Source organism: Psychrobacter pulmonis, from assembly GCF_904846465.1.
GTDB classification, from domain to species: Bacteria; Pseudomonadota; Gammaproteobacteria; order Pseudomonadales; family Moraxellaceae; genus Psychrobacter; species Psychrobacter faecalis.
Genome location: NZ_CAJHAT010000001.1, coordinates 576712 through 634382, shown reverse-complemented (window position 1 = coordinate 634382; position 57671 = coordinate 576712). Strand labels below are relative to the sequence as shown.

General features: G+C 44.2%; 54 protein-coding genes (2 of these 54 only partly in view). 36 read left to right on the top strand and 18 right to left on the bottom strand.

Annotation, left to right across the window (positions count from 1 at the left end; translation table 11 throughout):
* Positions 1-286, top strand: partial view of a formyltetrahydrofolate deformylase gene (gene purU, locus JMX70_RS02700; protein WP_226928880.1) — the end only. The gene continues 644 nt to the left of window position 1, outside the view; 286 of the gene's 930 nt are visible here — the last part of the coding sequence; its start codon lies off the left edge, out of view; its stop codon occupies positions 284-286.
* Positions 287-399: 113 nt separating this feature from the next.
* Here purU and JMX70_RS02695 read toward each other — a convergent pair whose 3' ends face one another.
* On the bottom strand, positions 400-1206 hold the full coding sequence (locus tag JMX70_RS02695) for a cytochrome C assembly family protein (protein ID WP_201589342.1): 807 nt from the start codon (positions 1204-1206) through the stop codon (positions 400-402).
* 376 nt (positions 1207-1582) lie between these two features.
* Between JMX70_RS02695 and ffh the strand changes: the two genes are divergently transcribed.
* The 7 genes from ffh to JMX70_RS02660 all read left to right on the top strand — a co-directional run bounded on the left by ffh (position 1583) and on the right by JMX70_RS02660 (position 7950).
* Positions 1583-3124 carry a signal recognition particle protein gene (ffh, locus tag JMX70_RS02690; protein ID WP_068403945.1) on the top strand — a complete coding sequence of 514 codons (1542 nt, stop codon included), beginning with the start codon at positions 1583-1585 and terminating at the stop codon, positions 3122-3124.
* Positions 3125-3343: 219 nt separating this feature from the next.
* Entirely contained in the window at positions 3344-4027 is a 684-nt protein-coding gene (gene tsaB, locus JMX70_RS02685; RefSeq protein ID WP_201589671.1) for a tRNA (adenosine(37)-N6)-threonylcarbamoyltransferase complex dimerization subunit type 1 TsaB, read from the top strand.
* Between the two features lie 112 nt (positions 4028-4139).
* Positions 4140-4982: an undecaprenyl-diphosphate phosphatase gene (locus JMX70_RS02680; protein ID WP_068403943.1), complete on the top strand. Its 843-nt coding sequence runs from the start codon at positions 4140-4142 to the stop codon at positions 4980-4982.
* Positions 4983-5064: 82 nt separating this feature from the next.
* A complete protein-coding gene (locus JMX70_RS02675; RefSeq protein WP_201589339.1) occupies positions 5065-5967 on the top strand; it encodes a class I SAM-dependent methyltransferase in 903 nt (300 codons plus the stop codon).
* Between the two features lie 67 nt (positions 5968-6034).
* Positions 6035-6277, top strand: coding sequence for a hypothetical protein (locus JMX70_RS02670; RefSeq protein WP_144296632.1), 243 nt, complete (start codon positions 6035-6037; stop codon positions 6275-6277).
* A gap of 85 nt (positions 6278-6362) precedes the next feature.
* A complete protein-coding gene (gene ubiA / locus JMX70_RS02665; protein ID WP_201589336.1) occupies positions 6363-7280 on the top strand; it encodes a 4-hydroxybenzoate octaprenyltransferase in 918 nt (305 codons plus the stop codon).
* A complete protein-coding gene (locus JMX70_RS02660) occupies positions 7273-7950 on the top strand; it encodes a DUF4112 domain-containing protein (protein ID WP_201589333.1) in 678 nt (225 codons plus the stop codon). Before ubiA ends, JMX70_RS02660 begins: the two co-directional genes overlap by 8 nt.
* A 108-nt stretch (positions 7951-8058) precedes the next feature.
* On the opposite strand, the gene JMX70_RS02655 is transcribed toward JMX70_RS02660, so the two are convergent.
* The 5 genes from JMX70_RS02655 to ispZ all read right to left on the bottom strand — a co-directional run bounded on the left by JMX70_RS02655 (position 8059) and on the right by ispZ (position 12594).
* Entirely contained in the window at positions 8059-8679 is a 621-nt protein-coding gene (locus JMX70_RS02655) for a hypothetical protein (RefSeq protein WP_191690377.1), read from the bottom strand.
* A 168-nt stretch (positions 8680-8847) separates the two neighbouring features.
* Positions 8848-11019 carry a tRNA (5-methylaminomethyl-2-thiouridine)(34)-methyltransferase MnmD gene (gene mnmD / locus JMX70_RS02650; protein ID WP_191690379.1) on the bottom strand — a complete coding sequence of 724 codons (2172 nt, stop codon included), beginning with the start codon at positions 11017-11019 and terminating at the stop codon, positions 8848-8850.
* Between the two features lie 26 nt (positions 11020-11045).
* The gene (locus tag JMX70_RS02645) at positions 11046-11582 is read right to left on the bottom strand and encodes a hypothetical protein (protein WP_227671136.1); all 537 of its coding nucleotides are present in this window, start codon (positions 11580-11582) and stop codon (positions 11046-11048) included.
* Positions 11579-11932 carry a YciI family protein gene (locus JMX70_RS02640; protein WP_144296627.1) on the bottom strand — a complete coding sequence of 118 codons (354 nt, stop codon included), beginning with the start codon at positions 11930-11932 and terminating at the stop codon, positions 11579-11581. The genes JMX70_RS02645 and JMX70_RS02640 overlap by 4 nt, the downstream gene beginning before the upstream one ends.
* 110 nt (positions 11933-12042) lie before the next feature.
* Positions 12043-12594, bottom strand: a complete 552-nt coding sequence (gene ispZ / locus JMX70_RS02635; protein WP_144296626.1) for a septation protein IspZ — start codon at positions 12592-12594, stop codon at positions 12043-12045.
* Positions 12595-12888: 294 nt separating this feature from the next.
* Between ispZ and JMX70_RS02630 the strand changes: the two genes are divergently transcribed.
* On the top strand, positions 12889-13770 hold the full coding sequence (locus JMX70_RS02630) for a PHP domain-containing protein (RefSeq protein ID WP_191690385.1): 882 nt from the start codon (positions 12889-12891) through the stop codon (positions 13768-13770).
* A gap of 284 nt (positions 13771-14054) precedes the next feature.
* Complete coding sequence (locus JMX70_RS02625) at positions 14055-15611, top strand: GGDEF domain-containing protein (protein WP_201589330.1); 1557 nt, start codon at positions 14055-14057, stop codon at positions 15609-15611.
* Positions 15612-15614: 3 nt separating this feature from the next.
* Here the strand turns inward: JMX70_RS02625 and truD are convergent, their stop codons facing one another.
* Positions 15615-16871, bottom strand: a complete 1257-nt coding sequence (gene truD / locus JMX70_RS02620) for a tRNA pseudouridine(13) synthase TruD (RefSeq protein WP_201589328.1) — start codon at positions 16869-16871, stop codon at positions 15615-15617.
* Positions 16872-17133: 262 nt separating this feature from the next.
* On the opposite strand from truD, the gene JMX70_RS02615 reads away from it, so the two are divergent.
* Together JMX70_RS02615 and JMX70_RS02610 are read left to right on the top strand one after the other, a co-directional pair.
* Complete coding sequence (locus JMX70_RS02615) at positions 17134-18741, top strand: FAD-dependent oxidoreductase (protein WP_201589326.1); 1608 nt, start codon at positions 17134-17136, stop codon at positions 18739-18741.
* 107 nt (positions 18742-18848) lie between these two features.
* Positions 18849-19487, top strand: a complete 639-nt coding sequence (locus tag JMX70_RS02610; RefSeq protein ID WP_201589324.1) for a GNAT family N-acetyltransferase — start codon at positions 18849-18851, stop codon at positions 19485-19487.
* 80 nt (positions 19488-19567) lie between these two features.
* On the opposite strand, the gene JMX70_RS02605 is transcribed toward JMX70_RS02610, so the two are convergent.
* Positions 19568-19780 carry a hypothetical protein gene (locus JMX70_RS02605; protein ID WP_068403915.1) on the bottom strand — a complete coding sequence of 71 codons (213 nt, stop codon included), beginning with the start codon at positions 19778-19780 and terminating at the stop codon, positions 19568-19570.
* Positions 19781-19887: 107 nt separating this feature from the next.
* On the opposite strand from JMX70_RS02605, the gene JMX70_RS02600 reads away from it, so the two are divergent.
* A complete protein-coding gene (locus JMX70_RS02600) occupies positions 19888-20265 on the top strand; it encodes a hypothetical protein (RefSeq protein WP_227671135.1) in 378 nt (125 codons plus the stop codon).
* 107 nt (positions 20266-20372) lie between these two features.
* On the opposite strand, the gene gorA is transcribed toward JMX70_RS02600, so the two are convergent.
* The 3 genes from gorA to JMX70_RS02585 all read right to left on the bottom strand — a co-directional run bounded on the left by gorA (position 20373) and on the right by JMX70_RS02585 (position 23172).
* Positions 20373-21728, bottom strand: a complete 1356-nt coding sequence (gene gorA / locus JMX70_RS02595) for a glutathione-disulfide reductase (protein ID WP_201589322.1) — start codon at positions 21726-21728, stop codon at positions 20373-20375.
* Positions 21729-21926: 198 nt separating this feature from the next.
* Positions 21927-22379, bottom strand: a complete 453-nt coding sequence (locus JMX70_RS02590) for a threonine/serine exporter family protein (RefSeq protein ID WP_011280954.1) — start codon at positions 22377-22379, stop codon at positions 21927-21929.
* Between the two features lies 1 nt (position 22380).
* Positions 22381-23172, bottom strand: a complete 792-nt coding sequence (locus JMX70_RS02585) for a threonine/serine exporter family protein (RefSeq protein ID WP_201589320.1) — start codon at positions 23170-23172, stop codon at positions 22381-22383.
* 163 nt (positions 23173-23335) lie between these two features.
* Between JMX70_RS02585 and JMX70_RS02580 the strand changes: the two genes are divergently transcribed.
* The 3 genes from JMX70_RS02580 (at position 23336) to JMX70_RS02570 (ending at position 25132) form a co-directional block, all read left to right on the top strand.
* Positions 23336-23617 (top strand): DUF503 domain-containing protein, encoded by a 282-nt coding sequence (locus JMX70_RS02580; protein ID WP_201589318.1) that lies wholly within the window; start codon positions 23336-23338, stop codon positions 23615-23617.
* A gap of 326 nt (positions 23618-23943) precedes the next feature.
* Complete coding sequence (locus tag JMX70_RS02575; protein ID WP_144296618.1) at positions 23944-24801, top strand: M48 family metallopeptidase; 858 nt, start codon at positions 23944-23946, stop codon at positions 24799-24801.
* A 133-nt stretch (positions 24802-24934) separates the two neighbouring features.
* The gene (locus JMX70_RS02570; protein WP_227671157.1) at positions 24935-25132 is read left to right on the top strand and encodes a DUF503 family protein; all 198 of its coding nucleotides are present in this window, start codon (positions 24935-24937) and stop codon (positions 25130-25132) included.
* Positions 25133-25223: 91 nt separating this feature from the next.
* Here JMX70_RS02570 and JMX70_RS02565 read toward each other — a convergent pair whose 3' ends face one another.
* The 3 genes from JMX70_RS02565 to uvrA all read right to left on the bottom strand — a co-directional run bounded on the left by JMX70_RS02565 (position 25224) and on the right by uvrA (position 29584).
* Positions 25224-25586, bottom strand: a complete 363-nt coding sequence (locus JMX70_RS02565; protein WP_201589316.1) for a hypothetical protein — start codon at positions 25584-25586, stop codon at positions 25224-25226.
* A gap of 315 nt (positions 25587-25901) precedes the next feature.
* Entirely contained in the window at positions 25902-26531 is a 630-nt protein-coding gene (locus JMX70_RS02560; RefSeq protein ID WP_201589313.1) for a DUF5677 domain-containing protein, read from the bottom strand.
* Between the two features lie 146 nt (positions 26532-26677).
* Positions 26678-29584: an excinuclease ABC subunit UvrA gene (uvrA, locus tag JMX70_RS02555; RefSeq protein WP_201589310.1), complete on the bottom strand. Its 2907-nt coding sequence runs from the start codon at positions 29582-29584 to the stop codon at positions 26678-26680.
* An 826-nt stretch (positions 29585-30410) separates the two neighbouring features.
* Here uvrA and JMX70_RS02550 point away from each other — a divergent pair.
* From JMX70_RS02550 to JMX70_RS02505, 10 genes are all read left to right on the top strand, one after another.
* Positions 30411-31775, top strand: coding sequence for an MFS transporter (locus JMX70_RS02550; RefSeq protein ID WP_144296615.1), 1365 nt, complete (start codon positions 30411-30413; stop codon positions 31773-31775).
* A gap of 108 nt (positions 31776-31883) precedes the next feature.
* Positions 31884-32540 (top strand): single-stranded DNA-binding protein, encoded by a 657-nt coding sequence (ssb, locus tag JMX70_RS02545; RefSeq protein ID WP_068403903.1) that lies wholly within the window; start codon positions 31884-31886, stop codon positions 32538-32540.
* A gap of 269 nt (positions 32541-32809) precedes the next feature.
* A complete protein-coding gene (locus JMX70_RS02540; protein ID WP_144296613.1) occupies positions 32810-33133 on the top strand; it encodes an H-NS histone family protein in 324 nt (107 codons plus the stop codon).
* A 301-nt stretch (positions 33134-33434) separates the two neighbouring features.
* Positions 33435-34166: a type II secretion system protein N gene (gene gspN / locus JMX70_RS02535; protein WP_227671134.1), complete on the top strand. Its 732-nt coding sequence runs from the start codon at positions 33435-33437 to the stop codon at positions 34164-34166.
* On the top strand, positions 34167-35087 hold the full coding sequence (locus JMX70_RS02530; RefSeq protein ID WP_227671133.1) for a type II secretion system protein N: 921 nt from the start codon (positions 34167-34169) through the stop codon (positions 35085-35087).
* 111 nt (positions 35088-35198) lie between these two features.
* Positions 35199-37463, top strand: coding sequence for a type II secretion system secretin GspD (gene gspD / locus JMX70_RS02525; RefSeq protein WP_201589305.1), 2265 nt, complete (start codon positions 35199-35201; stop codon positions 37461-37463).
* A 324-nt stretch (positions 37464-37787) separates the two neighbouring features.
* Positions 37788-37967, top strand: a complete 180-nt coding sequence (locus tag JMX70_RS02520; RefSeq protein WP_144296610.1) for a hypothetical protein — start codon at positions 37788-37790, stop codon at positions 37965-37967.
* 51 nt (positions 37968-38018) lie between these two features.
* Positions 38019-39005, top strand: a complete 987-nt coding sequence (locus JMX70_RS02515; RefSeq protein ID WP_201589303.1) for a TatD family hydrolase — start codon at positions 38019-38021, stop codon at positions 39003-39005.
* A gap of 166 nt (positions 39006-39171) precedes the next feature.
* On the top strand, positions 39172-39978 hold the full coding sequence (locus JMX70_RS02510) for a tRNA threonylcarbamoyladenosine dehydratase (RefSeq protein ID WP_373681937.1): 807 nt from the start codon (positions 39172-39174) through the stop codon (positions 39976-39978).
* Positions 39979-39999: 21 nt separating this feature from the next.
* On the top strand, positions 40000-41814 hold the full coding sequence (locus JMX70_RS02505) for a GAF domain-containing hybrid sensor histidine kinase/response regulator (RefSeq protein ID WP_227671132.1): 1815 nt from the start codon (positions 40000-40002) through the stop codon (positions 41812-41814).
* 94 nt (positions 41815-41908) lie between these two features.
* Here JMX70_RS02505 and efp read toward each other — a convergent pair whose 3' ends face one another.
* Positions 41909-42481 (bottom strand): elongation factor P, encoded by a 573-nt coding sequence (efp, locus tag JMX70_RS02500; RefSeq protein WP_102077618.1) that lies wholly within the window; start codon positions 42479-42481, stop codon positions 41909-41911.
* A 173-nt stretch (positions 42482-42654) separates the two neighbouring features.
* Between efp and epmB the strand changes: the two genes are divergently transcribed.
* From epmB to JMX70_RS02460, 8 genes are all read left to right on the top strand, one after another.
* The gene (gene epmB, locus JMX70_RS02495) at positions 42655-43662 is read left to right on the top strand and encodes an EF-P beta-lysylation protein EpmB (RefSeq protein WP_201589299.1); all 1008 of its coding nucleotides are present in this window, start codon (positions 42655-42657) and stop codon (positions 43660-43662) included.
* A 286-nt stretch (positions 43663-43948) separates the two neighbouring features.
* Entirely contained in the window at positions 43949-45817 is a 1869-nt protein-coding gene (locus tag JMX70_RS02490) for a hypothetical protein (protein ID WP_201589297.1), read from the top strand.
* A 190-nt stretch (positions 45818-46007) separates the two neighbouring features.
* Positions 46008-48116 (top strand): EAL domain-containing protein, encoded by a 2109-nt coding sequence (locus JMX70_RS02485; protein WP_201589295.1) that lies wholly within the window; start codon positions 46008-46010, stop codon positions 48114-48116.
* 164 nt (positions 48117-48280) lie between these two features.
* Positions 48281-48736 carry a c-type cytochrome gene (locus JMX70_RS02480; protein ID WP_201589293.1) on the top strand — a complete coding sequence of 152 codons (456 nt, stop codon included), beginning with the start codon at positions 48281-48283 and terminating at the stop codon, positions 48734-48736.
* Between the two features lie 84 nt (positions 48737-48820).
* Positions 48821-49780: an AAA family ATPase gene (locus tag JMX70_RS02475; RefSeq protein ID WP_227671131.1), complete on the top strand. Its 960-nt coding sequence runs from the start codon at positions 48821-48823 to the stop codon at positions 49778-49780.
* Between the two features lie 35 nt (positions 49781-49815).
* On the top strand, positions 49816-50892 hold the full coding sequence (locus JMX70_RS02470) for a hypothetical protein (RefSeq protein WP_201589287.1): 1077 nt from the start codon (positions 49816-49818) through the stop codon (positions 50890-50892).
* Positions 50889-53129, top strand: a complete 2241-nt coding sequence (locus tag JMX70_RS02465) for a transglutaminase family protein (protein WP_201589284.1) — start codon at positions 50889-50891, stop codon at positions 53127-53129. Before JMX70_RS02470 ends, JMX70_RS02465 begins: the two co-directional genes overlap by 4 nt.
* 68 nt (positions 53130-53197) lie before the next feature.
* On the top strand, positions 53198-53488 hold the full coding sequence (locus JMX70_RS02460; protein WP_201589281.1) for a DUF4031 domain-containing protein: 291 nt from the start codon (positions 53198-53200) through the stop codon (positions 53486-53488).
* 62 nt (positions 53489-53550) lie between these two features.
* Here JMX70_RS02460 and JMX70_RS02455 read toward each other — a convergent pair whose 3' ends face one another.
* Positions 53551-54429, bottom strand: a complete 879-nt coding sequence (locus tag JMX70_RS02455; protein WP_201589278.1) for a LysR family transcriptional regulator — start codon at positions 54427-54429, stop codon at positions 53551-53553.
* A gap of 210 nt (positions 54430-54639) precedes the next feature.
* On the opposite strand from JMX70_RS02455, the gene JMX70_RS02450 reads away from it, so the two are divergent.
* The gene (locus JMX70_RS02450) at positions 54640-55764 is read left to right on the top strand and encodes an S-(hydroxymethyl)glutathione dehydrogenase/class III alcohol dehydrogenase (protein ID WP_200662947.1); all 1125 of its coding nucleotides are present in this window, start codon (positions 54640-54642) and stop codon (positions 55762-55764) included.
* Between the two features lie 86 nt (positions 55765-55850).
* Here JMX70_RS02450 and JMX70_RS02445 read toward each other — a convergent pair whose 3' ends face one another.
* Both JMX70_RS02445 and JMX70_RS02440 read right to left on the bottom strand, forming a co-directional pair.
* Complete coding sequence (locus JMX70_RS02445) at positions 55851-56099, bottom strand: DUF2164 domain-containing protein (RefSeq protein WP_201541187.1); 249 nt, start codon at positions 56097-56099, stop codon at positions 55851-55853.
* 29 nt (positions 56100-56128) lie between these two features.
* Positions 56129-56803, bottom strand: coding sequence for a DsbA family oxidoreductase (locus JMX70_RS02440; RefSeq protein ID WP_201589275.1), 675 nt, complete (start codon positions 56801-56803; stop codon positions 56129-56131).
* A gap of 360 nt (positions 56804-57163) precedes the next feature.
* Between JMX70_RS02440 and JMX70_RS02435 the strand changes: the two genes are divergently transcribed.
* Positions 57164-57671, top strand: the 5' portion of a protein-coding gene (locus JMX70_RS02435; RefSeq protein ID WP_201589272.1) for a 2Fe-2S iron-sulfur cluster-binding protein. It continues 167 nt past the right edge of the window; only the first 508 of its 675 coding nucleotides appear in the window; the start codon lies at positions 57164-57166; its stop codon lies off the right edge, out of view.

The window sequence follows — 57671 nt, the reverse complement described above, 5'->3', positions numbered from 1 at the left end:
TATTCACCATTCATTTTTACCTGCGTTTGTCGGTGCTGATCCTTATCGTCAGGCTTATGAGAAAGGCGTCAAGCTTATTGGTGCGACCGCGCATTATGTGACTGCCGAGCTTGACCAAGGGCCTATCATTGAGCAAGACGTCCATCGTGTCACTCACCGTCAAGGAGTGGCAGAATTACGTGCTATTGGCCGTGATATCGAGCGTAATGTCTTAGCGCGCGCAGTAAATTGGCATGTACAAAACCGCGTGATTGTGGCAGGTAATAAAACCGTGGTTTTTAATTAGATTTTTTTAAGACGGTGTTAAACCAAAATAAGAGCGTAAAAAAGGCCGCCAGTATTGGTCTTTAGTACTGGCGGCTTTTTTTTAGTCAAATTACCACTATCACAGAACTGGGTTTATAACAGCATCTCTAACACAAACTTACTACCGACAAAGCCAATTGCTAGTAAGATAAATGCATAAATGGTCATGTTGGCAGCGCGTTTACCACGCCATCCTGCGCGCCAATTACCCAATAATAATGCGCCAAATAACAGCCAAGATAGCACGCTAAAGACGGTCTTATGAGCAAGATGCTGCGCCATCAGGTCTTCTACATAAACAAAACCAATGCCTAGCGCGATACTCAATAAGACAAAACCGACCAATAGCATATCGAACAATAGACTTTCCATACTCTGTAGCGACGGCAGTTTATTGACCCAAAAGCGATGAATCGACTGGTGTTTCAGCTCGCGTATTTGTAAGCGCAAAAATAGCGCTTGCAGCGCTGCCATCAGCAGCACGCAATAAGCAGCAAGTGATAGTAAGATATGGGCCTCTAACCCGACGCTGATGTCCGTAATCGGACGATAGGGCGCGCGGCCGATATAACCAACTATCATCCCGGCTAAAGCGGTCGGCGCTGCTAAAATACCAAGACTGACAATAGGGCGGTATAAGCTAAAAATAACGTAGAAAAATAAGAAAAATAAACTGATCAGGCTAATGGTATTAAATAAGTTGAAATTTAGCCCATAAAGCGTGACCACATGTGGATAGAGTAGTGCGGCATGTGCGAGCATGCCGACAACCAATAAACCTAAGCTCACGCCCTTGTGGATAGGTTTATCGTGAATCAGCGCCCAGCCGATGTAGATGCTGACCAAAATATAAACCATGCCAGCCAGTAAAAATGCAAGTTGCAAGATAAAGAACCTCATCTCATGATGAGCGCAAAAACGCCGCTCAATTGAATGCTAAAATGGTATTATCAGAATGATTAGAATAATTCTCCAATTTATCATAAAATGGCAAGCAATTGAGCGTCATCTTACGGATTGATTATAGCGCTTGTAGCACAGCAGCGCTTATTAGAAAAATGCCATTTGCAAAACGACTATAAGTTTTATGGCCTCTTAATGCTATAGTATTGATAATATGCTACTTTTTAATCGTCTGTAGCATAGCCAAATCATGTAAATCAGCAAGCAACGCTGAACCAAATTTGACGACGTATTGTTGTCATAGTGTTTTTACTAAGAATTGCTTTTATCAAAGATTGTTTTCACTAAGAATTATTTTAATTGAGAGTTATTTATGTTTGATACCTTAACCGAACGCTTATCATCGAGCCTGCGTAATATCGCCGGTACTGGGCAGTTGACCGAAGATAATATCAAAGACACGCTGCGCGAAGTGCGCATGGCGCTATTAGAAGCTGACGTTGCGCTACCGGTAACGCGTGATTTTGTCAAACGTGTCAAAGAGCAAGCGCTTGGTGCTGAAGTGCTCAAAGAGTTGGCGCCAGGTCAAGCATTTGTCAAAATCGTCCATGACGAGCTTACCGAAATGATGGGTAGTGCCAATCAGCAGCTTGAGATGACGGGTAAACCGCCGGTTGTTTACCTACTGGCTGGTTTGCAAGGGGCGGGTAAAACCACCACCGCTGGTAAATTGGCGAAGTTTTTACAAGAGCGCCATAAGAAAAAGGTGATGTTGGTTTCTGCTGACGTTTATCGTCCAGCGGCGATTGCCCAGCTTGAGCAAGTGGCAGGACAAGTCAATGCCAAGTTCGTCAATTCAACAGTTGATGAAAATCCGATTGATATCGCCCGCCGTGCTATTGAAGAAGCTAAAATCCAATATCAAGATATTCTGATTATTGATACGGCTGGTCGTCTGGCTATCGATGAGACCATGATGGCTGAAATCAAGGCGTTGACTGCGGCGGTCAATCCATCTGAAACCTTGTTTGTCGTCGATGCGATGACTGGTCAAGATGCGGCCAATACCGCCAAAGCCTTTAACGATGCGCTGCCATTGACTGGCGTTATCTTAACCAAGACCGATGGTGATGCGCGCGGCGGTGCAGCATTATCTGTACGCGCCATTACTGGTAAACCGATTAAGTTTTTAGGTCGCGGTGAAAAACTCGACGCGCTCGAGCTATTCCACCCTGAGCGTATCGCTCAGCGTATCCTTGGTATGGGTGACGTCTTAAGTTTGGTCGAAGAAGTCGAGCAAAAAATCGACCGTGATAAAGCGGAAAAAATGGCGAAAAAGATGCAAAAGGGCGGCGACTTCGACCTTGAGGATTTATTGACCCAGTTTCAGCAAATGAAAAGCATGGGCGGCATGGCAGGTTTTTTAGATAAAATGCCGGGTATGGGCGGCTCTGATATGCAAAAAGCCGTGCAAGACGCTAAGCCTGAAGAAAAAGTACGTGAAATGGAAGCCTTGATTAATTCAATGACGCCGTTTGAGCGTAAGAATCCCGATAAGATTAACCCAAGCCGCAAGCGCCGTATTGCCGCAGGTTCAGGACGTGAGATTCAAGACGTCAACCGTTTGCTCAAGCAGCACAAGCAAATGGCAAAAATGATGAAAATGATTTCTAAGCCTGAAGGTATCAGTAAAATGATGAAGTCGATGCAAGGCTTGATGGGCGGCGGCGGTGCTGGTGGCGGCGGTCCGTTATTTGGCGGCGGTCAGCAAGGCGGTGCCAAAGATGTAAATCCCGCGCAGATGGCAAAGCAGATGGGACTGGACCCAAACAATATGCCGAGCACCGAAGAGATGCAAAAACAGATGCAAGAGCTACAAAACCAAGCGCCAAAGAAGTTTAAAACGCGCTTTTAATGAATAGACGCTCAGATTGATATAGTATTTACTTTTTAACAAATTCCCCAAGGCTGAAATAGTTTTGGGGTTTTTTATGTCTGACGTATTTGCATAAATATTGATGGATGCACTAGGAAAGTTTAGAAATTGATAAAATTCTTTTATCCTAAATGCTATGATAGGCGCTGATTGATGAGCGCATGTTTTGTGGTATTAAGAAAATAAGCCGAGGTAATGATGTTTTTAGCAATGGATACCGTATTTGAGCAGTGTTCGATCGCGATTTTAGATGCCAATAGTCAGGTGCTATCGAGTCATACCGAACAAGGCAAACGTGAGCAAACTCAGCACATTTTGCCAATGATAGATGCGGCTTTATCTGAAGCTAAGCTCAATCTGGCGCAGATAAAAGCATTGGTATTCAACCGTGGCCCCGGTGCTTTTAGCGGTATCAGAATCAATACAGCGGTGGTGCAAGCCTTATCTGTCGCCCACGATATTCCTTGCGTGGGGGTTTCTAGCTTACAAGCCATTGCCCAGTGTGCGCATCAAAGGTATGGTTTGACGCAAGTTTATAGCGCGCTTGATGCGCGTATGCAGCAAGTATATTTTGGGCAATATGCACTAATAGACCATATTATGCAGCCCGTCGTGCAAGAAAGTGGCGAAGATACCGAGCGCTTACTTGATTATGGCAGCCAAACCGCTGCCAATCTGCCTGTCGTCGGTAACGGTGCGCCGCTATTAAAAGCGCATGACGAACAAGTTTGCCATGAAGAGGTTTGGCCAGATGCGGTAGTGATTGGACAATTGGGTATCGCTCAATTCATACAGACAGGCGGTAGCGATGCGGCTAATGCCTTACCAAAGTACTTGCGCAATCAAGCATGGAAAACGCTAAAAGAGCAAGGTAAGGCATAGTGCTTACATGATGATTAGTAAGCAATGTACTTTGTACTTCTACGTATAAACGATTATAAAAGCAACAACAATATAAAACAGCGGCTAGCGCTGTTTTTTTAGGGAAGCAACTGTGGATATACTGTTATTAATCCAAGCGCTCATTATGGGTATCGTTGAAGGTATCACTGAGTTTTTACCCATCTCTAGTACGGGGTATTTGATTTTATCAGCCGATTTGATGAGCTTTTGGACTAAGGAAAAAGTTGATTTGTTTGTGGTGGTAGTCCAGCTTGGTGCTATCTTAGCGGTCATTTATGATTACTGGGGCAGGCTCTGGCAAGCGCTCATGGGGCTACTGACTGGTAAAGCGGAAGGTATGAGTAATCCAAGGCAGCTTGGTTTAAGCTTAATTGTGGCGACCATTCCGGTAATGATTGTAGGTTTTACCTTTGCAGACGAGATTAAGGCGTATTTGTTTAACCCTATCGTGGTAGCGATTATGCTGATTGTCGGTGGCTTGCTGATATTTTATGTCGAAAATCGACCTAAAACAATTATTGCCCAAGAAGCAGAAGACGTCAGTCTAAAAACAGCGTTAATGATTGGTTTGATGCAGTGTCTAGCTTTGATACCCGGAACCTCACGCTCAGGGGCCACTATTATCGGCGCCCTCTGGCTTGGCGTCTCACGCAAAGCTTCGGCGGAATTTTCTTTCTTTTTAGGCATACCTGTCATTGTTGGCGCGGCATTGTTGGATTTACTAAAGCATCATGATGTATTGACCAGTAGCGAAGACTGGCTGGTATTGGGTATCGGCACCGTGGTGTCATTTGTCGTGGCGTTACTTTGTATTCGCCTATTGGTCGCTTGGGTTAGCCGTCGCGATTTCAAAATTTTTGCATGGCTACGTATTATTACCGGCATCATCGTATTGGTCGCCGCTTGGGGCTTTGGCTACCAGATGGCAGGCTAAGTTTTAACGATGTGGCGTTATCATTTTCAACTGGGTTAACGGTAACGTTTTAAACCGTAAAGTATTAAAAGGGAGGGCAATCATGAGCAGTTTGCAACAAACATCAAGCGACTTTATGTATTGCCAGCTTTTTTATGTCAATGAAGCCCAACAAGCGCAAATAGCCAGCCTGCAAGCGCTGGTAGTCAAACATCAATTGCCTATTATTCTAAACATTGAGTTATTTAGCGAAAAGCTCAATCAAAAACGTCGTCAGCAATTAAGTCAGTATTCTATCCAGCCTATCTTAGTATTAGATGAAAAAAATAAACTGTCATGGTTAAGCGATGGGCTGAGCGTGGCGCCCGAATGGGAAAAGCTACAACGACGAGTGGTGAGTGCCGGGCGTAAGTCTGAGTTACTGCTACAAGCGGCTAAAATTACCGCGGATAGGACGGTCATTGATGCGACGGCAGGCTTTGGGCATGACAGCCTGATATTAGCCAGTACTGGCGCTCAAGTCATTATGCTTGAACATCAGCCCTTGATAGCGCTGCTTTTGCTAGCTGAACAGCAGCGGATGAGTACGCTACCAAATTGGCAAAAGCTGATGCGCCGACTACAGATTATCAATACCGATGCGCTGAGTTATTTTGAAAGTATTGATTTTACAGATTCTAGTAATGGTTTGACCGCTAATAGCCATCAGACTATTGATGTGGTATATCTTGATCCTATGTTTCCAGAGGATAGCTATCAAGATAGCAAAACGGGTAAAGGCGCGAAAGTGGGCAAGCATATGCAAGCCTTGCACCAATTGGCACGTCCACCAACGCTAGAAGAAGAGTCACAATTGCTCCAAAGTGCACAAGCAATCGTCAGTCAAAATGCAAGCCAAGGCCGCGTCGTCGTTAAACGCCCGCAGCTCGCACCATTACTTGCGCATCAACAACCAAGCGAAAGCTGGCATAATGAAGCGATACGTTTTGATGGGTATTTCGTTTAAAAAACCTTTCGTTACCATGCATGGAGTCAGTTTAAACTTTTAGAGTTAGTGAATTTAGGAGCAAGGAATGTCGACACTAATTATTTGGGTAATGGGAGCGGCGCTATTACTGATAAATATTATGCTGCGTACGAGAATTTTAAGATTGGAAGCGCGCTTAAAAGAATTGAGTCGCCCTGAAGATTACTTGAGATTCTTGCGACAGCAAGCCGTACAAAAAGAAAAAGTTCCTGCCATTAAAGCCTTACGCAAGCAATATCCTGAGTTGTCGCTCATTGAAGCTAATAATTTGTGGCAACAAATCCAATAGCTCGCCAACCCTTTCGCTTCTATTCGCTTAACCTAGCAGCTTGCAAAAAAGTATATAAAATTTATATAGATGATAATAAAACGCCATGACATTTAATGACAAATTACAAGCCTACCTACAACTAACACGCTTTGATAAACCTGTAGGTATCGAGCTGTTACTCTGGCCAACGCTTTGGGGGGTAATGCTGGCGGCGATGGGTCAAGCGCAGCAGCAAGGCATGGTAGCAGGTATGCCAGATTTTAGAGTCTTTGTTATTTTTGCGCTCGGTGCGATTTTTATGCGCGCGGCTGGCTGTGCAATCAATGATTTTGCTGATCGCAAGGTCGACGGTTATGTCAGCCGCACCAAAGGCCGTCCATTAGCAGATGGACGCTTGTCTGGTAAGGAAGCCATTGCCGCGTTTTTAGTATTGGTATTGCTGAGTGCCAGTTTGCTATTCTTTTTGCCTATTGCTGTTTTTTACTGGTCGCTTGGCGCCGTTATATTGGCGTTTATTTATCCATTCATGAAGCGTTTTACCCATTTGCCGCAAGTGTTTTTAGCCGCCGCTTTTGGTTGGGCAATACCGATGGCCTATGTCGCGATACAAGGCGCGCCTGATATCTGGTGCTGGTTATTATTTATCGCTTATATGTGCTGGACAGTAGCGTATGATACCCAGTACGCGATGGCGGATCGTGAGGATGATTTAAAAATTGGCGTCAAATCAACGGCGATATTATTTGGCCGCTACGATGTGATTATTATCTCGCTGCTGCAAACCGTCTTTTTAGTTATTATGGGTGCGGTCATGTGGCATTACTTTGCGCCAACCAGTGTGGGCGTGTTACCAGTATTTGGCTTGGCGCTCGTGGCGATGATGTTTGCCAAGCAGAACAGCGCTTGTGCCAGTCGTCAAGCACTGGCCTGTTTTCAGGCGTTTTTGGCCAATATATGGGTAGGGCGTTACGTCTTTGCTCTTATCGCAATCGCGTGTTTATGGACAACTTTTAATGGATAACTTTAAGAAACTCTCAAAGTCAAAAGCTAGAAAGGTATCTGATGTTAAGGCGCCAGTTATCGATTATCAGGCAAAGCTAGCTGAACATGGCTTAACACGCGCACAAGTCATCGAAACTGAGCGCAAATTGGCGAAATTTGCCAATACCATGGATTCGCTCGTACGTATTCCCTTTACCAAACAAGGCATGGGGGCTGATGCGGCGCTGTCGACCATTCCGCTGGCGGGAGATTTGGCAGGACTGGCGTTGACCAGCTATGCTTTTATATTAGGTCGGCAGTTGGGCGTACCTGCGCATAAAATGACCCCAGCGGTTAGATTGGCGCTGATTGATATGGTGGTTGGTATTGTACCGGGTATAGGTACGGTGCTCGATATTTTTATTCGGCCCAGTCGTAAGACATTGAGCATCGTGCACGAGCATCTACACGATGAATATGGCATTACCGAAACCATGCATATGGATCGGCCGTTTTTGCATCAATCATTAGAAGATAGGCAGCAGCAAAGCCGCTTTGCGTTCTTTTGGCGTAATCCTATCGTTGCTTGGTTATATCTGCATATTCCTGACCTATTAGGATTAATCGTTATTGTGGTTATCGGTTGGGGCTTATGGGCGCTGATGAGCTGGCTGGTCAGTCTGTTTGGCAAGACCACTGGCTTTGGCTAAAGGTAAAGTAGATTAAAAAAGGCGGCAAATATGATAAGTATTTGCCGCCTTTTTTAGGGTTGAATTTATTATTTTTGACAGGTTCTAAGCCAAATTTTTATTTAAAAACTATTCGGTAATGACTTCTGCTTCTACACTGATGGCCTCAAAGCTGGTCGTTTTATTGTTTTGAATAAGATCAATGCTGCTACCACCGCCATGACTGACCAGCTGAATACTGCCATCGTTTGAGCGATAAGTAGGGTTATTGCCTTGGCCTTCTGGCGCACTCAAGGTCATTTTTGGTTTATTTGGCAAGGTGACGATAGCGTTAAGTACGCCTTTTTCTGAGGTTTCAAAGATGACAAATAACGTCTCACCGCTGGCACTGCGATAATTGACATCAGTGATTTGCGCGCCTTTGATGGCTTGTTCTGGATTGGGCATTATCGCAGCACTATTTGTTGAGGTATCCGCTGCGCTAAGCTCGTTTTCTGTTTCATTTAAGCTTGTATCTTGCTCTAAAGTGGCTGCCGAATCAGTAGCGCTTGGCTTTGTTTCAGCAACTTTCGGTGCATTAATATTAGAGCTTACTGGCGTCGTTTGGGTGGTTGCTTCAGCAGTTTCATTAACGGTTTCAGGTTCTGGCGTCTTTTGGCAAGCATTTAGCAGTGATAGGCTTAAGAACGCAATAGAAATTGCTTTAAAGGAGGGTTTTGATTTCACTAAGGTAAAAATATCGGTTTTCATAATAGATAGCTATCCATTTATCATCGTTATTTAAGTGTTTTAAACTTTAAGGCTAGTCTAGCATTATTCTTTAAGCCTGCTTCTATACTGTTATCAATACATGCCTTGGCTTTAAGAGCGTTTTCATAAATATTGATAAAAGTTAGCGTAACGTTAAATTGTTACTTTTTACGCTTTATGCAATCGCGCCCGATTGGATGACAGCCGCCCTAACATAACAACCGATAAAGGGGGAAAGCAACCGAGCATCATATCTGCTAATGCTTCAGCGCATATCGGGGCTAGCGCATAACCTTTTGCACCCATCGCAGAGAGCGTCCAAATGCGGCGACTTTGGGCAAGTCGTCCGACCAAGGGATGATAATCAATCGTTTGCGTACGCACACCGGCGCGCGCTTGCCATGCGCTGGTATCGTCTGGCAAGACATTGCTTAATTCAGGAATATCCTCAAGCAATTTGTCATAATTTTGCTGATTTTCTTCTTCGCGGATATCAATACTGGCGTCAGCATCTACAAAGCTGGCACCTAATAAAAACTGTGGCTCATTGTCGCGAATGTTATTTATCTCAGCATCGCCGCTTTGCCCGATAAAGGGCGCGCAATAACCACTATATTTGAGCGGTAGTTTAGGCAAACCCGCAACTTGCTCAGCAGTAGGTGTAAACCAAGATAATTGCCCGCGAATAGTACGGCACTCAACAATACGTTTGTCTAATTGATGGCTTTCATAGGCGGCGCAAATCACTATATTGTCAGCGCAGATAGTGACAGAACTTTGACCATCAATACCGCTTTCTTTCTCACCAATCACCGTCACTTTATTGGCAGCTTCTTTGATATCAGTAACGCTAAGCTGCTGATAATTGATATTTGAGTGCTTAAGGATGAGCGTTTTTAGCGCTTGTGGATTGACCAATCCAGATTTTGGTAAATATAAATTGTCCGTTAAGTCTTTAGTTTTTAAGCCGCTTAATTGCTGCGCCTCTTCAATCGTAACCGTGGTTGCCATTTCATTGGGATAATCGGCAATTTGCACAGTTCCGATATTGGTTTTGATTAGCAAGTCTAACGCGCCTGTTTGCTCAAGTATGAGCGGCGTTTGCTGCAGCGCTGCTTGCCGATTGAAATAACGGTACAACCTGCCGCTATAGAGATAGCCGATAGAGTGCAAGTGCTCATACACATGATGAATGGGTGTCATATTTGGTGCGAGGAGGGCGCGCGGATTGCCAGAGGCGCCAGCAAGCGGCGCGACTTTATCTACTATCGACACAGCCACACCGCGGTTGGCCAGCGTCCAAGCCGTAAGTAGTCCCGCAACGCCTGCACCAATAACCACTGTATGATTAGGAGTATGGTCATGAGGGTGTGGCAAAACGCAAATATTGTTATCGTCATTTAGTGCTAAAGAATCAGGTAAGAACTCAGTATTGTCCGCCATCGCTGCCGTTAACATCTCGCGCTTGCGCCCAAAACCTTTTACCTTTTTAATGCTAAAACCATGCGCTTGCAAGCCACGTTTGACAATACCAGCACAGCTATAAGTAGCGGCAGTGGTACCAGTACGAGATAAGCGCTGCATCTGGGTAAATATCGACTCCGCCCACAAGCTCTCATTACAAGAAGGCGCGAAACCATCTAAAAACCAAGCATCAACGTAAGGACGATTGATAGCAGTCTCAGTATTTAAAGTAGCTAAGCTCTCAAAACTAGCCAGACTTGCCAAACTATCGCCCGCATCGCCTAACCAAATATCAAGCGTGATATTATCGTCAATAAAGTTTAGTCGATGACAGCCCGCAATCAGCGGTGGGTAGTTGGCTAAAAGCTCTTTAATCAATTCGGCAAGTTCAGGGGCGCGCTGTGCCCATAAAGCGAGTATCTGCGTTAAGTCGTTAAGCGGAATGGGGTATTTTTCAGTGGTGATAAAGTGTAAGCGCGCGCTTGTTAACTGCGGCTGCTGAGCACGAAGCTCACGCCAAAGCTGCCATGTCGCTAAAAAATTCAAGCCCGTTCCAAAGCCCAATTCAGCAATCGTAAAGCATTGCTTATCAGCAAGGTTTGCTAGGCGCTCGGGTAATTGATTATGGGCTAAAAATACATGGCGGGATTCTGCTAAGCCATCAGCGTGCGAGAAATACACATCGCCAAACTCCCCTGATACTGGCACTTGATTGCCAGCATCATCGGTTTGCCATCCAATCTTAGCAGGGGTAATCACATCTGGCGGCGCGGGTTTCTTAGGGGGCTTGGTGGCTTTTTTATAAGTGGCAAGAGAGGTAGAGGTAGGCTTGGATATAGCCGGTTTAGACTCAGGTTTAGACACAAATTTGGACATAAAGCATCACATTTATAGAGGATTTACTACCAGCGGTCACGGCGGACAAACACCAACCACGAAATAAATATCCCAACCAATAAGCTCACTAACACCGTAAATGCGCCGTATAAAAACAATTGACCTTTGCTTTCATATACTAAAACGTTTACTTGTGTTTGTAAGTCATTGACTTGACGCTGAAGCTGGGCATTACGGCTTAGCAATTCTTGATTGGCTTCAGAGAGCGCTTTAGTTGATGGTTGTAGCTGCGCGGCTAAAGTGTCGCTAATATTGGTCGCAGGCTGAGCACTAGTAGCTTGGTTCGCTGCTGTAGCAGAGACCGTATTTGAGGCAGTATTTGGTAACGCTAGTTGATTAACAGTATTGGGCGCTAATACAGCATTTGGCGCAAGCGGAGCCGTTCTTGCCGCAGGATCAGCATTGGTCACAGTTGGTGCTGCTTGTGCTGATAAGCTAGCAAGTAATAACAAGCTCGCAACAATAAGATTAGCGACGCGGCCAAGAACGTGCTCACTGGTATGATTAGAAACAGAATCATTTAATAATAACTGCTGAATCACGATACTGTTACCTTATTTGCTGGCTTGTCTGCTGGTTTATCTGCGGCGCTGTCAGTAGGTTCAGGTAAGGTCTGCACAAACGGCTTGATATCTACATGGCTATAGACGCCATCACGCAGATAAGGCTCAGCGCTCGCCCATGCTTGCGCAGCATCGAGGGAGTCAAAGTCAGCAATAATCAAGCTGCCTGACATCTCGCTTTTACCGTGTTCGATGGGCGTTGGACCTGCGATAATGAGTCGCTGCTCGCTTTGTAATACTTTCAGGCGGGCAACGTGTTCGGCGCGTGTTACCTGACGTTGGGCGCTGCTGCCAGCAACATCGTGGCCGATAATAGCAAATAAGGACATGGGACTTCCTCAAGTAAATAATATGAATAAAGCACTAATAACCAGAATAAAAAATAATGATGATATCTCTCATTATACTTTTAAGGCGTATATTATGATTGAAATAGCTTCTATTTAGTGGTTTTATCGGTTAATGCTGGATTGAGATGGTTTTTTAATACGGCAAATTGGGCAATCACAAATACCAACATAATTGGAATCCAGCCATAAGTTTTAAAGTTAATCCAAGCCTCATCAGACATCGTAAATGCCGTGATATAATGCAGAATACCCATAAAGGCAAAAAACAGTGCCCAAGCGACGGTCAGTTTTTTCCAGCCACTTAAAGTCAGTGAAAACACTTCTTTCATCGCCAATTGCATCAGTGGCTTATTGATGATGGCACTGACCAATAGCGTAACAGCGAAGATACCGTTGATGATAGGCGATTTCCAGCGTAAGTAGATGTCGTCACGCAATAGCAGCGTGCCACCGCAAAAGACGATGGTTAATAATAAAACGACCCACTGCTGCTTATCAAATTTGCCTTTTTGACGCACAAAATGGATGGCATAAATAATAATAGTGGCCACGAGCAAGGCGCCTGCCGCCGCTAAAATGCCATTGTAACGCGCGGCAATAAAAAACGCGATCAACGGAATGAAGTCTAATAAGGCTTTCATAGCAAATAGGATGTCCAACAAAAAACGTATGGGGTAGTTTACACGTCTACTGCTGCAAAAAAAAGCAAGTAACAGGATAATCATCCGTTATGATCTGCCTTCATGCGTTATCTTCGCCGCATTTCCCCTTTTTTACTGATAATATAGTCAGTAGTGACAGCGTATTTGAATGCACAACACTTTCAACACTTTCAACACTTTCAACACTTTCAACACTTTCAACACTTTCAACACTTTCAACACTTTCAACACTTTCAACACTTTCAACACTTTCAACACCTTAAGGCCAGCTTTATGAAAATCGACTTACATTGCCACAGTACATGCTCTGATGGTACCTATGCGCCGACCGAGGTAGTACAGCGCGCGCATAATGCTGGCATTCATGTACTGGCGCTGACCGATCATGATACCTTGATGGGTATCGACGAGGCACGCGCGGCGGCGGCGGCCTATGATATACAATTAATCAATGGGGTTGAGATTAGCTGCGAGCATACGCTTAGCGGCGGCTATGGCAAAAATAAATCCACTAATAAAATTATCCATGTGTTGGGACTTGATTTCACCGACTTTGATAAAATGCATGCGACGTTGCAGCAGTTGCAAGATAGCCGTGCCACGCGCGGTCAACGTATCACTGCAAAACTCAGTGAGCTATTAGATATTGATTATAATGAGCTATGGCAAGCGGTGCTCGATAAAGCAGGCGGCAATCCACAAGCGGTAGGGCGTGCGCATATTGGTCAAGTGTTGTTTGAGCGGGGTGAGGTAAAAACCGTGCAAAAAGCCTTTGATAAATATCTGGCGGATAATAAGCCCGCTTACGTGGCAATTGAAGCATTAACCATGCAGCGCGGCATCGAGCTGATTCACGCTTGCGGCGGCAAGGCGGTACTCGCGCACCCAACCCGCTATCAGCTATCTGCCACTCGCGTACGTAAACTTATCGAAGAATTTGCCGGGCTTGGCGGTGATGCTTGTGAGTTACCCTCAACTAGCGAACCGATTAGTACCCGTCGAATGGTCGATCGCAGTATCGCTGAACATCAGCTTGCTGCCTCTATCGGCAGTGATTTTCATGGTAGTAATATGCCGTGGCGACGTTTGGGTGACGTACCAAACCTTCACCCTGAACAGCAGGGCATTTGGCAGTCATTTGCGACATTGGCTTAGTTAAAAGTATAAACCAAAACTATTATTTAAAATGATAAGTCGATCCTGTGACTCGGCATTGTAAATTGACCATATAATTGAAAATCATTATTAAAAATCATTACTAAAAAAACATAGGCCAAAATGAGGTGTCAGATATTGACGCATAAATCACTTAAACAGATTGATAATTAAAAGAAAAATTGCCACACTAAATGCGTCAGTTTAGATCTAACATAAATCATCCTTTTTACTTTCTTATTTGGTTTTAGCTCAATAACTTTCATTATCTGCGGTAGCCCATTATGGCTGTATCGATATCTCATCTAGGCTACAGAAAACTCTCGCGAGTGATTTTTGAGTGGCAAGCTGCTGATAGGGCATCGCTGCTGGCATTGTTTATTTTGCTGGAAGTGTCATCGCATTGGCTATGGTGTTTATTTGTCTGGTGGCGCCAAGATATCTATGGCTCCTACGTAAATATGGATGTGCTGTATCCCTTGTGGATAGGGCTCACCTTGATGGTCCTGTTTTTTTCTTGGATGGTTAGCCGCTTATCGCCGATTAGAAAAGACACGGATTCGTTATATAAGTGGCAAGCGATAATCGTCACGCTTTATAGCCTTTATATTGCCGTGGTCATTTTAGTCATGGGTCACAGTAGTTTGGTCGCGGGAGTATCACTCGTTGGCGGCGCGATGTTAGGTATGATGCTTATACGTCGCCGCTATGTCTGGAAAGCCTTTTTGGGTCATATTGTCCTGATTTTTCTCGTCACTTTGGTTCCCTATTTTGGCTTGACGATACCCAATCTACGTCAAATGACGATGAGCTCTTTTCCTTTAGATGGCTATAGCTATCTTACTTATAGCTATCTTACTTATAGCGAGATGACATCAATTGAAAATGCCATTTCTGCGTCGATTTTTAAAAATGGGATACTGAGTTGGGAGACCTTTAATCAACTGCGTTTGTCTTCAGCATTTTTTTGGCGCACCACCCATATTTATATGGCGCTGCCAAAGGCAATTTTTATCATCTATATGTTTCGCACCCTGCTATTGATATTGGATAACAGTAAAGCTGAGATTATGCAGTATGCCAATCAAGATGAATTGACCCAGTTAAAAAGCCGCCGTTATGGTTTGACGCAGATGCAGCAAGCGCTGCTCGCAATGGGAGATAAGCAAGATTTCAGTGTGATTTTATTGGATTTAGATTGGTTTAAAAATATCAATGACAATTATGGTCACGACGTTGGCGACCAAGTGCTGTCTGAGGTTGCCCAAACGCTATTAAAATCGTTATCAGAAGAGGTGATTGTCAGTCGTTATGGCGGCGAAGAATTTTTAATCGTGTTGCCAGATACCACGCACGAGGGCGCGATGACTATTGCTAAACAGCTACGCAAAGATATCGCCCAACAAGTCATCAAGAGCGATGATAATGTCGATTTTTATATTACTGCCAGTTTAGGGGTTTATACTCTGACGCATGAAGAGCGTGCGCGTATTCAAAATGAGTATAAAGCTTTAGCGCTAGAAGAAAATACGCAAGCGCTGACAGAAGCGCGCAAAAACCGTAGGCAAGGAGAGCGTAGACAAGAGCGTGGCTCGCACAGCTCAAACCAAGCAGGCGCACAACAGACCCATGCACAAAAAAGGATTTCGCAGAGAAGAAAGCGCGCTGCTAAAGAAATAGTGCAAGCCCAACTGCCCAGCGATATTTGTCAGCGCTTAATTTGTATCGCCGATAAAGCCTTGTATGAGGCAAAAGACCGCGGGCGTAATCAGGTGGTCAGTGCCAACCATATGCTCGCGGCAGAAACAGACAAGATCGCTGTCCTTTATGCGACTAGCTAATCGTTAACTAACGCCAGATGAAGTGCTTAAATTCTGTACTAAGCTTGAAAGTACACTGGTTGCAAAGCTGCCGGTCGTTAAAGTAAAACTGAGTACCAAGCTCAGCCCATCATCTGCGTCCTGCCATTTCCAGCTTAATTCTTCAATCGGTAATCTTAGCGCGCGTCGTTGTGCTTTGATATCGCGCTGCTCTAAGCCTGCTGCCAACTGACTTAACAATGGACTTTTCTGTACGATAATATTTTCGATAGTGGCTGCTGCGCCACTGACTTTATCATTACCCACGCCCCATAATACTGCCGTTGGATGAATATCACCGCTGGCAAGTCGCGCTTGCAAAGTGTCGTCCATTACTTCGCTGGCAAATATTGAACCTGAGCCATCCAAATTAAACACTTCACCGGTAAGCCCCGTATTCCAGCTACCATCACGCACCCGCGCTGCTAATATCTCATTAAATATCAAGCTGCGCGCCGCTGATAATTCCATACTGTTTTGCTCACGCGGCGCCTGTTTACGTTTGCCTTTTTTGGGTTGCGGACGACTTTCTGGCGCTGGACGCGCAAATAACGCCAATGCTTCTCTAACATTATTACCGTGACGGCCAAAGCGCTGCGGACCAAAATAATTGGGCACGCCCGTTATGCTGATATGGGCCAAATGCTGCTCGACGGTATCCTTGTTGCTTTTGTTAGACGGCGTCGTCTCTGTGCCCGCAAACTGGATGTCACGCAAGGTAATGATAAATTGATTGGCTCTATGCGTACCACGATTGAGTTTTTTATTATGCCACTCCTGCGCAAGGATGGTGAGCGATTCATTGGCGCCAATATCTACTGGAGCAAATTCAGACTCAGGTAATTGCTTTTTTGGTATCCGCAGGCTAAACCACTGTGTCGTCAGCGCATGACGGTCTTTTAGCCCCGAGTAACCAACATCACGCAGTGGAATCTCTGCCCATTCGGCTAATAATTTGGCCAAATAGGCGGTATTCATACCGAGCTTTTCGATATGCAGCCATAAATGCTCACCTTCGCCCGTAAAGGCGAGCGGCAATATCTCATTGACCACAAAATCTGTGGCATAGGCTTTATAGGTCGCTTGCCTTAAAGGCTGCTGCGTCGGCTGTGGCAATTTGGCCGTATCAGTGGCGGCGGTAATATCGATAGTTGAGATATCAAAGGTTTTATCAGTCAAAGGTTTGTTATTAGGAGAATCGTTATTAAATGAGTCGTTAGCAAAATCGTCTTGAGAAGTCATAAAAGGTATCTTTTGTATTGATAAAAAGTGGTAAGAGCAAAACGTTAAAGAGGGAGTAAAGGTAAGTTTACGTTTTGCAACGCAGTCAGTATATAAAAAAATGGCGTCTGGCAATGGGTCTTGCTAGTATCAAAGTATCTGGCAAGACATCTGGTCTTTTAATCACGTATTTTTGGCATTAATATTTTATTTAAAACGCCGATAAAAAGTACATTTGCAGCAGGAAATAATAAATTTTAATAATAACCGTTAAGGATAACTCATGAGTAAAGCAACGATTCATACCGTCACCATTAGCAAAGCCGACATTCCAAATGGTGGCATGAAATCCTATAAACAGGATGACGATAGTATCATTTTAATCACCCGTGATGAGGACGAATTTAGTGCCTTCGATGGTAAATGTCCGCATGCTGGCGCAGATTTGGGTGAGGGGCTGCGCTGTGGTAATCGCGTCGTGTGTCCGTGGCATCACGGTACTTTTGACAGTCGCGACGGCACGCTATTGGAGCCTGTTGCGATGCGCGGCTTGACCCAATACGAGTTAAGCGATGAGGGCGATAGCATCGTCGTCAATACCGCCGCAAAGATAGATAAGCGCGTGGAAAATGACAAGCTGACGGACACCCATACCATTATCATTGGCGGCGGCGGCGCGGGATTTATGACTGCCAATCAGCTGCGTCATAGTGGCTATGGCGGCAAGATTACGATGATTAGTAAAGATGATAAAGCGCCTTATAATCGTCCTTTATTATCCAAGATGTTTTTGGCTGGCAAAATGAATGAGAAATATTTGATGCTTGGCGGCGCGGATTGGGCGAGTAACAATAGTATTGATTTGCGCTTAAACCAAACTGTCAGCGAAGTATTACCAAACGCGCGAACCATCGTCATAAAAGGCGAAGATGGTAAACGTGAAGAGCAAACGGCGGACTTCTTAGTGGTGGCGACAGGCGCTGAGCCAAAAGTGCCACCGTTTAAAGGCGCAGATGCCAAGGGAGTCTATACACTGCGTAGTATGGATGATGCCAAAGACATTAAAGAGGCCAGTGAAAACAAGCAGGTAGTTATCGTCGGTACCGGCTTTATCGGTATGGAAGTGGCGTCAGCATTAATGGAGGCGGGGAAGGTCGCTTCTATTACCATCGTTGGTCGTAGCCCTCGGGTAATGAGCAATATTGTCTCCGAAAGTATCAGTGATGCTCTGATTGATTTGCATAAAGAAAAAGGCGTGAACTTCGCCTTTGGTGCCAACGTTGCTGAGATAGCGCAAGATAATGGCACAGTGAGCGGGGTTATCTTAGATGACGGCAACAAAATTGACGCCGACATGGTCATATTGGGTACAGGTGTAGCACCGCGTACCGAAATAATAGACGAGGTCAACGATCCTGATGGTGTGCAAGTTAACGACTATTTAGAGCTGCGCAACGGCGTCTATGCGTTGGGTGATATTGCCAAAGCCACCAATCAGATGGGGCGTATGCGTATCGAACATTGGCGCGTGGCCCTGCAACACGGTATCGTTGCGGCCGCTGCTATCTTAAATGAAGACAATGTCAACTCTTTAGCCGAGCGTATTCCATTTTTTTGGACAGCACAGTATGGCAATAGCCTACGCTATAGCGGTCATGCCGCAACGCCTGACCATAGTATTATATTCGGCACGCCGAGTAAATTCGACTGTATCGAGTACTATTTTGATGACGAAGCAGAAAACACCCGTGCAAGTGCTGCTATCTCACTTGGCCGTGATAAAGAGTTGATTGCCTTCTCTGAGCTACTGCGCCGTGGTCACGCGCCAACGCGCGCGCAAATCAATGCTGGGTTTGATATTATCGAGCAAGCCCATGCGTTATCGCGCTAGTAGTAAAAACGGATACGTATTATTATAAAGGCTGGCTTGGTTATCCGAGCCAGCCTTTTATACCATAGATTTTTATAAGACATGAATGGAAAAGGAAAGCCGATGCTATGAATAAAGACCACATCACTCAAGAAGCCTTAAACAAAACAACCGTATTTTTACGTCAAGCTGAAGCAAGTGATGTCGACGCACTCGAGCAATTGCTCAATCGCTGTTATCGACAAGCGGAAGGCTGGACCAATGAGGCAGATTTGGTGGGCGGTATTCGTACTACCAAAGATGAGCTATTGGCTGTCATTAATGACCCCAAGCATTACGTTTTTATTTATCCAAAAACCACAACAAGTGAGCGTGATGGCAAAGAAACGGGCGAGCTATTGGGCTGTATCGCGGTCGACATAAAAGATGATGTCGCTACAAATCAGCGCGCGGGTAATCAAAAAGCTTATATCGGTATGTTTGCCGTCTTGCCTGAGCTGCAAGGGCTTGGCGTCGGTCATCAGATACTGCAGGCGGCTGAGACGTTTGCGCAGCGGCATTTACAAGCAACTACCCAAACGCCTGCACAAAACCCTGCGCGTTTAACGATGTCTATTCTCAGTCATCGACCAGAGCTCTTGGCGTATTATCAGCGCCGCGGTTATCGTTTAAATGGCAATAGCATGCCGTTTCCCGTCGACGGTAATAATGGCGAACCTAAGCGCCAAGATTTAGAATTATTAGAATTAGAAAAACTCGTAAGCTAATGATAAGTCAATCAGTTTTACTAAATCTGAAGCCATTCACCTCAGAGCAATGAACCACAGAGCAATTAACGCCAAAGCCATTAACCCCAAAAGCTGCCAAAGGTCATAAATAAACCGACACTCAATAGGAGAAATGCCACGATAATTAAACGCTTAAACCAGTTAAAACCCAGCAAGCGAGTGGCATTATCATTGGACATCAAATAAGCAAACAAGCCGATTAGGCTTGCGACCAAGGTCATGATACCAAGACCAATCGGTAAGATAGAAAAATACATCTGCCACACAAGCATCTCGCAACGGTGATTATTAAACGCATCATAGCAGTATCGTGATTGTGCTGTCTGAATTATCTGCCTCTTACGTTTGAAAAACGCTATCAGCATAACAGGAGGTCAAGGTGGGAAAGTTTAAAAAATTGACGTTATTCCTCCTCTTTATACTATTTTTTGTCACCTATTCTAAAGCACCTCCTGATAGTGTGATTGAGCAATTGATCGCAGCACAATATAAAGAGGGTAACAAGATAATGCAGGCTGCTAAAACGAATGCGAGCAATAATAAGAATGACAAAATGGCGCAAGATATAAGCAGTTTGATGGAGCGCATGATGCCAACGCTTGAGCGTGTCGAGAATATCGACTGTAACCGCGTCAAGGGTAACCGTAATTTTAGCTGTACCGCTGATATCACCCAAACGATTGCGGGAAATAGCCGAACTAATAAAACCATATTTAACGTTTATCATGCCAAGGGAGAATGGACGCTGGATAATTAACCGCTTTGATAAATGAAGATTTATATTAGAAACGCCTTAATGACGTCTAATAAAAAAGCTACCTCGTTAAAGGTAGCTTTTTACTCATATTATCTGGTCTATAAAAACTAGCGCATGGTCACAAATTCTTCTGAACCTGTCGGGTGAATGGCAACCGTGTTATCAAAGTCAGCTTTCGTCGCGCCCATTTTTATCGCCACCGCAAAGCCCTGAATCATCTCATCGACACCGTAGCCAATACCATGTAAGCCAATAATCTTTTCTTCTTCACCCAAGCACACCAGTTTCATCACGCACTTTTGACGATGCTGTGTGACTGCGCTATACATAGAGGTAAATGTTGATTTATAGCATTTGATATTTTCTTTGCCATGCTGCTCAACGGCGTCGATTTCAGACAAGCCAATCGTACCGATAGCAGGGTGGGTAAAGATGACCGTCGGTATCAAGTCATAACTGAGATGCTCATTGGTTTTATTGTTAAATAAGCGCTCTGAAAGCCTGCGACCGGCAGCGATAGCCACTGGCGTCAAATCAATGCTGTTTTCGATAATATCGCCGACCGCGTAAATGCCTTTGATATTGGTGTTTTGAAATTTATCGACTTTAATTTTGCCAAATTCAGTGGTCTCAACGCCGGTTACTTGCAAGTTGATATTGTCGGTTGAGGGCGCACGTCCAATCGCCCAAATCAAGCAATCTACCGTATCAAGGCTACCATCTGCGGTACATAACGTCAGGCTACCATCTTCATTTTTATGAATCTCAGTGAGTGTGGTATTGGTATGCAACTGGATACCGTCTTGCTCCATCTCTATCAGCAAGGTTTCAACGATAGTATGGTCAAATGAGCGCAGCGGCGAATGTTGACGCACATACTGATGCACCTCAGCACCAAGGCTATTGAGCACGCCAGCGATTTCGACAGCGATATAGCCAGCGCCAACGATAGCAACTCGTTTTGGCATTTCATTTAACGCAAAAAAGCCATCAGAATCGATGCCGTATTCTGCACCTTTGATGTCGGGGAGAATCGGATGACCGCCTGTCGCGATTAAGATATGGTCGGCGGTAATCAGCTCGCCATTGACCTCGACAGTGTTAGTATCGACAAAGGTAGCAAAGCCTTTTATCACTTCAACGCCATTTTTCGCCAGATTGTTATCATAAGAGCGATGAATATTTTCGATATATTGTTGGCGGCTATGGACCAGTTTTTGAAAGTCAAAACCTTTGACCTCGACGTCAAAGCCATAATCGGGTGCATATTTTACGATGGCTTCGGCCACTTGCGCGCCGTACCACATCACCTTTTTGGGTACGCAGCCCCAGTTTACGCAAGTGCCGCCCAATTGGTTGGCTTCGATAATGGCACATTTTTTGCCATAGCTCGCTGCTCGATTGATCGAGGCAATGCCACCGCTACCGCCGCCAATGGAAATATAGTCATAATGTTTTGTCATGGTTAAGTCTCTTTATTCAGTACGTATTAATGCGTATTGGTGCAATTTTGCAGTCTATTATTTTTTAATTCTGTTATTTTGAACTCTATTGTAATGGGTATCATTATTAATCTTACAAGGTTTTTATTATAAGGATATGCCAGCTAGTATCAGAATATAAAAGTATTTAGGCATAAATAGCTTGATATCTAAGCCCATCTAAACTATAGCACGCCGCCTATAAAATAACAGTCCGGGAATGGATAAGCCTAGCACCAATCCCGAGGTTACAAACAAGGCCTCAAATAAATACACCATCATTTGGCTAAATAATTCGTCGGAAAAACCAAAATAACCAATTTGCACCATACTGACCATCGCCTTATAAGCAGCGATACCTGGCATCATACAGATGACGCTCGGTGAAATTAACGCTTTGGGCGGTAGCGTATATTTTTTAGAAAAGTAGACACCCAAAAAGCTGGCAAGCATCGCCCCAAAGAAGCTAGCAACCACCAGATGGATATGCTGATAAACAAGCGCGGTTTTTAACCCAAATCCAAACGCGGTCATCAGCAAACACGGCAAAATATAGCGTTTGGGCACGCTAAACATCAGCGTCCAACCAAGGGTAATAATGCACGACAGCACCACGGTTTTAATGAACCACATCTTAAAACCCCCAGTGCTGTATTCTAAGTAAAACCAGCGCCATGACGATACCAACGCAAGCGGACAAGGTCAACATATAGGTAAAAACGGCACGCCCAACGCCAATATTGACATAGCCTTTCAAGATATCTGAGAAAGAATTGATCAAAGGAAAGCTTGGTACCAGTAACAGCACGCTAGAGGCAACGGCAATATCGGCATTATTACCAATATCAAAATAATAGGTTGTCGCCCCAATTAAAGAGGCGATAAAAGCCGTCACAATGACCGTGATAAAGGGATTAAAATGGTGTTTGGCCAGATAAATGCGAGTGAACATCGCTACCATACCTGCGATAAAGGTCACAGCAGTAATCGACCAACTGCCACCGTTTAGATAAGCAAATGCGGCACAAGACGCCCCAACAAATATGCCCACCAACCATGTTGGATACACCGACTTATTATCTAACTCATCAAAGGCAAGGGTCGTGCGTTGAGTCAACTCATTATCATCGACAGTGGCTTCGGTTTTATTGACGATTTGCTGAATTTGTACCAATAAATTGACATTAATACTTTGATTGATCGTGTCTCGAGTGGTGGTGATACAGCGCTCATCACAGATAGTGGTCAAGGTAATGGCATTGAAGTTTAGCGAACATTCTACGCTGTTCATCCCCAAGGCAAGCCCTAAGCGTTTTGATAAGTCCACCACCACGGCAGACTCAGCGCCATATTGCATAAGGAGTAATCCGCAGCGCACGCATAATCGAGTAATGTGCTGTTGCTGTACGTAGCTGATAGAGGTCATTGATTAGATACGCATATTGGCTATTGTGATTTTTATGAATGCTATAACCATAAACAGTGTGAGCGGTTATAGGTTATCGATACGGCAAGGTAACGATAGCATAACTTACCGTGCTTATTTGCTACTATTATAAAGCGTAAACCACTGTCGCAAGGAGAATAAAATGCATATCGCTATCTTAACCCTGACTTTTGCGCTACCCGGATGTAGCTCATTAAAAGAAAAGCGCCAACGCATGGGCGGCTTGCATGCACGCTTTGGCAATACACCAAGCGTCGCAGTATGTGAGAGCGGTGAGCGGGATCGGCATGATGCCAGCGAATGGACGTTTGTGATAGTCGGGCTGTCTAAACGTGAGGTCGAGTCGCAATGCAGTCAAATCGAGGAGAAGATAGAGCGGACAGTAGATGCGCGGGTGATGAATGTTGAGAGAGAGTTTGTTTAGGAGAATTTATCTCAACAGTCTAACTAAACAGTTGCCATGATTAAAAGAATACAGTTGGATGCTTCGAATATAGCTTAAGTAGAGATTACGACTTTCGAAAAACTAACTATAGTTTAACTCACTGATAGACATTTGTTTTTTGCTATGATAATCTCTTTCAGCAATTCAGAAACATTACTTACATTCCAGTTACGTATTCAATTATATATTGCTATCAATCGGGGTCATGCTAGATATAAATTTACGGTAGTAAAGCTCTAAATTTATAACTTCATGATTTTAATTGAGCTATTTAATTTGACTGTATTTCTCAACTAGGACGTTTAATGAAAACTGTTAATAAAATAAAAAGTGCTTTAGTTTTGACTACTATTACAACTTTAGTAGGTTGTACCACTGTAGCTGATATGGCAGGGTACGATACTGCTACGTTAAATACTAATGCGGCTAAAAGTTACTCTCAAGTGGTTTCTAAAGCCAATGGTCAAGGCGCAGTAGATAATACTTCTGCCACTGCTATTCGAGTTAAAAATGTCTTCAATCGTATGAAGCCTTATGCCGTTCGTGCTAATACAACAGGTGTTCCTTTTGACTGGCAAGTTACAGTTATACGTTCACCTGAATTAAACGCTTGGGCAATGCCTGGCGGTAAAATGGCTTTTTACACCGGTATTGTAGAAAAGTTGAAGTTAACAGATGCAGAGATTGCTGCGATCATGGGACACGAAATGACCCATGCATTATCTGAGCACAGTAAAAAAGATGCTGGGCAAAAAATTCTGACCGGCTTAGCTCTTCAATTAGGCGGTGCTGCGATACAGGAAAAAACAGGACTAAATGCTGAGGCAATGAGTTTAATTAGTGACTACGGCCTTGATAAGCCGTTTTCTCGTAGTCAAGAATCACAAGCCGATGCTGGTGGTTTACGTTTGATGGCACAGGCAGGCTACAATCCAGAAGCTGCAATTGCAGTATGGCAAAAAATGGAGGCAGCCAATGGTCGTAGCAATGCGATAGTTACTTTGATGTCTACGCATCCAAACTCTGGGCAGCGTATCGCTAAAATTCAGGCCCTGTTACCTGAAGTTATGCCAGTCTATCAAGCGGCGGCTAAAGCACCTGCTAAGGCAACTACTGGAGTAACTACTAACGCCACTACTACTAGAACTATTAAACGTAAATAACTCAGTAAGTATTCAAAAAAGTAAATGTTACCACAAAAGGTAAGTCAAACGACTTATCTTTTTTTTACAAAAGGATATGTACAAGTGGCTGATTTGATGGTTATCTTATGTCTTAAGGGCTAGGTGTGGCAAGCTGTACTCATTTGGCAATACGCCAAGCGTCGCGGTTTGTGAAAGTGGCAAGCGTGATCGGCATGATGCCAGCGAATGGACGTTTGTAATCGTTGGCCTGTCTAAACGTGAGGTTGAGTCGCAATGCAGCCAAATCGAGGAAAAAATAGAACGGACGGTAGATGCGCGGGTGATGAATGTTGAGAGGGAGTTTGTTTAGCTATTAGACTGTGGTTTCATATTATTGTTAATTGGCTATCTCAATTCACCTATATTTCCTTATTCACTCAGCATAAGCTTAACAACAAAAATTAGAATAATTCTAGGAGTCCTGCAATAATACCTAATGAAAGACATATCCCGAAGAACAAAAATTTATACTTGGGTATTTCAAATCTCTGTTTAAAATGAGAGCCATGATGGTGTTTTTCATCATGTCTCTTAAGTAATTCAGAATTATCTGTTTCTTTTATAGTAAATAATGCAACTGCTATTGGGGTATCGTTATAAAGTTTATAGTACGCGACTTGAGTACCTGTTAATAAGATGTCCTTACCTGTGTATGTGGACAAGTCGTAATGGAATAAAGTATTTTCGTATGTATCTTGAACGTAGGCGATACCTAATGTTCTATCTATATTAGTAATGATGCCATCACTTGGATCTGGACCCATTTTAGTCTCTATAGTTTGTATGTTGAGTGAATTATGTGACCTCTAACAATATGTTTTTGCTTAATATTGAATTCTTGGGTTTCTTTCTTGAAACTAACCTATTGGTTTTTTTTAAGCCATTGTTCATGTAGCTCCATGAACAATGAAACTCTATTCTCTAACTCTTCAATTTTTGTAAGTATTTGTCTAGGAGTATTATCAAAAAAACTTTCAAGATATTCTATGAGTAATGTTGGCACTAGGAATGCTATTGCAGTCAAAGGTTGAGGCCTTGGAGTATCCCAATCAAAATTAGGTATGAATTTCCCGTCGCTATTAGTGGAACATTAAGTCGCTCCAACTTCCATGGATTTCGTTCGAAGTCATAGAAAAATGAGACAAATATAACTTATCTAAACCTAGTGATTTAGTTTTCTCAAAAAAGTTTTTATTACCCCAGTTCCTTTCAGTTTTATGATCCATATCAAGATCAATATTTGACTTTGCGAACAAGTTTTCAATCGAAGACATCATTCTGTGCTCAATTGGTAGTACCATATTATTCCTTTCAGCAATAAGTGACTTAATTTCAGTGTAGAGCCTTTTGTCAGTTTTAAGTGAGTTAAGCTTATAAGATATTATTGTCTTTTCGTCATAGTTTTTGATTAAATATCTTGTATTTACAATACACTCAAAAGCTAGTCTTGTGAAAATCTGAACAAACTCTCCCTTTTGGTCACAAACATTGTCTAATACACCGAAAATTAATTTATAGAGTCTTACAAGGTTTCCCCCAATAACGGCTTGATCATCATTCCATGTAAATTCATTATTATCATATAAGTTAACTAATAAAGTAATATAACTTCCAACCTCAATAAGTAGATCAATAGAGACTTCAACGAAATGTCCTTCATGCTTATATGATTCAAGATTAAGATTAATCTCTGTTCTTTTAATATCCATACTAAAACCTCAAAAAATTAATTTTAACCTCAATCTCAAAATTGATATATAGAAGACTTAGTAGTTCAGTGAATTATAGTCTATTAACTAAAAAAAAGGCCACCCCCTAAAGAGTAGCCTTTCCATTAATTATTATCTAACTTCTATTAACTTACTTCTTTCATCTTTTGCTTAAGCATCGGCTTTAAGAACTCGCCAGTATACGAGCCTTTAACTTCTGCTACTTCCTCGGGCGTACCTTCCGCGATAATCATGCCGCCGCCTTTGCCACCTTCAGGGCCAAGGTCAATCACCCAATCCGCCGTTTTGATGACGTCAAGATTGTGCTCGATGACTACGATTGTATTGCCTTTATCGCGCAGGGTGTGCAGGATATTGAGCAGTTTATCGATATCATGGAAATGCAGACCAGTGGTTGGCTCATCCAAGATATATAGCGTCTGTCCGGTATCACGTTTGGCAAGCTCACGCGCCAGTTTGACGCGCTGCGCTTCACCGCCTGATAGCGTTGGCGCTGATTGACCCAAACGAATATAGCTTAGACCAACGTCCATCAGCGCTTGCAGGCGACGATGAATCGCTGGAATCGCTGAGAAGAATTCAGTCGCATCCTCAACCGTCATATCAAGCACATCGGCGATGTTTTTACCTTTATAATGAATCTCTAACGTCTCACGGTTATAGCGTTTGCCATGACAGGTATCACACGGCACATACATATCAGGTAAGAAATGCATCTCAACTTTGATGAGACCATCACCTTGACACATCTCACAGCGCCCGCCTTTGACGTTAAAGCTAAAACGGCCGGCTTTATAACCACGGGCGCGCGCTTCTTGCGTTTGGGCAAGCATCTCACGCACTGGCGTAAAGACACCGGTATAGGTGGCAGGGTTTGAGCGTGGTGTTCGGCCAATCGGGCTTTGGTCGATATCAACCATTTTATCCAAATGCTCAAGACCGCTAATACTGTCATGCTTATCAGCAATCAGCGTTGAAGCATTGTTTAACTGGGTGGCAGCGATAGGCATCAAGGTGCGGTTAATCAAGGTCGATTTACCAGAACCAGAAACCCCTGTAATACAAGTCATAATGCCAATCGGTAAGCTTAAATCGACATCTTTTAAGTTGTTACCAGTTGCGCCTTTTAGCTCAATCGACATCGGTACTTGTTTGGGTTTGGCTTTACCTTTGGCTTCAACTTCGATGGTTTTGGCTTTATGACGAATACTTGGAATCTCGATTCGTTTCTCACCAGACATATACTGCCCTGTGAGCGAGCCTTTGGTTGCCATAATGTCATCGACCGTCCCTTGCGCAATGATATGACCACCGTGAACGCCCGCGCCGACACCGATATCAATAACATGATCCGCTTGACGAATGGCATCTTCATCATGCTCGACGACCAGTACCGTATTGCCCAAATCGCGTAAACGCGTAAGGGTTTTAAGCAAGCGATCATTATCGCGTTGATGCAGGCCGATTGATGGCTCATCGAGGACATACATGACGCCCATCAGACCCGCACCGATTTGGCTGGCAAGACGAATACGCTGCGCTTCACCGCCCGATAACGTTTCAGCAGAGCGGGCAAGGGTCAGATAATCAAGCCCGACACTGACAAGGAAGTTAAGACGCTCATTAATTTCTTTAAAGATTTTTTCGGCGACTTCACCTTTATGACCGCCAATCTTGAGCGTTTTATAATAGTCAGCAGCATCACCGATAGACAGCTTAACGATTTGAGCAATGGTTTGATCGTCAACGCGAACATTGCGTGAGATTTCGTTGAGACGCGCACCATCACAGACGTTACAGGTGGTATCAGCGAGATATTTTGCCAATTCATCACGCACAAGGTTACTTTGGGTTTTAGCATAACGGCGTTCTAAATACGGCAGTACGCCTTCAAACGGCACGGTTTTATTGGTTTTACGGCCGCGCTCATCGGTAAAGTTAAAGGTAAGCTTTTCTTTACCAGAGCCATGCATGATGATATCTTGCTGCGTTTTTGGCAGATCTTGCCATGGCGCATCCATATCAATTTTGAAATGATGGCAAACGGTCGATAGCAAACCAAAGTAATAGGCGTGCCGCTTATCCCAGCCATTAATCGCCCCTTGATTGAGCGATTTTTCATGATGGGTAATTAGCTTATCGCTTGAGAAATACTGACGTTTACCGAGACCGTCGCAGCTTGGGCAAGCACCATAAGGATTATTAAAACTAAACATCCGCGGCTCAAGCTCCGAGACCGCGCGATCACACACCGGACATGAATGCTTGGCTGACATGACTTGATTTTCGTCACCGCCTTCTTTTGGATTGCCATCCATAAAGTGTAGCGTGACCAGACCTTGACCCAAACGCAGGGCAGTCTCGAGACTTTCAGCGACGCGGTTGCCCAAGTCATCACGGACTTTAAAGCGGTCAACCACCACTTCAATGGTATGCTTTTTCTTTTTATCGAGCGTTGGCAGCTCATCGGTATCATAAACATCACCGTCGACGCGCACGCGGACAAAGCCTTGACCAATTAATTGCTCAAGCAAAACCGTATGCTCACCTTTACGCTCACGAATCACCGGTGCCAATATCATAAGCTTGGTGTCAGCAGGCAACGCCATGACTTGATCGACCATCTCGGTGACCGATTGCGCCACCATTGGCTCACCATGCTCAGGGCAGTAGGGCGTTCCGATTCGTGCATAAAGCAGACGCAAATAGTCATAAATCTCGGTAATCGTCCCAACCGTTGAGCGCGGGTTATGGTTGGTCGATTTTTGCTCAATAGCAATCGCTGGCGACAAGCCTTCGATACTATCGACCTCAGGCTTTTCCATCTGTGAGAGGAACTGACGCGCATACGCCGACAAGCTCTCAACATAACGACGTTGCCCTTCGGCATAAAGCGTATCAAACGCCAGTGACGATTTACCAGAACCTGATAAACCGGTAATCACCACAAATTTATCGCGTGGAATGTCTAAATCGATATTTTTTAGGTTGTGCGTACGTGCGCCGCGTATTGCAATATGGTCATGTGCCATCGTTGATAGGTTTCCTATTTGCTAATGGTATATAAAATCTAAGCGTCAAATATAGTTAATGAATGGGCTGTTAAAAGCATATTTGGTTGTTAAGTTGCTATGGCTTTGTAAAAATCTGCCGTTATCACGAAATTTTCTTAATAAAACAACAGTTATAAAATAGATTTTCATACGCTAATTTTTTCATAAAGCGTCAGTGATGTAGGTTTATATAAGCGTAACGTTCAAACCTAACTTAAGTCTTAACCTTGAAATCATTAAAACAATCTAAATGAAATGTTTGTTAACTAACATAAGTGCTTTGTTATAGATTGAATTAAGCTTTGTTTTTCAGTTTTTTCAGCATAGTTTTCGAGAAAATGTCGGTTTTGAATATTGTTAGTTGTAAGCACGGCTTTTTTAAGTATTACTTGTTTATATCATGCCACTTTAGATTTTATTATTTTAAATATCGTATTTCTTAAAAGCTTGGCTGCTTTAAAAGCCATTATACTTGCTATAAATCTGTATCATTAAAATCAGTCTAAAAGCTGCCGTACAGTCAAGGCAAGTATCTTGTCAACGTCTTACTTTATTGTCATGGCAGCGGCATTATTCAAGGTGTAATGAGTCATTAAATGCACTTGGTAACAAAATTATCGCCTCTATAAAAAGCGCAAGTAGAAGCCAACCGTGCGGCTGCAGCAGTAAGATAAAAGTTTCGGCAAGCAAACGGCGAATGACTTATACTAGTGGGCTTGATTTGTAGGCTAACGCCTTGATAAAGGCGTGATAATACCAGCAAGCCGCAGTGATAAACCAGCAATGATGAACCAGTGAGGCAAGTATGAATAGCGTAGAAAAACGGGCAATTCTCGGGGTCGGTGGTATCTTCGCTTTGCGGATGATTGGCCTGTTTATGATTGTGCCCGTGTTTTCGGTGTATGGTGATAATTATGCGCACGCAACGCCATTTCTGATTGGTTTGGCGGTCGGTATTTATGGGCTCGGGCAAGCGATTTTTCAGATACCGATGAGCCTTGCAGCGGATAAGTTTCCGCGTAAGCCGATTATCTTTTTGGGTCTGATATTATTTGCTATTGGCGGCATTATCGCTGCCAATGCCACTGATATCTACGAGGTTATTATTGGGCGGGCGCTGGCAGGCAGTGGCGCGGTATCGGCGGTATTGATGGCGCTACTTGCTGATGTGACGCGTGAAGAGATGCGCACCAAAGCGATGGCGACCATGGGTTTGACCATTGCCACCTCTATTATGCTGGCCTTTGCCTTTGGGCCTTTATTGGTCGGCTCGCTAGGCATCTCAGGGCTGTTCTGGCTCACCGCTGGTTTTGCTGTTTTAGCGATGTTGCTATTATTATTCGTACCGACGCCGCTACGAGTGCTTAAGCACAACCTCGATAACAAGTCGATTGGTCAGCAATTGGCTGATGTGCTAAAAATTGGCGATTTAAACCGTTTGCATATCGGTATTTTTGCTCTGCATTTAACCATGACGGCTATCTTTGTTATCTTACCGCATCAGCTCAGTGAAGTACTTGGTTTATCGGTACGTCAGCAGGGTTTGGTTTATTTACCGTTATTATTTATTGGTTTTGCCGTAGCGATACCCTTTATTATTATTGCCGAAAAAAAACGCAAAATGCGCCAAGTATTCTTGGCAGCGATTGCCTTAATGACCGCGGCTCTGGCATTATTAGCACTTGGTAGTCAGGTCGGGGTTGGTATTATTCTAGGCTTGTTGCTGTACTTTATGGGCTTTAATTTACTCGAAGCGACCATTCCCTCATGGATATCGAAGCGTGCGCCCGTTGCAAATAAAGCAACGGCGATGGGGCTAAACTCATCGAGTCAGTTCTTTGGTGCTTTTGTTGGCGGGGCGATGGGCGGCTTATTATTAACCCAGCCAAATCTGTTGGCATGGGGTATCTTAGCCGTCATTATGGGCGCGGCATTGCTGCTGATTATTCCGATTGCTGATCCACCGTATTTATCAAGCACCACGGTGACCATTCCCAAAGATATCAATATCCAAGATTGGTCACGGCAAATGCTGGCGGTAGATGGCGTTGATGAGTTGGTCGTGATGGCAAAAGAGCAGGTCGCTTATTTAAAATTGGATAAAACGCAATTAACAGATTCTGCACGACAAGAGCTGTCGCATTTAGCGCAAAGCCCCCTAGATATTTAACAGAAAAATGGTTAAAGTGAAGTCATATTACTGCTAGTATTCATACTCTATATTAAATACTCGATTAAAGCTGGCAAACAAATTATTTATAAGTAAAAGGACGATATTATGCGCGGAGTTAATAAAGTTATCATCATTGGTAACCTTGGAGCAGACCCTGAGGCTCGCCAGTTCAGTAATGGCGGTAGCGTGACCAACATTTCGGTTGCCACCTCAGAGCAGTGGACTGACAAGCAAAGCGGTGAAAAAAGAGAAGCGACAGAATGGCATCGCATTTCATTGTTCAACCGTCTAGGCGAAATCGCAGCGCAATATTTGCGTAAAGGCAGTAAGGTTTATATCGAAGGTAGCTTGCGTACGCGTAAATACCAAGATCCTAACGGCCAAGACCGTTATATTACCGAGATTCGTGCTGAGCAAATGCAAATGCTCGATGGTGCGACTGGCGGTAGTAATGATGGCGGCGGCTTTAGTGGCGCTCAAGGCTCGAATCAATATCAGAACCAAGGCGGCTATGGCAATCAGGGCGGCGGTTTTGCTGGTCAGAACCAAAACCAAGGTGGCCAAAATAACTATGGTCAACAGGGAAATAACCAACAAGGCGGTTATAACCAAGGCGGCGCTCAGGGTAGCAACCAAAACAGCTTTAATAATCAAAATGCACCTGCACAGCAGAACCAATTTAATAAACCTGCTCAATCGCCTGCACAGTCAAAACCGACGGCAATGCCTGACGGTCCGGTAGATGATGATATTCCTTTTTAAGATACGTAATCTAATAATGTTGAATGAATCAGAGAAAAGAGCCTACCTTTAGAGGCTCTTTTTTTTATATGATAAATTCTATTTAATATAAAAGTTTATTTTCTCAAAAATAATTATTTGCTTGCTGCCATTTATTATTAAATATCAATCAATACTTGTGGCGGTTTATATTTTTGTTTATATTACTGCTACTTACGATTTTTATTACGCATAAGTTTTTAGTAAAAATCCAACTCGGTTATAACCTTAATATAAAAGTGGAGTTTACGATGAACAAAAATAACGTCATAGATTTAAATAGTTTAAACGTTGATGAGCTACGCGCGATTACTGAAAATGCGCAGCAATTGATTGAAGAAAAACAGCATCAGCGTTTATATGACGCCTATATGCAGTTTGAAAAAATCGCTGAAGAAAGCGATGCCAGCATCGAAGAGATTCTGCAAGCGGGCGAGAAGCTTGAGAAAAAACGCAGCATTAAATATCGCAATACCGATAATAATGAAGAAACTTGGACTGGTCGCGGACGCAAACCAACTTGGTTGGTAGATGCACTAGCGTTAGGTCGCAAGCTTGAGGATTTTGCGATTTAATCATTTAAAAGCTCTTGGTTTAGATCTTATTCTATTTTACTTTAACGTGTCATTAAGCGTGATGGTTTTATAAATAAGCTGCTAGATAAAAGTCAGTCTCTTTATCGCCACCATTTTGGTGCAAAGATACTGGCTTTTTTTCTGTCATCTGTATGCCATTGTTTGCTATGATAATGACGTTTTTGTCTTCTATAAGAGTTAGCTTACCGTGCCTCACGTTTCCACGTCGTCTCACAAGCGTCCCCGCAAGCTCTGGTGGCTACTTGGCTTTATATTCTTCGCGCTATTTGCCGTGTTGCAAATGCCAGCAGCCTGGCTACTTGAAAAATATGCCCCTGATACGCCGTATGTACAACATGTGTCTGGCAACTTATGGCAAGGCTCAGCGATTTGGCAATTGCCCGTGTCAACAGCGCCGCTTACCGGTGCTGCTGAGTGGTCGTGGCAGCCGTGGCATCTACTATTAGGCAAATTAGGCGCAGAAGTCGATATCAGCTCAGAACAGACCCGCTTAAATGGTCAGGTGAAAGTAGGTAGCAGCTCATGGCAAATTCAAAACATGAGCGGTAAAATTGCCCCTGAAACTTTAGCCAGTGTGGTCGATTGGCAGTTGCCTAATACCCCGATTCAGGTCAATAACGTTTCATTAAAACGTCAATCTGCTAAAAATTCTGAAGCAGGCAATTCAGATAGAAACGCCGCCGGTTTTAGGGAAGCAAGTGGTCAGCTTACGTGGGTAGGCGGCGAAGTCGGTTATCCTAGCGGTGGTAAGGTTTTTTATCTCACCATGCCTGCACTGCGAGCTGAGCTCAGTGCCGAGCAAAAGAACAATAAAAATCTACTGCATGTCAATCTTATCAACAATCAAGATAAGCGCCTGGGCGATTTGTATATCGATGGCGATAATATGCTAGATGTGAGCTTAACCCAGCGTCTACTAGAAAATATGCCAGAATATAAAGGTCAAGCCCCACAAGATACGCCTGTGGTCAGTGTGCGCCAGCCACTGCTTAACGGCTTAGAGGCGCGCTAGATGATGAATGTTGCCGATGTATCTAGCCGTTTAAAACCTGTTATTAATACCCTCAATCGCTTTGCAGCAGCACTATTGCTATTAGCGATTGTTTGGCTATGCTGGAGCGCGGCGCGTTTGCTTTGGTTGCTGCTGGCTGCGCCATTAGCGCCTGCCTTACCAGTTGCTCCTTTACAGAGTACGGCGAACAGTAGGACAGATCATAGTGGTTTATTTGCCATTTTTGCGGACCCTGATCCTATCGCTGCACCCGTACAGCCGCCGCCCAATGTTTTGTTAAAAGGTGTACTTATCGCCATACCAGAGAGTCTGTCTTCGGCGATGCTGGACGTCAATGGCGAAGTAAAAAACTACCGTATCGGTGACACTTTAAAAGACAGTGACTATACGCTGGTCGCCGTCGATTGGAATGAAATCATTATCGCCGATGCTTACGATAAAGAAGTCGTCATCAGAATGCCAGAAGCCATGCCGCTTGATCAAAGTGCCATGCTGGCGGGTGCGGTAAGTAATCAGCGTTTGCCAGATAATAGTATGTTGCCAAACCTGTCTAATGCACCGATGCCCGAGCAAGGCAATCCTGAGATGCAGCCAAATGGTGACGCAAGTAATGATAGCGAGCCACAGTCGCCAATTGATGAAGCCGTCACCGAATTACAGTCAAACCCAGCCAGTTATTTAAGTCGGATGGGAGTAATGGCGTCCGGTGAAAGTTATCAGGTCACCGCCGCCATGCCAGCCAAACTGCGTAACCGTTTAGGGCTAGAGCCGGGTGATAAGGTACTGACTGTTAATGGTCAAAGCGTTGGCAGTAATCCCGGCCAAGATGCCAGTATACTGCAGCAAGTAAAACAAACTGGCGAAGCGCAAATAGAAGTACAGCGCGGCGATCAAGTTATTACAATTCGCCAGCAGTTTTAGTAAAAAATTTCATCAGTTAATACATGTGGTTCATATTATATTCAGCAAAAGATTTGTTCAGTAAGTACGAAAATCAGTATATCCGCGTCATCACTGTAGGTAATTATCAATATGGTCAGTTCTCAAAATTTTTCGGTCACGCCTTTGTACCATATCTTGCAGCGTTTGATGCGTTTGTGTCGGCCGCTATGTTTAGCCGTTCCGCTATGGGCAGCGAGTACAGGGCTGGTCAATGCAGAAAGCTGGAAGGTTAATCTGCAAGATGCCGATATTAAAGCATTTATTAATGAAGTGGCGACCATTACCAATCAAAACTTTGTCCTTGATCCGCGTATCAACGGTAACGTCACGGTCATCTCCAATAAAGCGCTGTCACGTGACGAGATTTTTCAGCTGTTTTTAAGTGTCATGCAGGTCAATGGTATTGCCGCTATCGATTCGGGTACGACCATTAAGCTGGTACCAGATAACGTTGCCAAACAATCTGGCGTGGCGGTGGACTTACGCGGGGACAGTGTCGGTGAAGCCTTAGCGACACGGGTGATTTATTTGACCAATACCCAAGCGGCAGAAGTGCTTGGCGTCATTCGACCGCTGATGCCGCAGTCCGCCCATGCAGCAGCGGTACCGGGCGTTAATGCCCTAGTATTGTCAGACCGCGCTGATAGCTTAAACCAATTAACGGCACTTATCCGCGATTTAGACAGCAACGTCAATGACAGTTTGCAAGTCATACCGCTGCGTCATGTCGACGCTGAGCGTATGATGGAGTTGATTAGCGCCTTGGTGGCAAGCGCGGGTAGCGGGCAAGCGCAAGGTGGCAGTAATCAGCTAAAAGTCATCGCCGATACCTCTAGCGATAGGCTGCTCGTCAAAGGCAGTCCGGAGATGATTGCCAAAGTTCAAGAAATGGTCAATCAACTAGACACCACGCCTTCGAGGCGTTTAAGTGGTCTGCGCGTCTTTCGCTTAAAATACGCCAGTGCTGGTCACATTGCAGAGATGCTGCGCGGCTTGCTTGCCAGTCAGTCTATTAATAGCGCTGGTGCGGCTTCAACCTTAGAGTCAGCTTCGCTAAACGGCGCCAGTAGTACAGGCTCGGCCCTTAACAATAATACTAATGCGCTTACCAACAGTGCTACGAATACCAGTACTGGCGCTACGGGAGCAGCGTTATCTACGGCAAGTTCAGGTGGCACAGGTAATGGTATCGGCGGGCGACCTTTTAGCATTATCGCGGATGAAACGCAAAATGCTGTTATCGTCAATGCCGCGCCCGAGCTGATGTTTGAGATTGAGGATGCCGTCGCTCAGCTCGATAGCCGCCGTGCCCAGGTTTTGATTCAAGCGGCGATTGTCGAGGTTTCAGGTGATGACGCTACCCAACTTGGCGTACAGTGGGCGCTGGGTAATGCCAATAGTGGCTATGGCGTGGTCAACTTTAATAATGTTGGCGCGAGTGCTGTCTCGCTTGCCGCCGCCGCGTTATCAGGTGGCGCAAATATTAGTGCCGCGGCAGGTTCTATTGCTGGGGCGTTGATTGGCATCGGCGATAGTAAAAAAGACAGCCAAGGTAACACTCAGTTTTATGGTGCAATCTTACAAGCGCTTGACTCATCGACCAGCGCCAATCTGCTGTCGATGCCATCAATTTTGACCTTGGATAATGAGAAGGCCAGTATTTTGGTCGGTCAAAACGTGCCTTTTGTCACCGGCTCTTATACCACAGGCAGTGACTCATCAACCAATCCATTCCAGACCATTGATCGCCAGGATATCGGTATTAATCTAAATGTTATACCTCATATCGGCGACAATGGCACCGTACGTCTAGAGGTTTCGCAAGAGGTTTCGTCGGTAGTACCTGGCAGTGCCGCCAATGCCAGTGGCCTGATTACCAATAAAAGCTTGATTAATACCACCATCCTAGCCGACGATCAGCAAACCATTGCCTTGGGTGGTTTAATGCGCGATAACACCACCACTCGCCAACAAAAAGTTCCCGGTTTGGGCAGTGTCCCCGTCATCGGACGGCTGTTCCGCTCTGATAATGACAGCACGCAAAAAAGTAACCTAATCATATTTTTACAGCCGACCATCTTACGTGATGGCGGGGCAGTCGCTAGTGTGACCGAGCGCAAATACAATCAGATGCGCGTCCTGCAACTGGTCATCGATAAAAACGGCACTATTAAACAGCTGCCACTTAGTGGTACAGAAGGTTGGAATGGCAACGTCAGCGCAGACTATGAATTGATGCCACTCAATCCACTGGTACCTAAGCGTGACCAAACGCCAAAGCCAACTTCGCAAGGGTTTACTAAAGTAGATACACCTAGTACTAGTGGTATCACGACTTATCCTTTAAAACGCTAAATTCTAATATAGAGCGCTTGCGAGTGAATGCGGCAAGCGACAGCTTCTAGATTAAAATAAAATCAAGAACATCAGTAAACGTACGGCATGATAGCGTTGCCGTACATTAGCTTGCGTATTCATAACATAGATAAACATAGGGCGTCTTCAAGCGGCGTATAATTAGAGTGTCTCTAATAACCTATTGCTTTTATAAGCAATTTTTTAAGATAATTATTTAAATAACTGTCATTTAAGTATACTGGTTTAAGTTAGTAATTTTTAAGTTAATAAGTGAAAAATGGCTAGAATCTTAAAAGTAGCTAGAACCTATAGGCGGCACTAATGAGCAATCTTGATCATCAAAAGAAAAAGAAATGGTTAATCTTCAGTGCGGTCGCTATGGCTCTATTACTGATTCCGCGGCGTAGTAGTAAAAAGGCTGATAGCCAATTATCAAATAATAATAACGATGATAAAGGGCCTGACGAAAAAGCAGCTAATAAATTATCTAATTTGAATTAAACATCTATATTTAAGAAAAATAATGAAAATTATTAAATTTGGAGTCTATTGATGACTACGATTGACGCCTCATTTAACGCTAATGAGAAATTGCCTACTATTTTTCCTCTCATTGATACTCATACCCATTTTGACGCTCCTGTGTTTGATGTCGACAGAGAGGAGCAAATACAAAAAGCGTATCAGCGAGGCGTGCGCCATTTGGTATTGGTCGGTTATTTACACAGACACTTTGACCGTTTATACGCAACTAAAGAATTTATTGATAAACAGGCACATGCTGTTTCAGAACAGGCATTTAAGCAAAAAGAAATGTCTCTGCATGCGTATATTGCCCTAGGTTTGCATCCTTTTTATATCGATCAGCATACGGATGAGCATTTAGAAAACATGGCGCAGATGTTAAATAACAAGCGTCCTTTAGCCATTGGTGAAATCGGCTTTGATACCTTTACGGATGAGATGAAACAACCTGATATGGTCGCCAAGCAAGCGCGTTTTTTTAAAGCGCAATTGGATATGGCGGTGAGCCACAAGTTACCTGTCATGCTACATATTCGTAAAGCGCATGCTGAAGCATTGGCGTTGTTAAAGGCGCATGACTATGATGCCCATAAGCTTGGCGGCGTTGCTCATAGTTTTAGTGGCGGTGAACAAGAAGCAAAAGCCTTTGTAAAGTTGGGCTTTAAGCTTGGTGTGACCGGTCAGGTGACCAATCCCAATGCCAAAAAGCTGCGCCGTGCGATTCAAGCAGCGGTCGATACTTATGGTATTGAGTGTTTGGTCATCGAGACGGATTGCCCAGATATGACGCCGATAATGTGCCAAGTTTCGAGCGGTAATCAGTCAGCGCTTGGGCAAAGCCCAGATGATGAATGGGGCGATGCGCCCGCTCATAATAGAAATGTCCCAGCCAACTTACCTTATGTATTAGGCAGTTTAAGTGAATTACTTGCGGTGCCAACTGAGACGCTTGCTGAGCAATTGTGGCACAACAGTTGCAGTGCTTTACGTACCGATTGGCGTTATCCAGCTTAAAAGTAGTCCAAAATACTTATTAATAATAAACAACCTTTTAATCGAGCTTTAATTTGTTATGACCGAAGAGACACAATTGCAGCAAACTATAAATCAAACAGATACTTTAGTTAATAAAGAGGTCACTGCGTGCAGCGAGCAACAACTTGCTGCTAATAGCGTCGATGTGATTGATGAATCGTCAGCGCAGTATGAACGCCGTTTTAAAGGCACGCAAACCCTTTACGGTGCCTCTGCTGTCGATACTTTTGCCGCAGCGCATGTTTACGTTATTGGCGTTGGCGGAGTGGGTTCTTGGGCGGCAGAGGCGCTGGCGCGCACCGCCGTTGGTACGATTACGTTGATTGACTTGGATATATTGGTGGCGTCAAATGTCAATCGTCAGCTGCCAGCGTTAGACAGTACTTTTGGGCAAAGTAAAATCGCGGCAATGGCCACACGTATCCGTGAGATTAATCCGAAAGTTAAAATAAATCTGATAGATGATTTTTTAACACCTGAAAATGTCGCAGCATTATTGCCCACGCGCGAGCAAGCAAAAATGGCTATACAAAAAAATCCGATTGTTATTTTAGACTGTGTCGATGATATGAATGCCAAGCTTGCTATTGCCCTGCATTGCCGTTTTAACAAACTAAAATTGGTGTGTGCAGGCGGAGCAGGTGGTAAGATAGACCCAAGCCAGATTCGTATAAGCGACTTACGTGACAGTTATCAAGATCCGCTGTTGGCAAAGCTACGTAATAAACTGCGCCACGAAAAAGGCATCAATAGTGCTCTAAAAGAAAAATTTGGCATCAAATGTGTCTATTCGACAGAGCCGCCGCGCGTCGATAAAAGCTGTCAAACAGGCGGTTTACACTGCGGTGGCTATGGTTCGGCGGTCGTCGTCACCTCAGTGGTCGCGATGCTGATGGTTAGCGAAGCATTACAATTACTGCTCAAACAGGCGGCGGTTAAGCCAAGCGTCTGACCTGAATTAACGGAGTCCATTTTGTCTACATCTAACTCGTCAGAAATTGGTTATCGTTATCCTGTCGCTGCGGAAGACGCTGAGCGTATTAGTAAGCTCAGAAAATATCAGGTACTCAACAATAATGAGGAACCAGCTTTTGCGCGTTTAACCGAGCTTGCGAAATTGTTTTTTAATATGCCAGTCGTAGCCATTACCTTTATGGATGAGGAAACCCAGTATTTAAAATCGCTGCTTGGGCTCGATGGCATTTGTACAACGTCGCGCAAAGTGGCTATTTGTAATTATACTGTCCTGTCGGATGAGGTTTTGGTACTGCCAGATTTGACAGAGGACAGTCGCTTTAGTCAAAACCCGTTGGTGACAGAAGCGCCATATTTGCGTTTTTATGCTGGCGCGCCGATTATTATGCAAGAAGATGGCAAGACCTATCGTTTGGGTTCTTTATGTTTGATGGATATGCAAGCGCACCACGATTTTACCGAAAAGGATGCAGATATATTGGCGCAGTTTGCTGCGATGGCTGCCGATGCTTTGAAACTTCAAGACCAGCAGCGCCATGCCAAGCATGCTAATGAGATGAAGTCAGAGTTTCTGGCCAACATGAGCCACGAAATACGTACGCCGATGAATGGCATCATTGGTATGGTTGAGATGCTCGCTGAGACTAAGCTGAGCGCTGAACAACAAGAGTACGTCGATAATATTAAAGTCTCAAACGAGCACTTATTGGCGATTATTAACGGTATTTTAGATTTATCAAAGGTTGAGTCGGGCAAAATGACCATCGATTCAATACCGATGAATATATCGAGCCTTTGTAACGAAGTGGTGAGTTTGTTTGCGGTCAAAGCCCGTCAGCGAGGTTTGACGTTAGATTATCATTATACCGAGGCATTATCGCCTTATATCAAGGGTGATCCGGTACGCATCAAACAAATCATGGTGAATTTGGTCAATAACGCCATTAAATTTACCCGTGAAGGCGGACGGGTGACCATTGACGTTAAACACATGGAAAACAACCCTTGTGAGGATAAATACGGTAATCATAAGTCTATATGCAGTCATGAGCTACAAGTAGAGCAAGCGTCTCATTATAATACTGATGATAGTGGTTCGGTTAATCATCAAGACATGACGCTCTGTATTGAGGTTACAGATACCGGTGTCGGTATCAAGCCAGAATCTTTAGAGGCGATATTTGATGCTTATGATCAAGCCAATAAATCGACTCATCGCCTTTATGGTGGAACAGGTCTAGGTCTGTCAGTTTGTAAATCTTTGGTAGAGCTGATGGGCGGCTATATCGAAGTAGATAGTGCCGTCGGTATTGGTACGACTTTCACCGTATTATTGCCGCTACCTCCTATCGATGAAGCGCATTACGAGAGCTGGCAAGACTCAAACGACTTTGGTATGACAGAACCAAGTCATGAGCTTATTGGTCATATATTGCTGGTTGAAGATGATAGCGTCAATGCCATGATTGCTAAAAAAGCACTGAACAATAGCGGTCATACGGTCACTCACGTCACGGATGGACAACAAGCCATAGAGGTTTTTGCGTTAAATCCTGAGCAGTATGATGTCATTTTGATGGATCATCACATGCCGATTATGGATGGTGTACAAGCGACGATTAAGCTGCATGAGCTTTATGACCCGCAAGCATTGCCGCCTATCATCGCCTTGACCGCCAATGCGATGGATGGTGAGCGTAAAAAATATCTTGATGTCGGTATGCAGGATTATTGCACCAAACCCTTTAAACAAGAGCAGCTTAATGCCTTGGTGCAATACTGGCTGATGTATAAACAATCGATGGAAGAATAATGGAAGAATAGTTTTCTCATCTAAAAAGCATTTGACATTAAAAAAGCTTAACCCCTAATAGCGGTTAAGCTTTTTTTAAACGAGATAAAGACGCTTAGTTAACGCGCGTTTGATAATCACCGGTACGGGTGTCAACACGAACCACTTCACCTTGCTGGACAAATAACGGCACACGTACCACAGCACCTGTCTCTAGAGTTGCAGGTTTGCCGCCACCACCTGACGTATCTCCGCGCACACCAGGATCGGTTTCAGTAATTTGCAGTTCAACAAAGTTAGGCGGCGTTATAGATAACGGCACACCATTGAATAGAGTGATGGTGCAAAGCGCGTTACTGTTTTCTTTTAGCCATTTTAGCGCATCACCAACCGCGGTTTTGTCGGCTTGTAATTGCTCAAAACTCTCAGGGTGCATAAAGTGCCAAAACTCACCATCGTTATAAAGATAGTTCATTTCTGTATCGATAACATCCGCCGCTTCCAAGCTATCGCCTGATTTAAACGTCTGCTCGAGCACGCGACCACTGCGTAAGTTGCGCATTTTGACACGGTTAAAGGCTTGCCCCTTACCCGGTTTGACAAACTCATTCTCAAGAATGGCATACGGGTTGCCATCGAGCATGACTTTGAGACCAGCTTTAAATTCGTTAGTAGAAAAACTTGCCACGGAAGACTCCTAAGGGTTGTAAGTATTGTCATCAATAATTGGATGTGGGGTTTGCGCCTTGCTGTGCTAAAGCTGTCTATGACGCTCGAGGTTTATGAATAATTCGTATGCTTTGATAGCAGACGTACTAAGAGCGTATAATAGCGGCTTTTGGGCACAGGTATAAGGTTGTCATGATAAACCATTTAATCACACAAAAAAACTGGCAAACGCAATTATCCGAAGCGATAACCTCTATTGATGAGTTGCTTGAGCTACTAAAGCTTGAATCATTGCGCTCAGAGGTCTATATACCTGAGCATTTTGTGCTGCGTGTGCCGCGCGGTTTTGTGGCAAAAATGACGGTTGGTGACGTTGATGACCCTTTGCTTAAACAAGTATTGCCCAATAAACAAGAACAAATTGCTGTGACCGGTTATGTGGCAGACCCTTTAAGCGAGAATACGCACAATCCGGTGAAAGGTTTACTGCATAAATACCAATCAAGAGTCTTATTAACCATTACGGGTGCTTGCGCCATCCATTGTCGTTACTGTTTTCGTCAGCATTTTGACTATAGCGCCAATATGCCAACCGCCGATGCCAAAGAGCATATTATCAATTATATTAGCGCCCATTCTGAGATTAACGAGGTGATTTTAAGCGGCGGTGACCCGTTAAATGTTACCAACAGACGCTTATTTGCTTGGCTCGATACCTTAGAGGCGATTCCGCAACTGACCACCATCAGGCTGCATACCCGTTTGCCATTGGTCATTCCAGCGCGTTTAGATGAGGCGCTATTAGAAAGACTGTCGCAAAGTCGCTGCCAAATAGTGATGGTGATTCATTGTAATCATGCCAATGAGATTGATGCGCTGACCGCTGAGTATTTGCAGCGTGCGCGCGCAGCGGGCGTCACTTTATTAAACCAAGCGGTACTGTTAAAGGGTATCAATGATAGCGTGACGGTGCAAACGGCATTGAGTCAGCGCTTGTTCGCTGCTGGCGTCCTGCCTTATTATCTACACGTATTGGATAAGGTAGCTGGTGCTGCCCATTTTGATAGTGACGAGCAAGCTGCTATTGCGCTTTATTGGTCGTTACTGGCAGTATTACCTGGTTATTTAGTGCCAAAATTGGTGCGCGAACTACCGAATAAACCCTTTAAAGTACCGATTGATATTTACAATGAAACTTAAAATAGGCAATATGGTACATCAGAATTTTAGTAGACAAATAACGATTAAATTATTATTAACAGTCGTTTTCAGTGATAAGTTTAAAAAATTCCATAAATCAGCATCTTTAAAAAAACACAGATCAGACTTATTTGTAGAGCAGTTAGCGGTCGGATTTGAGGTTTGTGCTTAAGTGTTTTTGGCTAAGTGATTTGTACCTGAGTGGTTTAAGCCTAAGCGTCGTCTATAAAGGTAAATTCTAGAGATAGACTTCTATTGATAGCCTACGCAATTACTAAGGATAGTAATGGTAAATTTATCGACATTTCAGCAGTATTTAGCAACGGATACGCCCTTATCGCAACCATTGCCTAAATCGTTTAATAGTGATGAGCAGCATTTGCGCAAATGGGCTGCGCTGTTGCCCTTGCAGGCAGAGATGCAGCAAATAGAGCAATTAGAAAAAGTGCTTACAGAATTGCGCACGGCAAATATAGATGATCGACAACGTCTGACGCTATTTAATATTGTGCTGGATGCGGCCAATCAGCTGATTGCGCTACTTCGCCAGCATTATATCTATGAGACGCAGGCTTTCAACGCTTATCAGTTGGATTATGTGGCACACGTGAAGTCGCTGTACTATTTAATGATTATGGGTTACGACGGCGTTATAAAACGAGAGATTGTTTTTTTAGCAGGTAATCAACCATCAACAACCACCAATCTGTGGCAGCGCTATTTTACCAATGACAAATCCTCGCCGATTACTTTGGCCATTGCGACCTATCAGACGCTGCTGATGTATCAAAAGTTACTGTTTGAAGAAGCGCTTTGCTATCAAAAGCCTACAGCGTCCTTATGGTCTAATATTAATCAGCTCTACTATATGGCTTGCCAACAGCGGACAGTGGATATTGATGTCAGTGCTTATATCACCACCCACTGTGCGGATACTATCCATCAGCTATATGCTCAGTTATGTTTGCATAGCTTGTTAAACGTGCGTGCCATGCGCCGAGCCAATATCTTGATGGTACAGCGTTTGCTATTAGAGTGGAGTGAACACCTTATTATAACGGTAGAGCCGCAGACGGAGACAAAGGTGTTCGTCAATTTAAATAGTGACAGCGCACCGACGTATTTGACCGCCCATTGTGCGATCAATCCTTATGATGCCCATCATGATTGTGTATTTATCGAGTTAGCGGCGCTGGTCGCTCATTTGAAATCGCGTAGGGATAAACTTATCGAGGAAGGTCGAGAAGGCGCTGAATATTACTTGCTTAACACGGTTGCCATGACATTAAGCTATCGCTATATCCAGCCTCGCTTGACACTACCCATCAAGCAAAGTGCCAAACAAGAGGCTTACGTCATCACGCGATTCAATGACATTCATTACCGCGTCAGTAACCAGCAAAGCTTATCAAGTTTGATTGTCGCTAAAGTGCTGCCAGATTATCAGCAACCCCGCTACGATACCTTGCCAAAAAAACATGCCAACGATAAAGGGTTAGCGGTAGAGACATTTGACGGTAGATTTAATGATGGCGCTGTCAATAATGACGATTTTTCTATTTTTCGTACCTTGCGATTATTGCCCAAACCAAAAGAACCAGTGGCAACGGCTGAGCATATGGCGTGCAAAAACGTTCATTCATTTTTTGGCCCTGAGGCATCAATAAAAAGCAGAGAGACAAATGATACCCTCGAAAAAGACTATAGTCCTAAAGGTATAAAAGATATAGCAAGTATTGCTAATAATGACGTGCTAGATTCTATTAAACCGCCATCACTGCGTATTATGAGTCTGTTCTTATTATGTCGTCCTCATCAATCAGCGTCACCTGACTGGTCAATAGGGGTGGTACGCTGGCGCGAGATGGATAACGAAAAGCCTGAAATTGATTGGCAAGTACTTGGTCATCAGCTCATCGCCTGTGGTATTCGTCTGCACAATAGAGACAATCGCAGTCGGCATTTTGTACCAGCGCTTGTCGTTGGGGGCGATGAGCAATTACAGACTGTTTGTAGTTTGATCGTGCCGACTTCCCATTTTCAAGTAGGAGATAAAGTCATGATGCGTATTGATAGCAAACAAAAAACATTGCGCTTGGTACGGCGTTTAATGATGAACGACGAGTTTAGCCAATATGAAGTGGTACAACTTTAAATAGTTATCTATTAATAGCTTAGATAAGTTTAGGACGATCAATACTTAAGACTTGATCATAGGCTAAGTGAGTTTGGTTTAAGTTTATTTAAGAGTTTATAACATCGCCTTGAGGTTGTAACTTAAGCAGCAGTCGATTACATTATTGTTTATAATGACAAAACCGCTACTACCATTTAAAAGGCTTCTTATGCGTACTCAGTCCATCCTAAACTTATTAGTAATCGATGATGACCAGCTTTATGCTGAGCGTATCGTCGACTTGCTAGGTTCATATTATGATAGTGTGAACTTAGGGTTTTTAGATGATAAAGAGGAGCTGCTAAAGGCGTTACGCCAGCCGTGGGATACCTTGGTGTTTGGGCAAGCTTATGATATGAACTTTACCGAGGTGGTCGGTATTGTTCAAGAGCAAGGTATTGATTTGCCATCGGTTTGTTTGATAAATAAAGATACGATAGTCAACGCTCATAACGAAGCGGGCTTACCTTCTATTTTAAATGGCACAATGGTCAAAGCGCTGAGCGCCGATCAAGAAATGGCAGTAGTCATGGCGATTTGTTTGCTCCATGACAACCTACGCAGTCGTCAACAGCTTAAAACTTTACAGCATGTCATCTCTGAAGCAGAGCAGCGCGCCAATGTGCTGATTAAAAACTCTAAAAGTGCCGTTGCTTATATCGATCAAGGTATTCATATTTTTGCCAATGACCCGTACTTACAGTTGTTTGGTTTTGAATCAATGAATGACATTATTGGTATACCGGTAATTGATTTAATAGCAGGCGGTGATAATGTCAAAGCCTTTAAGCAGTTTTTACGTCAATTTGATAAAGGCAACCGCAAAGATGTTGAGTTTAATTTTGAAAGCAAACGTACCGATGGCAGTACCTTTGAAGCAAAATTACAGCTGGCAGTCGCGACGCTTGATGGTGAGCCCGTTACCCAAATCATTATTCAGCAAAATAACACTAATAGCGCCGACGTTGCCAAGCGTTTGGCAGCAGCCGAACGTAAAGACAGCTTAACGGGTATTGATAATCGCCTCGGTTTTGAATTGCAGCTGACTAAAGTGTATGAACAAGCAAAACAAGGCGCTTTGACGGCAGGATTATTTTATATTCAACTCGATAATGTGGGTAAGATTAGAAGCAGCTTAGGTTTACAAGGTGTTGATACCACCGTGCAGCAAGTCGCCTATGCCTTAGATGAGCTAATGACAAATGAGGTAGCAGCAGACAGCTATGTGAGCCGCTTTAGCGATACGGCTTTTACCATCTTAGTAGAAAATCAAAATACCGCTGTGCTTGAAAAATTGGCTGAGAAAATTGGTTCGACTATTAGTCAGATGTTTATTGAGGTAGATAAACGGACGTTAAGTACCACAGCAAGTATTGCGATCGTGAAGATAGAAAAAAATACGCCAGAGCCAAAAGTTTTGCTTGAGCGGGCGCTAGATGCTATTAATCAAATTATGATTGAAACCTCCAATCACGGTGATAAATACCATCTATATGACGCCAGCGAACATGCCAATAGTGATGATCATGCCCTTGCTGAGTCTTTAGTCGATGCTATTGCTAATAATCGCTTTGAGCTGTCTTTCCAGCCCATATATGATATCAATCATGATCGTAGTGATTTCTTTGAGGTATATCTGCGTTTGCCACTAGCGGATGCAAATAATACAGTATTGACCCCCGACCAGTTTATGGCGGTGGCCAAAGCGCACAAGCTCCTTGAAAAAATTGACCGCTGGATATTGATCAATGCCTGTAAAAAAATCAATGACGTGCGTAAATCCCATCCAGATGCAAGGTTATTGGTACAACTGACCAATGCGTCGTTGATAGATAAAAAACTGCCGAGCGTTGCTAGTCAACTCATCAATGCTGTTGGTGGTAAAGCGGGCGCGTTAACCTTACAGTTTAACGAAAAAGACATTGCCGATCATTTGACTGTCGCAAAATCGCAATTTAAAGCGCTTAACCAAGTCAACTGCCAGCTGGGCATTAATAATTTTGGCTCATCAGCTAAGTCAGTTGAGCTGGCCAATTTTGTGCAGCCTGATATGGTGCGCTTAGCCCGCAATTATGTCGAAGGGATTGATAACCCCGAGAATTTAGAAACGGTTAAATCGCTCATCGTACGCACCAATGAGATTAGCGTTGATGTCTTGATGCCATATATTGAAGATGCGGCGACTATGTCAGTCGCGTGGAGCGTGGGCGCACGCTACTTACAGGGTTATTATTTAGAAGCACCTAGTAATACCATAAAAGTGGCAAGCGAGAGTTAAGTCTAGGTAACTAATTTTTATTTTTACCACATAACCCATATTTAACGGTTAGCAACGATATATACTTCTACGCAGCGCTATGTATGTTTGTCCTTTTTATCTTGTATTGTGGTTGAGATAGACGCATACATAGCCCATGCTTCTCAATTTAAGATTATTCCACCATGTCTATTATCAAAAGATACCCATTAGGCGCTGTATGTGCCGCTATGCTATTGCTCACCGCTTGTGAGAAAACACCGCCTGATTATCGAGATCCGGTTACGCTGCCGCTTTATACTGAGGGCGATGCCGATAACGGGGCGCTGATATACCAAGACGCATGCGCTCAGTGTCATCAGCTTAACCCTGGGCTCAATAAAAAAGGGCCGCAGCTGATGAATATTTATGGCGCAAATGCCGCCGAGCTAGAGGATTACAGCTATAGCGAAGGGCTGACGACATCAGGTTGGGTATGGGATGCCAAAACATTAGACACTTATATCGCTGATGCTGAAAAAGCCATGCCCGACTCAAAAATGCTGTCAGATCCGATGCCCGATAGTAAGGAGCGTACCGATGTGATTGCTTATTTATCAACGCTGCGGGCACCGGTACCAACAGTTGATGAAACAAAATAGCAGCAGTGCCTGATTGAGAAATACCTGACAGAGAAGTATTCTTTTTTAAACCTATTTCATTAAAAAATGAGCCAAGAATCGATAATGAAGCAAGCCACCAATGACTATCGCCATAATCAGCAAAAAATTGCTCAGTTAATGGCGCAATTAAATCAAATAGTGCTAGATAAACCCGAGGTGGTTAAACTGGCGCTCAGTGGTATTTTGGCAGGCGGGCACTTGTTGTTGCAAGATCTGCCAGGTATGGGTAAAACGACGTTGGCGCAAGGCTTGGCGCAATTGCTCGGGTTGAGTTTTAGCCGTGTGCAATTTACCAATGATATGCTGCCAGCAGATATCTTGGGTATGAGTATTTTTGATCAAAGTCAGCAGCAATTCGAGTTTCGTCCCGGTCCTATCTTTACGCAGCTGTTACTCGCCGATGAGATCAATCGCTCTAGCCCTAAGACACAAAGCGCGTTATTAGAAGCGATGGAAGAGCGGCAAGTGACGCAAGATGGGCACACCTATCCATTGCCGCAGCCGTTTTTTGTCATAGCCACCCAAAACCCTTTACAGCAAGCGGGCGTTTATCCGCTGCCTGAATCGCAGCTGGACAGGTTTTTATTGTGTTTGTCACTTGGTTATCCATCGCCTGCCGCTGAGCGCGAGCTGTTAAAGGGACAAAATCGCCGTGAGCTATTAAAACAGCTTGGCGCCGTACTAGATACCGAGGCGGTCCTATTAGCGCAGCAAGGCGTCAAGCAGGTTTATGTCGCTGATGTAGTACTGGATTATCTGCAAAGACTGGTTGCAAAAACGCGTGCAAGCTTTGATTATCATGGTTTATCACCGCGTGGCGTACTATCACTACAGCGTGCGGCGCAAGCCTATGCTTATGTATCGGGACATATGGAAGTGACGCCCGAAGATATTCAAGCGGTGTTTGCGGCGGTCACTGACCATCGACTTGGCCAGCGTTTCGTGCCTGCACACGTGACTGGCGGACAAGTCACACAAACTATCGCTCAACGTATATTGGCAGACGTGGCTGTCGTTATTTAATCGTGCAAATTTTTTATGGTAAGGATAGGGTAGTGATGAGCATATTGCCAAAAGCCTTAACCGTACCAGCTAGATCATTATTAAGCCGTTGGTTTGCCGCGCGTGCGCCCAAAAGCGATAATGCGACGCTGAATTTGCGTAACGTCTATATCTTTTTTAGCCGTGAAGGGTTGCTGTTTGCCGTTTTATTAATCATCACCTTTATCGCTGGTATCAACTATGGTAATAACTTGGTATTGGGGCTGTGCTTTTATCTCATTAGCGTCTGGCTCATTAGCTTTCATGTAACCTTCGCCCATATCTCGGGTCTGCAAGTCCGTCTGCTTGATGTCACCATGGCAGAAGCCGGCGCGCCTGTTTGGGTCACGTTGCAGCTGCGTAATGACAGCCGCCGACCAAGACGACAGTTATTATTTACCTTTGAGCAAGTTGCCTCTGAGCAGACTGAGCAAAAGCCTTATAAAAAAGCCGATAAAAACAACGATAACCAACATGAGATTAATGCTGATAGTCAGCTCTCAGTATTGGTCACGCGCCTACAAGACGAGCAAATCATTCGTTTGCCGGTGCAGACTTATCGTCGTGGGCAGTTGCAACTACCAAGATTAAAAATAAAAACCGTTTACCCCTTAGGGATTATGCGTGCATGGTCATATGTCTATTTCGCCCGTAGCGCGTGGGTTTACCCAAAACCTGAAACCTTTGATTGGCAAGCACAATATGCCATTGCCAGTCCGGAGGATTTGCCGATAGGCGGGCAATATCGCCAAGGTCAAGACGACTTCGAGCGGCTTGATAACTATATCGAAGGCGAGTCGTTAGCACGCGTTTCTTGGGGTCACGTGGCGCGCGGCCAAGGGATGTTTACCAAGCATTTCGCTGATCCTGTTGGCCATGAGCAAACCTTAGACTATACTGATATGCCAGCGGCGCAGCATGAACAAAAACTGGCGCAAATGGCGTACGGGGTGCTGACATTGGGTGAACTTGGCGTCCCATTTAACATGCGCTTACCCAATGAGATAACGGTTAATAAGCATGCTACTGCAACGATGGGCGAAGGTGAGGCGTTTGCACAAGCCTGTTTGTTAAGATTGGCAAAATCACCATGAACAACTTCAAACACCATGCTGCAAATGAGACACAGATAAACCCTGCGAACTTTGCGCAATTGGCATTGGGGCAAAATATCAGTGCCCCTAATGGCGTGAGCAGCCATCATAAATGGACTCGCAAGCTACTTGCCTTGCCAGCCTATTATTGGGTATTGATTGCGCAAGTTATCGTTATTTTACCGCATGCAGCGCACTTGCCGTTATGGCTCATAGGTTTTGCGCTGTTCAGTATCATTGCCCAACTACCGCGTATTAAAGCTAAGTTTAAAAAACTGACGCATTTAAAACGTGTCTATCAAAGTATGCAAATGCTTGGCTTTTTACTTGGGCTAGTAGGTTTATGGCTGACCTATAACACGGCATTTGGACTGGATATGGGCGTGGCGTTTTTAGTGCTGTGCCTTATCAGTAAGCTGTGGGAGTTGTACAAGCGCCGTGACGCCTATGTGGTGCTCAATTTATCTTTGTTTGTCCTTGCTTCACTGTTTTTGATGGATCAAGGAATTGTGACGACAGTAGAGGTAACCATCGGCGCGGTCATTGTATTATTAGCATTTATTGCGCTTAACGATGATGGCAATACTCGCGGTGATGGTCGCCTGCGTACTTTGGGCGTGCTGGGTATTGGCGCATTGCCGCTGTTGGTCGTGCTGTTTTTATTCTTTCCACGCTTGCCGCCACTATGGTCAGTACAGCTCTCCGGTCAGCAAGCGACTACAGGTGTCTCTGACAGTATGTCGCCCGGCGACTTTGCCAATTTGGGTCAGTCGACTGAGCTAGCTTTTCGGGTAGAGTTTTCAGATAAGCGCCCGCCACAGCAGCAGCTTTATTGGCGTGGTTTGGTTTTTAGTAATTTTGATGGGGTCACATGGCGTCCCAGTCCGCAGCAACGAGAATGGCAACCCGCCCCGCAAATGCCAAATTGGATAGCGAATGCCTTAGCGACCGTTCCTGATGAGGTGAAAACTACCCCGAATCGCTATCAAATTATCTTAGAGCCGACGCAGCAAAACTGGCTATTTGGCCTGGATTATCCTTTTGCCCAGCAGCAAGATATCAGTATTACCTCAAATTTTACCTTAAAAAAAGATCAGCCGGTTACCCAGCAGCTGCGCTACGATGTCTTGCAGTTTGCGCCGATGCGTATCGACCCTATGCTGTCTGAGGCGTCGCGCCGTCTCAATCTTGCACTACCAAGTAGCGGTAATCCGCAAGCACGCCTACTGGCGCAGCAGTTATTTGCCCAGTCTGGCTCGGATCCCGTGCGCTATATACAGGCAATCGAGCGCTGGATAAACCAAACCGAATTTCGCTATACGCTATCACCACCACGTTTAAATACCAACCGTATTGACGAGTTTTTATTTAACACCAAAGCGGGATTTTGTGAGCATTATTCTTCTAGCTTTACCTTTATGCTGCGCGCCGCTGGTATTCCTGCGCGAGTAGTGGCAGGCTATCAAGGCGGAGAGCCTAGTCGTAACGGTAACGTTTGGGAAGTGCGGCAAATGGATGCGCATGCTTGGACGGAAGTCTGGCTTGAGGGTCAAGGCTGGGTACGTGTCGATCCGACGGCTTTTGTCGCCCCTGAGCGCGTCGAGCAAGGCATGGATGCGCTGACACAGGCGCGAGGAGCGACAATGTTCGGTGATGGTGCTGGGGCACAAATCAGCTATCAGCAGTATCAAATGCTGCAAACCTTACGTCGTCTGTCAGACCAAGCGAGCTACTATTGGCAAAAGGACGTCGTTGGTTACGATCAAGATAAGCAAGCTGACTCATTGCTTAAATGGTTTAATATTCGCTCAATCATGCAGCAAATCACTTGGTTGGCAGTAAGTGCCATTAGCGTTATGGCGATTCTTGTGTTTGTTATCTGGCAGCGTCGCCGCAAACGTTGGCATCCAGCAGACCTGCCACTTGCCCAACTCTCAAAACGCATCGCTAAAGCGGATAAGTCGCTTGCTCGTGATGATAGCGAAGGCCAATTGGCTTGGCTTGCGCGTTTGGCAAGCGTAATTGATGATGACAGTGGTCAAAATAGTAGTAAGCATAATAATGCCAGTAAGCTAACTGCTAGTGGTGACTCAAAAACTGTCCAAGTAAAAATTGAGCAGATTCAACAATACTATCGCAAGCTACGCTATGGCCGTTTAAGCACACTTGCAACCAGCGATAGCGAATATCAAACGGTGCTTAAACAGCTCAAGAAAGAGACAAGTGAATTGTTTTAATGGCTGTTTTGTGAAAGTGCTGTTTAGGGCGTGATAAATTTTTAGTAAAAATAAAGGAGTGCATGCATATGGCAATTTACGTAGATTTTATGCAAATAGAATTTAAAGGCTATAAGTGGTGCCATATGCTAGCTGATACCTTGCAAGAGTTGCACGATTTTGCCGCATTGATTGAAGTAGATAAGCGCTTATTTCATCAAAACGCCAGCTATCCGCATTATGACATCACCGTGCAAATGCGTAAAACCGCGCTTGAATATGGCGCTATAGCGGCCGATCGTAAGAAGATTATTGAATGTGCAAAAAAGCTAAAAGTAGAGTTAAACGCTCAAATAACACGGTCTAAATCTTACAAATAATGTGTCTATTAAACTGATAATAATGAGCAGCTTTTATTTCAAATCGCCACTTTCAAGCTTTATTAAGATAAACGCTCTGCTAAATAGTCCACCAGTAATCTGATTTTTGGTGATAAATGACGATTGTGCGGATAAATCGCCCAAATGCCTTCCTCAGGCTCTCTGTAATTATCTAACACGCTAACCAGTGCACCGGACGCTAAGTGTTTTTGCACATAATAATCAGGTAGCTGCACGATACCCAAGCCTTTTAGTGCCGCATCGACTAGGCTGTGACCGCTGTTATATTGTACGCTGCCAGAGACGCGTAAGTTTATTTCCTTATCAGCGTCTTTATTATTTTCTATAAAGTGCCAATAATCCCGCGTACCAAGTAAGCAATTATATTGTCTTAAGTCGACTAGAGAATATGGTACGCCGTACTTTTCTAGATAAGCGGGCGCGGCACAGACAAAATTAGTACGATGACTGAGTTTTTTTGCCATCATCGTTGAGTCGCTTAATTTGCCAATACGAATCGCCAAATCATAACCACCCTCGATCAAGTCAATTTTTTGATTGCTTAAAAAAGCCGTCACTTCGATATCGCGGTATTGCACCATAAAATCATTGATAAGAGGCAATAACTGCTGCTCGCCATAGGTGACAGGCGCGGTCAATTTAATCCTGCCTTGCGGTTTGGTTTGTAAGTTGCTTACGGCTTGTTCGGCCAAATCTAAGCCGTCAAGTACACCGCGGCAATGCTGATAAAATACCCGACCTTCTTCAGTCAGCGATACCTTGCGCGTCGTACGATACAGCAATCTAATATTAAGGCGTTTTTCTAAAGCGCTTATCTGCCGACTGACCTGCGCGGTTGAAATACCCAATTCTTTTGCTGCTCGCGTAAAGCTTTCGTATTCTGCCACATAAACGAACTCGCTAATGCCATCCCAGCGCATAATTATTACCAGTGTGTAAAAGATATTTGCAAATATAGCATATTGTTATCACAGCAGAAACAACTATAATGGACAGTATAAAATAAATCCTTTACAAACAGCTCAAATATAAACTGCTATAACTAGCGCTTGCCTCTATCAAGTAAGCGCTATAAGCTAAGTTGGTCTGCGGATAATAAACGATAAAATGAATTAAAAAGAGAGAATACTATGTCAGATAACTTTATCAAATCCAAAGCCGCCATTGCGTGGGGGCCAAACGAGCCACTTTCTATCGAAGAAGTGGATGTGATGCTGCCCAAAAAAGGCGAAGTACTGGTAAAAATTGTCGCCAGTGGCGTTTGTCATACCGATGCGTTCACCTTATCTGGCGAAGACCCAGAAGGTGTGTTTCCTGCAATTTTAGGCCACGAAGGCGGCGGTATCGTTGAGCAAATCGGTGAAGGCGTGACCAGCGTGCAAGTCGGCGACCATGTCATTCCTTTATACACCGCAGAGTGCGGCGTCTGTAAAATGTGCCGCTCAGGTAAAACCAACCTGTGCTCGGCGGTACGCGAAACCCAAGGTAAAGGCTTAATGCCAGACGGTACCACGCGTTTTTACAAAGACGGTGAGCCAATTTACCATTATATGGGTTGCTCAACCTTTTCTGAATATACGGTGTTGCCAGAGATTTCATTAGCAAAGGTGAATAAAGAAGCGCCGTTAGAAGAAGTCTGCTTGCTCGGTTGCGGCGTGACCACTGGTATGGGTGCTGTCATGAATACCGCAAAAGTTGAAGAAGGTGCAACGGTTGCTATCTTTGGTTTGGGCGGTATCGGACTATCAGCGGTTATCGGTGCACAAATGGCCAAGGCCAGCCGTATTATTGCCATTGATATTAACGAAAGCAAGTTTGAATTGGCCAAAAAATTGGGCGCGACTGATTGCATCAATCCAAAAGACTACGATAAGCCAATCCAAGATGTCATCGTTGAATTGACCGATGGCGGCGTTGATTATTCGTTTGAATGTATCGGTAATGTCGATGTCATGCGCTCAGCGTTAGAGTGCTGCCATAAAGGTTGGGGCGAGTCAGTCATCATCGGTGTCGCGGGCGCAGGGCAAGAAATCTCAACCCGCCCATTTCAGCTAGTCACAGGTCGCGTTTGGAAAGGCTCAGCATTTGGTGGTGTCAAAGGCCGCTCAGAGTTGCCAGGCTACGTCGAGCGCTACCTAGCAGGAGAGATTCCGTTACAAGACTTTATTACTCATACCATGCCATTAGAAGATATTAACGAAGCTTTTGACTTGATGCATAAAGGTGAGAGTATTCGCTCTGTGGTGCATTTCTAGAATTATGGTTAGATAGCTAAGCTTTTTTAACGCTATTAAATAAAAATGCCGCTCCTATAATGGAGCGGCGTTTTTTTGTATGCCTTTTAATCTTTTTTAAAGCTGTGCATGTCTTCTAAAACGCCTGTAAATCTATCGTATAACCAAGGTTCAATATCATCAATCACTTGATTGTAGAGAGGTGGCCCTAAGGTTTCGATGATAAAGTCTAATAAAAACTTCGCTGGCAGGTTGCCAATATCAACATCAAATTCCTCGCTCATATACTCTCTAAGCTTATCCAAGACAATTTCTTCTGCTTCGTCTGACAGCGTCAGTAATTTTTCTTTACTCATTAATCATAGTCTTATTAGCAAAGCTTTATTTACTCTTGCATAGCAGCCAATTGTTGTAAAATATTGACGTAATTGTCCACGCCTTGCGCGCCGCTGACCAAATGCCGCTCATTAAAAATCATTGCTGGCACGCTTTGAATACCTTGCTGCTGCCAGTGGCGCTCTTCTGCGCGTACCTCTTTGGCAAAACGCTGATCCTCCAGCACAGCCAGCGCCTCTTCACGATTAAGTCCAACTTCCGCTGCGATATCAGCCAGCACCGTATTATCAGAGATGTTGCGACCATAAGTAAAGTGCGCGCCAAATAACGCCTGCTTTAAGTCATGCATCGGCTTTTGTCCTTGTTGACCTGCCCAATACAATAGCTGATGCAGATTAAAAGTATTGTGCATCCGCGTATCATCGTTGAAGTTAAATTCAAAGCCAACTTCATCGCCCGCTTGCGTCATTCTAAGGCGGCTCGCGTCTGATTCTTCCTTGCTCGAACCGTATTTTTCCATAATGTGTTCGCGCAAATTTTGTCCTGCGCTTGGCATATTGCTATTTAGCTCAAACGGATGCCAGTGTATTTCGTGCTTGGTATTGGTTTGCTTGAGCGCCTCAGTCAATTGACGATAACCGATGATACACCACGGGCAAACCACGTCTGAGACGATATCGATGCGCAGAGGTTTTTTGGATAGCGGTTGATTTGAGTTTTCCATATTTTTATACCTATTTTATTGATTATGTTCGATTTATTTATAGAAGGTTTTATAAGGTTGAATCCATATTAAGAGAATGAAATCGTGATTACAATGGTTGCTAAGTTACAGGTTCTATTAACGAGGTTAAGCAGCCAACCGCAGTTGTACAGGAGATTTATCGTAGGTTTAAAAGTTGACAAAAAAGTTTTGTCCTCACTATTTGCTTAAAAAAACTACACTGCAATGACTACAAAGTAAAAACAAAACGCTGTTTTTGATACGCCATAATGAAACGATTGACGCTGTTTAAGAGCGTGCACATTTATTAAGAGCGTGCACATTTATCCTTTTATGAATAACTGCCAGCGAGAAGCCAGCATGTCTACCTTGACGTTAACGATTAATCAGCAAGATTATCAGCTCGATAATCTTGATCCGCGCACGACATTGCTTGATGTCTGTCGCCAGCATCTACAAATTACCGGACCCAAAAAGGGCTGCGACCACGGTCAATGCGGCGCTTGTACCATACTCATTAATGGGCGACGGGTTAATTCTTGTTTGACCCTTGCGGTCATGCACGACGGTGATGAGATTACGACGATTGAAGGCATTGGAATGCCTGAATCGCTCTCAGATCTACAGCAAGCGTTTAAAGATCACGATGCGTTTCAGTGTGGTTACTGTACGCCGGGGCAAATTTGTTCAGCGACTGCTTTGATTGAAGAGATTAAGCAAAACTGGCCAAGCTATGTGACCACTGATTTGCAAAACCCTGATGGCTTGCTGGTGCAAGAAATCGCCGAACGCATGAGTGGTAATATTTGCCGCTGTTCGGCTTATCCGAACATTATTAATGCCATCTCGCAGGTTTTGGAGAGTGAGA

What these genes read in the sequence shown, in the direction of transcription:
- JMX70_RS02695 (WP_201589342.1), bottom strand. Translation starts at nt 1,206, where the DNA reads ATGAGGTTCTTTATCTTGCAACTTGCATTTTTACTGGCTGGCATGGTT.
- ffh (WP_068403945.1), top strand. Translation starts at nt 1,583, where the DNA reads ATGTTTGATACCTTAACCGAACGCTTATCATCGAGCCTGCGTAATATC.
- tsaB (WP_201589671.1), top strand. Translation starts at nt 3,344, where the DNA reads ATGTTTTTAGCAATGGATACCGTATTTGAGCAGTGTTCGATCGCGATT.
- JMX70_RS02675 (WP_201589339.1), top strand. Translation starts at nt 5,065, where the DNA reads ATGAGCAGTTTGCAACAAACATCAAGCGACTTTATGTATTGCCAGCTT.
- JMX70_RS02670 (WP_144296632.1), top strand. Translation starts at nt 6,035, where the DNA reads ATGTCGACACTAATTATTTGGGTAATGGGAGCGGCGCTATTACTGATA.
- ubiA (WP_201589336.1), top strand. Translation starts at nt 6,363, where the DNA reads ATGACATTTAATGACAAATTACAAGCCTACCTACAACTAACACGCTTT.
- JMX70_RS02660 (WP_201589333.1), top strand. Translation starts at nt 7,273, where the DNA reads ATGGATAACTTTAAGAAACTCTCAAAGTCAAAAGCTAGAAAGGTATCT.
- JMX70_RS02655 (WP_191690377.1), bottom strand. Translation starts at nt 8,679, where the DNA reads ATGAAAACCGATATTTTTACCTTAGTGAAATCAAAACCCTCCTTTAAA.
- mnmD (WP_191690379.1), bottom strand. Translation starts at nt 11,019, where the DNA reads ATGTCCAAATTTGTGTCTAAACCTGAGTCTAAACCGGCTATATCCAAG.
- JMX70_RS02640 (WP_144296627.1), bottom strand. Translation starts at nt 11,932, where the DNA reads ATGTCCTTATTTGCTATTATCGGCCACGATGTTGCTGGCAGCAGCGCC.
- ispZ (WP_144296626.1), bottom strand. Translation starts at nt 12,594, where the DNA reads ATGAAAGCCTTATTAGACTTCATTCCGTTGATCGCGTTTTTTATTGCC.
- JMX70_RS02630 (WP_191690385.1), top strand. Translation starts at nt 12,889, where the DNA reads ATGAAAATCGACTTACATTGCCACAGTACATGCTCTGATGGTACCTAT.
- JMX70_RS02625 (WP_201589330.1), top strand. Translation starts at nt 14,055, where the DNA reads ATGGCTGTATCGATATCTCATCTAGGCTACAGAAAACTCTCGCGAGTG.
- truD (WP_201589328.1), bottom strand. Translation starts at nt 16,871, where the DNA reads ATGACTTCTCAAGACGATTTTGCTAACGACTCATTTAATAACGATTCT.
- JMX70_RS02615 (WP_201589326.1), top strand. Translation starts at nt 17,134, where the DNA reads ATGAGTAAAGCAACGATTCATACCGTCACCATTAGCAAAGCCGACATT.
- JMX70_RS02610 (WP_201589324.1), top strand. Translation starts at nt 18,849, where the DNA reads ATGAATAAAGACCACATCACTCAAGAAGCCTTAAACAAAACAACCGTA.
- JMX70_RS02605 (WP_068403915.1), bottom strand. Translation starts at nt 19,780, where the DNA reads ATGCTTGTGTGGCAGATGTATTTTTCTATCTTACCGATTGGTCTTGGT.
- gorA (WP_201589322.1), bottom strand. Translation starts at nt 21,728, where the DNA reads ATGACAAAACATTATGACTATATTTCCATTGGCGGCGGTAGCGGTGGC.
- JMX70_RS02590 (WP_011280954.1), bottom strand. Translation starts at nt 22,379, where the DNA reads ATGTGGTTCATTAAAACCGTGGTGCTGTCGTGCATTATTACCCTTGGT.
- JMX70_RS02585 (WP_201589320.1), bottom strand. Translation starts at nt 23,172, where the DNA reads ATGACCTCTATCAGCTACGTACAGCAACAGCACATTACTCGATTATGC.
- JMX70_RS02580 (WP_201589318.1), top strand. Translation starts at nt 23,336, where the DNA reads ATGCATATCGCTATCTTAACCCTGACTTTTGCGCTACCCGGATGTAGC.
- JMX70_RS02575 (WP_144296618.1), top strand. Translation starts at nt 23,944, where the DNA reads ATGAAAACTGTTAATAAAATAAAAAGTGCTTTAGTTTTGACTACTATT.
- JMX70_RS02565 (WP_201589316.1), bottom strand. Translation starts at nt 25,586, where the DNA reads ATGGGTCCAGATCCAAGTGATGGCATCATTACTAATATAGATAGAACA.
- JMX70_RS02560 (WP_201589313.1), bottom strand. Translation starts at nt 26,531, where the DNA reads ATGGATATTAAAAGAACAGAGATTAATCTTAATCTTGAATCATATAAG.
- uvrA (WP_201589310.1), bottom strand. Translation starts at nt 29,584, where the DNA reads ATGGCACATGACCATATTGCAATACGCGGCGCACGTACGCACAACCTA.
- JMX70_RS02550 (WP_144296615.1), top strand. Translation starts at nt 30,411, where the DNA reads ATGAATAGCGTAGAAAAACGGGCAATTCTCGGGGTCGGTGGTATCTTC.
- ssb (WP_068403903.1), top strand. Translation starts at nt 31,884, where the DNA reads ATGCGCGGAGTTAATAAAGTTATCATCATTGGTAACCTTGGAGCAGAC.
- JMX70_RS02540 (WP_144296613.1), top strand. Translation starts at nt 32,810, where the DNA reads ATGAACAAAAATAACGTCATAGATTTAAATAGTTTAAACGTTGATGAG.
- gspN (WP_227671134.1), top strand. Translation starts at nt 33,435, where the DNA reads ATGCCAGCAGCCTGGCTACTTGAAAAATATGCCCCTGATACGCCGTAT.
- JMX70_RS02530 (WP_227671133.1), top strand. Translation starts at nt 34,167, where the DNA reads ATGATGAATGTTGCCGATGTATCTAGCCGTTTAAAACCTGTTATTAAT.
- gspD (WP_201589305.1), top strand. Translation starts at nt 35,199, where the DNA reads ATGGTCAGTTCTCAAAATTTTTCGGTCACGCCTTTGTACCATATCTTG.
- JMX70_RS02520 (WP_144296610.1), top strand. Translation starts at nt 37,788, where the DNA reads ATGAGCAATCTTGATCATCAAAAGAAAAAGAAATGGTTAATCTTCAGT.
- JMX70_RS02515 (WP_201589303.1), top strand. Translation starts at nt 38,019, where the DNA reads ATGACTACGATTGACGCCTCATTTAACGCTAATGAGAAATTGCCTACT.
- epmB (WP_201589299.1), top strand. Translation starts at nt 42,655, where the DNA reads ATGATAAACCATTTAATCACACAAAAAAACTGGCAAACGCAATTATCC.
- JMX70_RS02490 (WP_201589297.1), top strand. Translation starts at nt 43,949, where the DNA reads ATGGTAAATTTATCGACATTTCAGCAGTATTTAGCAACGGATACGCCC.
- JMX70_RS02485 (WP_201589295.1), top strand. Translation starts at nt 46,008, where the DNA reads ATGCGTACTCAGTCCATCCTAAACTTATTAGTAATCGATGATGACCAG.
- JMX70_RS02480 (WP_201589293.1), top strand. Translation starts at nt 48,281, where the DNA reads ATGTCTATTATCAAAAGATACCCATTAGGCGCTGTATGTGCCGCTATG.
- JMX70_RS02475 (WP_227671131.1), top strand. Translation starts at nt 48,821, where the DNA reads ATGAAGCAAGCCACCAATGACTATCGCCATAATCAGCAAAAAATTGCT.
- JMX70_RS02470 (WP_201589287.1), top strand. Translation starts at nt 49,816, where the DNA reads ATGAGCATATTGCCAAAAGCCTTAACCGTACCAGCTAGATCATTATTA.
- JMX70_RS02465 (WP_201589284.1), top strand. Translation starts at nt 50,889, where the DNA reads ATGAACAACTTCAAACACCATGCTGCAAATGAGACACAGATAAACCCT.
- JMX70_RS02460 (WP_201589281.1), top strand. Translation starts at nt 53,198, where the DNA reads ATGGCAATTTACGTAGATTTTATGCAAATAGAATTTAAAGGCTATAAG.
- JMX70_RS02455 (WP_201589278.1), bottom strand. Translation starts at nt 54,429, where the DNA reads ATGCGCTGGGATGGCATTAGCGAGTTCGTTTATGTGGCAGAATACGAA.
- JMX70_RS02450 (WP_200662947.1), top strand. Translation starts at nt 54,640, where the DNA reads ATGTCAGATAACTTTATCAAATCCAAAGCCGCCATTGCGTGGGGGCCA.
- JMX70_RS02445 (WP_201541187.1), bottom strand. Translation starts at nt 56,099, where the DNA reads ATGAGTAAAGAAAAATTACTGACGCTGTCAGACGAAGCAGAAGAAATT.
- JMX70_RS02440 (WP_201589275.1), bottom strand. Translation starts at nt 56,803, where the DNA reads ATGGAAAACTCAAATCAACCGCTATCCAAAAAACCTCTGCGCATCGAT.